Source organism: Mesorhizobium sp. WSM4989 (genome assembly GCF_029625795.1).
Taxonomy (GTDB): Bacteria; Pseudomonadota; Alphaproteobacteria; order Rhizobiales; family Rhizobiaceae; genus Mesorhizobium.
Genome location: NZ_JARTVN010000001.1, coordinates 1650536 through 1706180 on the forward strand (window position 1 = coordinate 1650536; position 55645 = coordinate 1706180).

Here is a 55645-nt window from a genome sequence, read left to right on the forward strand (position 1 = left end):
GGCAGCGCCCAGGCGAAGCTGTCGGCCTCGACAAGAAGGGCCTGGCCGATCCACCAGAGGCCGGCGAGGAAATAGCCGAAGCCGAACCACCATCCGATGGCGAAAGCCGGGCGAAGGCGACGCAGCCAGCCGTCGGAGGCTTCACCGGTGGCGCCGTCGAGCAGCCAGACAAGCACCGGAAACGAGACGAAACAGACGGCGAAGAAATCGTAAGGCGCCTGGGCGAGAACCGCGAGCGCTCCCGCGACAAACGCTACCAGCGACCGCCGCCACCCCCACAGCAGAATTATCCGGCCGGCAAAGCGCTGCATTCAACTTTCCAAGTCGCGCGAATCAGGCAGCCAGAGATTTAACAGGCCGAGCCGGATGCTCCAAACACGAGTAAGCGCAACCAAATTCACGGTCGCGCTAACGGTGCCACCCTTCAATGCTGAGGCCGCTCAGTCGCTCGGCCTCCTCTTTGGGCACAATGCGCACGGTCTGTGTGAAGGTCCAGACATGGCCTTCTGGATCGCGGGCTCGATATTGCCGTTCGCCGTACAAGCGATCGATGGGCTCCTCAACGATTTCTGCCCCCGCGGCGCGCGCTTTCTCGCAATGGGCGCCGAGGTCTTCCCTCAATCGGATATAAACCGACTGCGTGTTCTTGCCGCCGACAGAGGCGGGGCTGGCAATATGCGCGGCCCATTCGCCATCGACGATGATATAGCCGTCGCCGAACCGCATTTCGGCATGAACAAGTCGCCCGTCGCTGTCGCTCGCCAGCATGCTCGGCTCGAAGCCGAACGCCGCCTGAAGCCAGGCCAAAGCCGCGCGGGGATCTTGATAGAAGACGCCGGAGCCGAGGACAGCGTGCTTGAACGGGTCGTCGATCGGCATGAGCGAATATCAGGCCTGCTCGGTGCGCGCCGCGCGGCGGCGCTGCCGTTCGCCCTTCGGGCTCTGCACGATGCGCACCCGCTTGACGCGGCGCGGATCGGCGTCGAGCACGTGGAATTCGAAGCCCGGTATGGCCTGCACCACTTCGCCACGGGCCGGAACCCGGCCGAGCGTGTTGAAGATCATGCCGCCGATGGTGTCGACATATTCACCGTGCTCGCCCGCGGCGAAATCCTCGCCGATCATCTTGGCGACCTCGTCGATCTCGGCCTTGCCGTCGACCACGAACACGCCCTCTCCGATCCGGGTGATCATCGGCTCGTCGTCGTCGTGCTCGTCCTCGATGTCGCCGACCACCATCTCGACGATGTCTTCGAGCGAGGCGAGGCCATCGGTGCCGCCATACTCGTCGATGACCAGCGCCATCTGGGTGCGCGTCGTCTGCATGCGCCCCATCAGGTCGGAAGCAAGCATCGATGGCGGCACGAACAGCACCGGCCGGATCAGGTCGAGATCGCCGATGGTGCGGGCGAGATCGACCTGGGCCAGATCGAGGATGGTCGGCGCCTGGGCCTTCCTGTTCGCCCGGCCCTTCTTGACGCGGGCGACCTTGGTGATGTGGGCAAGAACGTCGCGTATGTGGACCATGCCGCGCGGATCGTCGAGCGTTTCGGAATAGACCGGCATGCGGGAATGACCGGACTGTTCGAAGAGGCCAAGCAGATCGCCAAGCGAGGTGGTGATCTCGACCGCCTCGATATCGGCACGCGGCACCATGACGTCCTCGACGCGCACTTCGCGCAGCCGCAGGATGTTGTTGAGCATCGCACGTTCGCCGGGCGAGAAGGATTCGGCATCGGTGGCCGTCTCGGCCAGCGCGTCGGCGATCTCCTCGCGCAGGTTGGTGCCGTTGCGGTGCCTGAACAGGCCTAGCACGCGATCGAAGAGAGAAGGACCGGCATGCGGAGGCTCGGCGGCCACGCTGCCGGTCGGAATACTCGGACTGGAGCCCTCTTCCGATTTTTCGGAAGGCTTGGCCGCACTGCCGGCGTCCGGACGGGCGGCAGTTTCTGGTTTGTCGTTCATCGCCATCAGGTCAATTGGTCTTTTTTGTTACGCGTAGGGATCGGGAATGGCAAGCCTCGCAAGCGCCGCGCGCTCGATCGCTTCCATCTCCTCGGCCTCGGCGTCGGTCTCGTGATCATGGCCCAGAAGATGCAGCAGGCCATGGATGACGAGATGGGTGATATGGTTCGCCAGCGGCTTGTCTTCCAGTGCGGCCTCACGCGCAACCGTCTCGGAAGCAAGCACGATGTCGCCCAGCATCGGCGGCAACTCGGCGCCCTTCGGGACGGAAAAAGCCGGGAAAGACAGTACGTTGGTCGGCTTGTCCTTGCCGCGCCATTCGACGTTGAGAGTGCGGATATGGGCGTCGTCGGAAAAAACGACGCTGAGCTCCGATGCGCCGCTCGCACCGGTTTCGGCAAAGGCGGCAGCGACGGCATGATCGACCAGGTGCGCCAGCTCGGCCTCAGGAGGCCAGTCGCCGGCCTCGACGAAAATATCGATGTCGACCGGCGTCTTGCCGCTGGATCCCGGATTTTCAGCCATGGGGCTTGGATCAGCTCTCGGCGCCGAGGCCCCTGGCGAACTTGCCGTCCCGATCATAGGCCTTGACGATCTCGGCAACCAGCGGATGGCGCACGACATCGCCCTCGTTGAAGCGGACCGTGACTATGCCCGGCACGCCGTCGAGGATGCGCAGCGCCTCGACCAGGCCCGACTTGGTGTTGGGCGGCAGGTCGATCTGGGTCGGATCGCCGGTGACGATCATGCGCGAGTTCTCACCGAGACGGGTGAGGAACATCTTCATCTGCATCGGCGTGGTGTTCTGCGCCTCGTCGAGGATCACCGCGGCATGCGCCAGCGTGCGGCCGCGCATGAAGGCTAAAGGCGCGATCTCGATGACCTCGGCGGCGATCGCCCGTTCGACCTTGTCGGCCGGCATCATGTCGTAGAGCGCGTCGTAGAGCGGCCGCAGATAGGGGTCGACCTTCTCCTTCATGTCGCCGGGCAGGAAGCCGAGCCGCTCGCCGGCCTCGACCGCCGGGCGCGACAGCACGATGCGCTCGACCATGCCGCGCTCGAGCAGCATCGCCGCATGGGCCACCGCCAGATAGGTCTTGCCGGTGCCGGCCGGGCCGATGCCGAAGACCATTTCGGAGCGCTCCAGCGCGCGCATATAGGCGTCCTGGTTGAGCGAACGGGCATAGATCGTGCGCTTGCGCGTGGCGATCTGGGCGGCCGAAACCTTGCCCTTGCGCTCCATGGTGGGCAGCGTCAGCTGGTCGTCGGCGGCGATCGCCATGCGCACGGCGCCGTCGACGTCGGACTGGCCGATATCGACGCCCTTCTGCAGAATGCCATAGAGCGTGTCGAGCGCGCGGCGCGCCTGCTCGGCGGCCGAAGCCGTGCCCTTGATCGCAAGCTGGTTGCCGCGCGAACGGATATCGACGCCGAGCTTCTGCTCGAGACGGGCCAGATTCTCGTCGAACTGGCCGTATAGGGCGCTGGCAAGCCTGTTGTTGTCGAAGGTCAGTACGATGTGCGCCATGTCGGAGGCCCCGGATGCCTGGTTCTGGGGCGGATTCTTCAGTTCAGCAGCGCTCAACCGTCTCTCCTCATCTGCCGAGGCTTGTGGCTATGCATGTCGTTGTCCCGAACCGCGAGCACTTTTTGGGCGACATGCATCAGGCCAACTCGGCGAACAGGCTGTTGGGACCTGTCTTCGTGATTCGTACGTCGATAATGTCACCGATTCCGCCGGCCTTGTCGTCAACAATAACAGGCTGCAGCCAGGGCGAGCGGCCGACGATCTGACCGGCATGGCGGCCGGGCTTCTCGATCAGCGTGCTGACGGTGCGGCCGACCAGGCTGGCGATGAATGCCTTCTGCTGCTCGTTGACCAGCGCCTGCAGGCGCTGCAGCCGCTCGTCCTTCACGGCTTCCGACACATGGCCGTCCATCTCGGCGCCCGGCGTGCCGGGACGCGGCGAATATTTGAACGTGAAGGCCGAAGCGTAATTCACCTCGCGCACCAGTTCGAGCGTTGCCTCGAAATCCGCTTCCGTCTCGCCGGGGAAACCGACGATGAAGTCGCCGGACATGGCGATATCGCCGCGGGCGGCGCGGATGCGATCGATGAGCGCCAGATAATCGCGTGCCGTATGCCTGCGGTTCATCGCCTTCAGTATCCGGTCGGAGCCAGACTGCACTGGTAAATGCAGATAGGGCATCAAGGCCGGCAGGTCACGGTGCGCGGCGATCAATTCATCATCCATGTCGCGCGGATGGCTGGTGGTGTAGCGCAGCCGCGCCAGGCCGGGAATTTTCGCCAGGCGGAAGAGCAGGCGACCGAGGCCCCATTCCTCGCCGTTTTCGCCCTCGCCGTGCCAGGCGTTGACGTTCTGACCGAGCAGCGTCACCTCGCGCACGCCAGCCTCGGCGAGGCGCTCGGCCTCGGCGACGATCTGGGCCACCGGCCGCGAGACTTCGGAGCCGCGCGTATAGGGCACGACGCAGAAGGTGCAGAACTTGTCGCAGCCCTCCTGAACGGTAAGGAAAGCGGTGACGCCGCGCTTTGCCAGCTCGGCGCGCTTCGGCTGCGGCAGATGCTCGAATTTGTCCTCAATGGCGTAGTCGGTCTCGACGATCTTCTCGCCGCCGCGCACCCTCGCCAGCACGTCGGGCAGCCGGTGATAGGTCTGCGGGCCGATGACGAGATCGACGGCCGGCGCACGGCGTATGATTTCCGCCCCTTCGGCCTGTGCCACGCAGCCGGCGACGCCGATCAGCAGCTCACGGCCGGCCTCGGCGCGCTCGGCCTTCATGTCGCGGATGCGGCCAAGCTCCGAATAGACTTTTTCGGCTGCCTTCTCGCGGATGTGGCAGGTGTTAAGCAGCACCAGATCGGCGTCTTCGACGGCGTCGGTGGCGACATAGCCGTCGGCCGCCAGCGCATCGGTCATACGCTGGGAATCGTAGACATTCATCTGGCAGCCATAAGTCTTGACGAAGACTTTTTTCGCCGCCCCGGCATGCACCGGCTCGCGCTCAGGCGCGGTGCCGATGTCGTGGCTTTCAATCGTGTTCAATTCCATCGGGCGGCTTCTAACGCCTTTCCGCGACAAAAAACAGCCGATTCCGGCAGGCTACGGCGCCGCGCGTCGGTTTTTCAAGCTATGCGCTGACGACTGGGACGCGGCTCGGCGAGCGCAGCCTGCATCATCTCGCGCACCCTGGCTTCCATCAATCTTGCCGTTTCCTTGCGGTTTGAACCCTTGGAGAAGGGCACCGGATCACCGAAATGCACTTCGGCATCGAGCGAGCCTTCGGCAAGCAAACCCTTCAAATGCGGCATCAGGTCCTGGTCGCCGATCCAGGCGGCGATCGGCCGGTGACGGCGGCCCATCGGCACGCCATGCAGGCGGGTATAGGCGATCGCCACCGGCTGGATAAACACTTGGTCCGCCGCCCCTTCCGAAATCGCCATCGAGGCGGCACCGAACAAGGTGCTCTTGAACGGCAGCACCAGATTGCCGTCGCCGGTCGAACCCTCGGCGAACAGCACCATCGCATCGCCCTTGGCCATGCGTTTGGCGATCTCGCTCGCCTGGTCGCCGGAGGTGCGTTTGCGCTCGCGCTCGATGAAGACGGTGCGCTGCAGCTTGGACAGCATGCCGATCATCGGCCAGCCTTCCATGTCGGCCCTGGCGATGAACTTCACATCGACAAAGGAACTGAGCACCATGATGTCGGTCCAGGAGATGTGGTTGGCCGCGATGAGCAAGGGGCGCTCCTTCGAGAGCGCGCCTTTGACGTGCACGCGCATGCCGAGCGCCTTGAGGATCATGCTGTGCCAGATTTTGAGGACCACCGTCTCCGGCCAAAGCCTCGTCTTCATCGACAGGAGCTGCAGCGGCGCCAGCACCAGCGTGCCGGCGGCGACGAGGCCGAACGCCAGGAAAATCCGCAATTTCTTGATCATTCGCTCCGGCCCTATCCCACGGTCTGGCTAGCGAAGATCGCGGCGCATGACAAGCGCGCCGGTCGGGCCGTGCTCGGTCGACCGGTAGTAGTTCGGACGCTGGCCGACCTGACGGAAGCCGAGCCGGCGATAGAGCGCGATGGCCGGCGTATTGGTCTCGTCGACCTCGAGGAACAGCGCCTCGGCGCGCTGCGCATGCAATTCGCGCAGCACCGCATCGATCAATTGCCAGCCAAGCCCCTGGCGCCGATGGGCGCGAGCCACCGCGACCGTAAGGATCTCGCCCTCGCCTGCCGCGAGCCGCGCCAGCACGAAACCGACCGGCGGCTTCGCACCCTGCCCGGTCTCGCGCGCGGCGAAACCGAACACGGTTTCCTGTTCGAGCAATGCCGCGAACTCGCCATCGGTCCAAGGGCGAACGAAATCCTCGCGATGCAGCACCGCAACGGCGGCGCTGTCGGCAACCGTCAGCGGCTCCAGCGCATAATCCCTGCGGCGCGGCTGAAAGAAAGGTATGCGCATCAGGACTTTTTTCCCTTTGGTGCATGATCTTCTCCAGAACCCGGCTTTCCGGATTCATGGCTCCGCCTTGGCAGAATGAAACCAGCCTGCGGCTTGGCGTCGGCGCCGCGCAGATAGAGCGGCTTCGGCTTTGCGCCTGGCCCTTTCGCGGCGGCCAGTCGGGCATAGGTCGCTATGTCGGCTGTGGCAACGGCCGGCCCGGTGTCGAAACCATGTCCGCTCGCCGCGATCAGCGGCGCGGCGGTGCCGGTGAGGACCGCTTTCGCATCGACTGCCATTCCGGTCGCTTGGGAAAGCGTGGCCACCGTTGGTCCGTAAGTCAGAACTAACGCTTCATCGAAAAGCGCCGCATGGAGTTCCTCGCGGCCGGCGTCGAGCGCCGCCAGCACGGCACGGCCGGGAAAGGCATTCGCGGCTTCCGCCGCCAACGCTTCCAGCGTCGTCACGCCGATAGCCGGGATCTTCAGCGCCAGGGCCAAGCCGCGCGCGGTCGAGACGCCGACGCGCAGGCCGGTGAAGGAACCGGGGCCGATCGAGACGGCTACAGCGTCCAAGCCTTGGTAGCCGATCCCGCTGGCCTTCAATGCCGCCTCGATGACGGCCATCAGATGCTCGGCATGCCCTTTGCCGAGGTCGAGCACCTGGCGGCCAAGCTCGATGCCAGCGTCAGCGTCGTGTACGCAGGCGGCGCAGAGATTGGCGGCGCAGTCGATGGCGAGCAGCTTCATAGGGCCGGTTAACCAACTGGATCAAAACACATTCCCTGTGCCCGGCATGGCCCGCCGCCGCAAGGGCCACGCCGCATAAATGTTATGCGGCTTGGCTTTAGCGCGACATCAGGAAGCTGGCCTTGACAGCGATCAGCCCGCAGCCGCGATGCGCAGCACGTGGTTGTCCCAGACATAGTCAGGTTCGGCGCGCGACTCGCCCGCACCGCCGACGATCTCGCCAGCGCCGGTCGTTGCCATGAAGTCGGCGCCGTCCGGCGCGAGACCGCAAACTTCGACCAGCGACTTCGTCGCGACAACACGTCCGCTGGCGGCATCGATGACGGCCAGCGAATTACCCTCCGGCGAGGTCACGGCGACGGTGGCGGCATCGGGATTGGCGGCAACCGAGCCGATATAGTTGCGGAAGCCCGACAGCACGTCCTGCGGCATCTGCAAAAGCTCGAGCTCCTTGCCGCGCGCGGCGCGGCCGACCAGCGCCGGCCGGTCGGTCGCCGGCCCGCGATACTGGCAGCCGAACCAGACGGTGCCCGTCCGGTCGCGGTCCATGTGACGGATCGACAGCTGATGCAGCGCCGGCGGCAATTCGTGCTTTTCGATCAGGTCGCCAGTGATGCGGTCGACCAGCGTGTAGGAAGGCTTCATCGTTGCGATGTTGAGCTCGGCGCGGCCGAAATCCGGATGCGTTTCGATGCCGCCATTCGCGACGGCGAGCGTCCTGCCGTCGCCGAGCAGCAGCAGTTCGTGCGGACCCGTGCCGTAGGTCGGGAACTCGCCGATGCGGCTGAACTTCGCCCGCGCGTCATAGACGCCGACGACGCCGGCGGCGTTGTCGAAATCATTTTCCGTTGCATAGAGCAGCGCGCCGTCGGGCGAGAACACGCCGTGACCGAAGAAGTGCCGGCCGGCGATGCTGGCGATGGTCAAAGGCTCCTCGCGGCCGGTGTGGTCGAAGACCATCGCGAAGGTGCCGGGCTGGCGGGCGAAGACGATCGAGCGTTTCGACACCAGATCGAACGCGACGTCGTGGCCACGGTCGGGCAGATCGAGCGTGTGCAGGATCTTGCCGGCCTCGGAGAGCACGGCGGCGCCGAAGCTGCCGTCGCGCCTGACGAAGGCCGTGGCGAAGACGGCGTCCGTTGCAAGCGTCTCCGCCCAGGCGCGCGGCGCCATCGCCGCGGCGAAGCCGGCGCCGGCGGCACGCAGAAAGTCGCGGCGATCGATGAGCGGCGTCGTCACGGCGTCAATCACCATCCAGCGAGGAAAAGCCGGCGGTCAGGCCAAACTCGGCGGTCATCCTGGTGCCGATCAGGGTCGAGAGGCTGGAGGTGATAAGCGCGAGATGCTCGAGCTTGTCGCGCAGCGCCGGATCGGCGAGCGCCTTGTCGATCGGGCCGCTAACAGACTTCGCCGTCGCCACGCCGTTGGTCAGCTGGATGTGGATGGATTCGGCCATCCACCGCGCATCGGCGGGCAGCGCATCGCCAAGCTTCGAGGCCTGGAACAGCTTGTCGATGCCGGACAGATTTCCGGCCAGCGAATTCAGCGTGTTCTGCGAGCGCCAGTAGATCGCCTGCTTCGGCTTGTCAGCATCGGGCTTCGCGCCAAGAAAACCCTTGAGCCGCACGTCGCGGATCATTTCCAGCTCATTGATAAAAACGCCGACCAGTTCCGTCACCGCTTCGGTGCCATCACGATAGAGCGGGTTCTTCGGCCCCGGATTGGCCCAAAGCGATGCAAAACCATCGGGCTTGCTCCACGCTTCGCGGACCTCGCCGGCGATCGATTGGATGTTGCTGGCCACCGCCGCGCCGTAGGCGCAGCGATAGGGATCGTCCTTACTGGCAAGCGTTTCGGCACCATCGCCGAATAGCACATATTCCAACGCACCGAGGCCCTGCATGGCCACGCTCTTTCCCGCGAGTTGCGCCGGATCGGCGGCGGAGGGATCCTTGGCAACGAGGATCGACTGCACCTGCCTCAATCCGATGCTCTTGCGGTCCGGCCAGTAAAGCATGCGCTCCAGCCGGTTGTTCTCCTTGACCGGCCCGAAGGCGATGATCTCGGCTACCGACCAGGCTTCGACGGTGGCGGAAAACTCGGTACGCGCCGCATCGAGATTTTGCTGGGACGGCGCATTGCAGAGCTGGCGCATCGCCTGGGTCAGGGTCCCGGCATGGTCGTCGAGGCTGGCGTAGGCCGGGCGGACGAAGCCGTCGATCGCGCGGCCGATGACATCGGAGGCTTTGACCGCGGGCTGGGTCGGCAAGGCCATGGCCAGCAAGAAAGGAAGGGCAAGCGCGGCGGCGCGACGGTTAAACATCAGAGCGACTCCAGGAATTTGATCAGCGCATCGCGGTCGGCGGCAGCTGCGCGGGCGAAGCGGTCGCGCGCCTTCTGGCCCTCGCCGCCGTGCCACAAAATCGCCTCTTCGAGCGTCCGCGCGCGGCCGTCATGCAGATAGAAGCTGTTGCCGTTGACCGTGGCGGTCAGGCCGATGCCCCAGAGCGCCGGCGTGCGCCATTCGCTGCCGCTCGCCTCCCCCACGCGCTGCCCGTCGGCGAGGCCCTCGCCCATGTCGTGCAGCAGGAAATCGGAATAGGGCCAGATCAGTTGGAAGGCATGCGCCTTGTTGGGCGTGCCGTGCATGGTGACGAATTTCGGCGTGTGGCAGGAAATGCAGCCCATCTCGTAGAATTGCTTCTTGCCGGAAAGAACCTCCGGCTTGTCGAGGTCGCGCCGCGCCGGCACAGCGAGGTTCTGCGAATAGAAGGTGACGAGGTCCATGACCGGGGGCGGCGCTTCCGCCGCGCCCAGGCGCTCTTGGACGCCGTTCGGCAGGGTAAGGCACGCCTTCTCAGCCTCGGTGCAATCCCCCCAATGCTTCGGCACTTCAGGCGTCGAGATGCCGATATCGCCGGCAAAGGCATCGGCGGCCTGCTGCCGGATCGACGCGGCCTGCGCTTTCCAGCCGAAGCGGCCCAAAGTTATCGCGCCGCTCAACTCCTCGCGAACTATGTTCGGCCGGCCGGAGATGCCGTCGCTGTCGCGGTCATCCGGATCGGCAAGGGCGAGGATGTCGGCCGAGGCGATCTGCTCAATCAGGCCGAGCCCGATCATCGGCGGCGTCAGGCGCGGCGACAACGTCGTGCGCGGGTCGAGCGGGCCATAGCCCGGATTCTCGACCGAGTAGCGGGGCTTGCGCAGCAAAACGACGGCACCGTCGCCCAGCGTTACCTTCTCTTCCGAATAGTCGATGCGCATGCGGCCTTCACCCTTGAGGCCGGGAACCGCCAGATCCTGCAATTGCGAGCCATAGACAGGATCGGGGAAATTCAGCAGCTTATGGTTGGCAAGTTCGGCTCTCTCCTCGGCATTGCTTGCATCGCGCGCCAGCCGCAAGAACATCGAGGTCGAGCCTGCGCCGCTTCCCGGCGGTCGGCCGCGACCATCCTTCAGATGGCAGTTCTGGCAGGCGCGTTCGTTGAACAGCGGACCGAGCCCGTCGGACGCCTGGGTCGATGACGGCGACGACACCCAGTTCTTGCGGAAAAGCGCATTGCCGAGCTTGAAGGTCCCTTCCTCCTCGAAGGTGATGTTGGCGGAAGGCTGCGAGAAGGCGTCGCGGTTGACGTCCTTCCTCGACGTGCCGGCGCCGCCCTGCATCAGCTCGAACGGTTCGGGCTTTGTAAAGTCGGTCGTAGGCTTGGTGACCGCCAACACCCGCGCCTGATCCCCCGGCGTCAGATCTGTGCGGCTCGTCGGCAGACCCGCCGGCTCGCCCGCCATGGCGGGAGCAGAAAGCGTGATTGCCAGCAGGAGCGTGGCACCGCGCCAGATCCGGTATCGCGGGTTCCTCGGGAGCAGCAGGCCGGCTATCTCGGCCCGCCATGAGCGGCGCGAAAAATCTATCGGGCGCCGCATTCCCGCATGTCCTTACTCCGCCTCGTTGGCCGAGTCGGCGTTGAGCTGGCCGTACTTTTCCTCGCCGATCGAGGCGAGCAGGTCGAGCTGACTCTCCAGGAAGTCGATGTGGCCTTCCTCGTCCGTCAGCAGATCCTCGAACAGTTTCATCGACACATAGTCGCCCGCATCCTGGCAAATCTCGCGCGAGCGCTTGTAGGAGGTGCGCGCGTCATATTCGCCGGCGAGATCGGATTCGAGCACTTCCTTTACATTCTGGCCGATACGCAACGGCGCGACCGACTGCAGGTTCGGATGGCCTTCGAGGAAGATGATGCGGGCAACCAGCCGGTCGGCGTGATGCATTTCTTCGATCGATTCCGCCCGCTCCTTCTTCGCCAGCTTGGTGTAGCCCCAGTCTTCGAGCAGACGATAATGGACCCAGTACTGATTGACGGCACCAAGCTCCAGAAACAGGGCTTCGTTAAGCCGCTCGATGACCTGCGGTTCGCCTTTCATGGGTTCTGCTCCCGAATTGGCCGCGCAGTCCTCTGACGCGGTCCAGGTGTGAAACGATATCCGCGCCGCTCCCCTCTGAACGGGCGTGGTAATTCTCGGTGACCCGAATGATCGTTTCCACCACATTTGGAAAGCAGCCGCAACAGCGGCCGCGCTTGCGCATGGCATGATAGACCTTGGCCGGCACGATAAGCTGCCAGGGATCTTCATCCAGCAGACCGATGATCGTCTGCTCGATCTCCTTCTCGGTGATGATGTTGCAATGGCAGATCAGCATTCACTTGCTCTGGCTGGCGGCACTGTTCTGGCGCCGTTTGGCTTGTTTCTCAATTGAGCATGATCTTGTCCAAAAACCGGCTTCCACTTTTTGGGATCATGCTCGGGTGCTACTTGAACACCTTGTCCGGAGCATCAAGGCTGTCGGAGCCCTCGAACGCGATGGCATTGAGCTTGAGCGAGCCGACCGCGCGTTCGATCGACTTGGTCTGGTCGATCAGCGCGTCGATCGCCGCCTGCACCGTGGCGTTGCCTTCCGCATTGCCCTCGGCGATCTGCTGGTCATAGGCCTCGCCGGCCAGCGCCCGCGCCTTGATCGCTTCCATCTTGGCGACCGAAGTATCGAGCTTGTCCGACAGTTCCTTGTCGATCGCCGGATCGGCCACCTTCATCATGTCCGACACCGACGGGCCGGAAACCACGGTGCCGTCGAGACGCGTATAGTTGGCGTGATAGGCGGCGCGGATGCCGATCGCATCATAGAGATGCGAGTTGTAGGTGTTGTCCGAGAAGCAGTCCTGCTCCTCCTCCGGATCGTGCAGCAAAAGGCCGAGCTTCATGCGCTCGCCGGCCAGTTCACCATAGGAGAGCGATCCCATGCCGGTGAGGATGGTGGAGATGCCGGAATTCGGCTCGCCATCGACGAGGGTCTTGCGCGCGGCGCCGTCTTCCTTCCAGTTGTTGACCATCTCCTGCAGGTCGGAGACCAGAAGGTCGCTTGCCGACTTCAGATATTCCGCGCGGCGGTCGCAATTGCCGCCAGTGCAGTTCTTGAGATCGTAGTCGGTGTACGGGCGCTCGCCGGCGCCTGGACCGGTGCCGTGCAAATCCTGGCCCCAAAGCAGGAATTCGATGGCGTGATAGCCGGTCGCGACATTGGCCTCGACGCCGCCGGCTTCCTGCAGCGTGCCTGACAGGAACTCCGGCGTCAGCTTCGAGGCGTCGACCTTCTTGCCGTTGATCTCGATCTCCTTGTTCGCAATGACGTTCGCCGTATAGAGCGAGTTCTCGTCCGACTCGGTGCCGTAGCTCTTGGCGACATAGTCGATCAGGCCTTCGTCCAGCGGCCAGGAATTCACCTTGCCTTCCCAGTCGTCCACGATCTTGTTGCCGAAGCGGTAGACCTCGGTCTGCTGGTAAGGCACGCGCGCCGCCTTCCAGGCGTCGCGTGCAGCGTTGAGCGTCTCTGCCGAGGGCTTGGCGAGAAGCGCGTCGACGGCCTTGTCGAGCGCCTCAGCCGTGATCAGCGAATCCTCGTATTTGGCGAGCGCGATGTCGGCATAGGTCTTGATCACCGCCTTCGCATCGGTTTCGGCCTTCGCCGGCAGCACGAACACGGCCGCCGTCAGCGCCGCGGTGGCGCCGATCGCGGCAAGCCTGGTGCCCCAACGTAGCGCAATAGTTCGCGGCGTGATTATCGCTTTCATCAATCCCATCTCCTCAGAAATTCAATCACATAGGCATGCGGCCGCCGGCGCGCGGCGCCAGCGCAAGCACGAATGACCGGAAAGGCAAAGTTGCCGCGCAATGGCGCGGCCAATCAGCAAAAGACACCGAAATGCCTCCAATCGAAAGGGTTCAAGGCCCAGACATCAAAGGAATGCGCCAGCGGCGCAGCCCTCCATAAAGCGGCGGAGCGGCTGGAAGTCAACTGGCGGTACAGAGAAAATTCAATTGAAACAACAGTTTAGAATTATTCTAAACTGGAATTATCAACTTTAAGGCGGCGCATGCGGCGGATATCCGGATTGACAGGCGGCCATCCTGGGTGCGACCCGGACCACGGCTCTTGCGGCGGCGGCAGACAATCGCCACTTGGCGGAAGATCCTAGATTTGAAGGCAAAAAGGGCTGCGATGAAGAACGGGGTGGTCATTGTCGGTGCGGGTCATGCGGGCGTGCAGGCGGCCGCTAGCCTGCGTGAGGAAGGCTATGACGGGCCTGTCATCCTGATCGGCGACGAGAACGAGCCGCCCTATCACAAGCCGCCGCTGTCCAAGACCTTCATCAAGGATGCCGACGCCAAGCCGCAGCCTTTGCGCGGCGAGGCCTTCTATTCCGGCAATGCCATCGACTACCGGCCGGGCGTTTGGATCGACAGGATCGATGGTGGCGAGCGCAGGCTGGACGTTTCCGGCGGCGGCACAATTGCCTTCGACCGGCTGGTGCTGGCCACCGGCTCGCGGCCGCGCCTCCTCAAGCTCGATGGCGCGGAGCTCGCCGGCGTGGTGTCGCTGCGCTCGCTGGCCGATGCGCGGCTGATCCGCGAGTTGAGCGCGCAGAGCGAGGAGGTCGTCATCCTCGGCGGCGGCTTCATCGGCCTCGAAATCGCAGCGACGCTGAGGGCCGCCGGCCGCAGGGTCACCGTCGTCGAGGCGCTCGACAGGCTTCTCGGCCGCGCCGTGGCGCCGGCAATCGCGGCGCATGTGCGCCAGCGCCTGGAGGCGATGGGCGTGCGCCTGCTCACCGGCACCACGGTTGCCCGTCTGGAAGGCGAAGGCGGCCGCGTTTCGGCCGCGATCACGTCAAGCGGCGAGCGCCTGCCGGCGCAACTGGTGATCATCGGCATCGGCGTGGTGCCCAATGTCGAGCTGGCCGAAGCCGCCGGCATCGCGATCGCCAACGGCATCCGCGTCGACCAGCATATGCAGAGCTCGATCCCGGAAATCCTCGCCGTCGGCGATGCCGCCTCCTACCGGCACTGGTTCACCGGCGGCGACGTGCGGCTGGAATCGGTGCAGAACGCCACCGACCAGGCGCGGCTTGCCGCGCGCACCATCGTCGGCCATGCCGAACCCTTCGCGGCCGTGCCTTGGTTCTGGTCGGATATCGGCGACATGAAGTTGCAGATGGTCGGCCTGACGCAAGGCGGCGACAGCCATGTCGTGCTGGGCGAGCCGGCCGAGAACAGGTTCTCGATCTACCACTATGCCGGCAACCGGCTGCTGGGCATCGAATCCGTCAACCGCCCGGCCGACCACATGCTCGGCCGCAAGATGCTCGGCGCCGGCTTCTCGCCCGCGCCTCACACCGTGGCAGCCGGGCCGGATGCGCTGAAGGCGGCGCTTGCGGCCTTCAGCCAGGACGAGCCGGCAAGGGCCAGCGCGTAGAGATTGCCAATTTTTGCCATCAGCCTTACATTGGTTGAATGAGCACGATGAATATCTCACTGCCCGACAGCTTGAAGGATTTTGTCGATCAGCAGGTGACGGAGCGCGGCTACGGCACGAGCAGCGAATATGTGCGTGAATTGATTCGCCACGATCAGGATCGTCAGCGTTTGCGCGGTCTGCTTCTTGAAGGCGCTTCGTCCGCGCCAGGCGCTCCTGTCGGTGACGACTATTTCGCGGCGCTGCGCAAGCGAGCGCTGGGCCAATAATTGGTTGCCGTAAAGGCAATTATTCCTCGTGCCCTTGCCTTGCGGGATATCGAAGACACTGTCGATTATTATGCACGCGAAGCTGGTTCGCACGTGGCGCTAGCCTATGTCGAGGATCTTCAAACTGCCTACAAAGTGATAGCCAACCATCCTGCATCGGGCTCGCTGAGATATAGCTATGCGATTGGACTACCCGGTCTGCGCAGTGTGCAATTGAAGCGCTATCCGTACCTGATTTTCTATGTCGAACAGGCCGATCATATCGATGTGTGGCGGGTCCTGCACGCCAAAATGGATATTCCAGCCTGGTTACAGAATCCGAACTCCTGACGGCGAGTTGCCGCACCGGCCTGGGCCGCCAGGAGAATCATTCGCACTGTCCGCCCCTTAGGCCGCGCGCGCCTCGCGGATCGAGGTCTCCAATATATCCAGCGCCTCCGTCATGACGCCGTCCTGGATGGTGATTGGCGACAGGAAGCGGATGACGTTGCCGTAGACGCCGCAGGTGAGCAGGATGAGGCCCTTGTCGAGCGCCTTCAGCCGCACCGCATTGGCTAATTCCGCCGAGGGCAGGCCCTTCTTCACATCATTGAACTCGACGGCGTTCATGAAGCCCGGGCCGCGGATGTCGACGATCTCCGGCACGTCCTCGCGGATCGACGCCAGCCGCTGCTTCAGCCTGGCGCCGAGCGCGTTGGCGCGCTCGCTCAGTTTTTCTTCCTCGATGACGTCGAGCACGGCATGCGCCGCGGCGACGCCGATCGGGCTGCCGCCATAGGTGCCGCCGAGCCCGCCCGGTCCAGGCGCGTCCATGATCTCGGCGCGGCCGGTGACGGCCGACAGCGGGAACCCGCCGGCGAGGCTCTTGGCCATGGTGGTGAGATCCGGCGCCACGTCATGGTGCTCCATCGCGAACATCTTGCCGGTGCGGGCAAAGCCGGTCTGCACCTCGTCGGCGACAAGAAGGATGCCGTGCTGGTCGCAGGTCTTGCGCAGTGCTGCCATGAAATCGCGCGGCGCCTCGTAGAAGCCGCCCTCGCCCTGCACCGGCTCGACAATGATGGCCGCGACCCTGGCCGGATCGACATCGGCCTTGAACAACTTGTCGAGCGCTGCAAGCGAATCCGCGACCGACACGCCGTGCAGCGCGACCGGGAACGGCGCATGGAAGACATCGGCCGGCATGGCGCCGAAGCCAACCTTGTAAGGCACGACCTTGCCGGTCAGCGCCATGCCCATGAAGGTGCGGCCGTGGAAGCCGCCGAAAAAGGCGATAACCGCCTGGCGACCGGTGGCGTTGCGCGCGATCTTGATGGCGTTCTCGACCGCCTCGGCGCCGGTGGTGACGAAGACGGTCCTCTTGTCGAACTTGCCGGGCAGCATGCCGTTCAGGCGCTCGGCGAGGCGCACATAGCTCTCGTAAGGAACGACCTGATGGCAAGTGTGGGTGAAGCGGTCGAGCTGCGCCTTGACCGCCTCGATCACTTTCGGATGGCGGTGACCCGTGTTGACCACCGCAATGCCCGACGAGAAGTCGATGTATCGGCGGCCCTCGACGTCCCAGATTTCCGAATTCTCGGCACGATCGGCGTAGATCTGCGTGGTCATGCCGACGCCGCGCGAGATCGACTGGTTCTTGCGTTCGGAAATGGCTGAATTCTTCATCTCACACCTCATCGGGCCGGCGCCCGCTCCGTTTTGATGCCGTCAAAGCCTCTTCTGACCTTATTTCAGGTTTTCCTCAAGTCGGCACATTGGCCCAGTCGATTGGACCTGCCGCAAGGCCGAAATCGATCTCGACCAGCCAGTCGATCGTCAGGCAGAAACAGTTTCCTTTTCCGGCCGATCGATTATCCTCGCTGCAGCCGCGACGTGCCGCTGCCGGGAGCGGCTTCCCGCGGGCCGAGGGAACCATGAGCAGGAACGCGACATCGTCCGCCTTGCCGTCCTTGCCGCTCCGCCCTGCATGTCGGGTGCGGGATGGCGCCAAAGCAGACGTGATCGTTGCTGCGGAGAGTTAAAAGCCAGGTCGCACCCCGTCGCGAACCTGCGAGAGAAAACTACACCCTCACAAACCCCTCGCTCGCCCGAAGCAGGTTGCGCGTATAATCCTCGCTCACGCGGTGGCCGATCAGCTGGCTTGCGGTCAGCGTCTCCACCGCTTCGCCGTTCTGCATCACCATCAGCCGTTCGCACATATGGGTGATGATGGCGAGGTCGTGACTGACCATCAGAAAGGTGAGCTTGCGCCGCCGCCGCACCTCTTCGAGCAGGTTCAGCACCTCGGCCTGGACAGAAGCATCGAGCGCCGAGGTCGGCTCGTCGAGCAAAAGGATCGAAGGTTCGAGGATCAGCGCGCGGGCGATCGCGACACGCTGGCGCTGGCCGCCGGAGAGCTGGTGCGCATAGCGGAAGCGGAAACCCTTGCCGAGGCCGACTTCGTCCAGCGCGCGCTCGATGCGCTTCTCGCCATCCTGGATTGCGTGAATGGCGAGCGGTTCCTGCAGCAGCCGGTCGACGGTCTGGCGCGGATGCAGCGACCCATACGGATCTTGGAAGACCATCTGCACGTCGCGGTAAAAGGCCTTGTCGCGGGTCTTGCCAAGCGTCTTGCCGTTGATAGCGATGGTGCCGGCAGCGACAGGCGCAAGGCCGGTGATTGCCTTGAGCAGGGTCGACTTGCCGGAGCCGCTTTCGCCAACCAGGCCGTAGGACTCGCCTTCCCTGACTTCGAGTTTAACGCCCTTCAGCGCGCGGAAGCGGTCGAAAATCACCTCCAGCCCTTCGATGGTGATGGCGGCCGTCATGCCGCCCACTCCGGCTTGCGGTCGAGCACCGGCAGCGGGTGTCGCTCGAAGCCGATCCTCGGCATGCAGTTGAGCAGGCCGCGCGTATAGGGATGCTGGGCCTCGCGCAGCTCGGACGCCTTGAGCTGCTCGACCACCTTGCCGGCATACATGACGACCACGCGGTCGCAGAAGGAGGACACCAGGCGCAGATCATGCGAAATGAAGATCAGCCCCATGCCGCGCTCGGCGACCAGCCTATCGAGAATGTTCAGCACATCGAGCTGCACGGTGACGTCGAGCGCCGAGGTCGGCTCGTCGGCGATCATCAGTTCCGGCCCGGCGATCAGCATCATGGCGATCATCGCGCGCTGGCCCATGCCGCCCGAGACCTCATGCGGGTGAAGGTCGAAGACACGGGCCGGATCGCGAATCTGGACCGCCCGAAGCATCTCCAGCGCGCGCTCGCGCGCTTCGGCCTTTCCAACTTTCTCATGCGTGCGCAGCGTCTCGACGATCTGGCGGCCGATGGTCATCACCGGATCGAGCGAGTATTTCGGGTCCTGCAGGATCATGGCGATGCGGTTTCCCCGCAGCGCACGGCGCCGGCTGGATGACACCGAGAGCAGGTCGATGCCGTCGAAGCGCAGCTTTTTCGCCGACACCTCGGCCTGCGGCGGTGTCAGGCCCATGATGGCGCGGCCGGTCTGCGACTTGCCGGAGCCGCTCTCGCCGACGATGCCCAGCCGCTCGCGGCCGAGCGAGAAGGAAACGCCGCGAACCGCCTGCACGATTCCGGTGCGTGTCGGGAAAGTGACGCGCAGATCGTCGACTTCGAGCAGCGTGCCTTTCGTTTGCCTATCGGAATTGCCGCTCATTGGTTGCCGCTCATCGGTCGCCACTCATTGGTCGCCACTCCGGGGATCGAGCGCGTCGCGCAGGCCGTCACCGAGCAGGTTGAAGCCGAGGCTGACGATGAGGATGGCAGCGCCTGGCGCGGCAGCCACCCACCACTGGTCGAGGATGAAGCGGCGGCCGGACGCAATCATCGCGCCCCATTCGGGCAGCGGCGGCTGCGCGCCGAGGCCGAGGAAGCCGAGGCCGGCGGCGGTGAGGATGATGCCCGCCATGTCGAGCGTCACCCGGATGATCAGCGAGGAGATGCAGAGCGGCATGATGTGGCGCAGCACGATGCGGAAGGGCGAGGCACCCATCAATTGCACCGCCTTGATGTAGTCGGAATTGCGCACCGTCAGCGTCTCGGCGCGCGCGATGCGCGCGTAAGGCGGCCAGGAGGTGATGGCGATCGCCAGCACCGCGTTCTCGATGCCGGGGCCGAGCGCCGCAACGAAGGCCAGCGCCAGCACCAGCTTCGGGAAAGCCAGGAAGATGTCGGTGATGCGCATCAAAATGGCATCGGTCCAGCCGCCGGCATAGCCTGCGACGGTGCCGACCAGCAGGCCGATGGGCGCGGCGATGATGGCGACGAGGATGACGACATAGAGCGTCCAGCGCGAGCCGTAGAGGATGCGCGAGTAGATATCGCGGCCGAGGTCGTCGGTGCCGAACCAATGCGCGGCGCTCGGCGCCAGCAGACGGGCATTCTTCAGGTCACCCACGGTTGGCGAGTAGGGTGCCAGCACGCCGGCAAGCGCGGCTACCACCACCAACGCGAGAATGATGAGCAAACCGACGAGCGCGAGCCGGTTGGCTGTGAAGCGCCGCCAGGCCACATAGGCGCGGCCGAGCCTTGCCTGCATGCGCGAGGACGGCCGCTCGCTGAGCAGCCATTCGCGACGGGTTTGCATCGTCTCGGCGCTCATTCGACTTTCGTCCGTGGATCGAGGAGCCGATAGAGCAGGTCCGACAGAAGGTTGATGGCGATGAAGACCGAGCCGATGATGATGGTGCCGCCGAGCACCGCGTTCATGTCGGCGTTCTGCAATGAATTGGTGATGTAGAGGCCGATGCCCGGCCAGGAGAAGACGGTCTCGGTCAACACCGAGCCTTCGAGCAGGCTGGCATAGGAAAGCGCGATCACCGTCACCATCGGCACAGCGGCGTTGCGCAGCGCGTGGCCCCAGATGATGCGCGTCTCCGACAGGCCCTTGGCGCGCGCGGCGACGATATATTCCTGCGCCATCTCGTTCAGCATGAAGGAGCGCGTCATGCGGCTGATATAGGCGAGCGCGAAATAGCCAAGCAGGGAGGCCGGCAGGATGATGTGGCGGTAGGCGTCGTAGAAGACATCCCACTGTCCCTGCATGGCCGCATCGAGCAGGTAGAAGCCGGTGATCGGCGTGAAAGTGTATTCGTAGACGACGTCGAGCCGCGCCGGAAAGGCGACCCATTGCAGCTTGGCGTAGAACAGGACGAGGCCGAGGAGCCCCAGCCAGAAGATCGGCACGGAATAGCCGATAAGGCCGATGATGCGCACGATCTGGTCGACGAAACTGCCGCGACGGACAGCAGCGAGCACGCCGAGCGGCACGCCGATGACGGCGCCGATGATCGTGCCGAGCGTCGCCAGCTCGATGGTCGCCGGAAAGACGCGGCGGATGTCGGACATCACCGGATTGGTGGTCAGCACCGAAGTGCCGAAATCGCCGCTGAGCGCGTTTTTGACGTAGATGTAGAACTGCTGGATCAGCGGCAGGTCGAGGCCCATCTCGCGGCGCGTGCGCTCGACGACGGCAGTAGGGGCCCGGTCGCCGAGCACGGCCAGCACCGGATCGATGGGAATGACGCGGCCGATGAAGAAGGTCACAGCGAGAAGACCGAGATAGGTCGTCACCGCGATGACCAGGAAACTGCCGAGCGCGGATAGAATGGCGACGGCACGGGCGCTGCCGCGCCCGGCCACCGCCTGGTTTTCAACTATGCTCACGCGGCGCGTCCGAGAACGCTATTCCTTCGAGACCGCACCGACGAAGTTGGTGTCGAAGCTCGGTCCGAGCGCGAAGCCCTTGAGGTTCTTGCGCAGGCCCGCCACTTCGAGCTGCTGGTGGATGACGACGAAGGGGCTGGTGTCGAGGATCTTCTTCTGCAGATCCTTGTACATGTCGGCGCGCTTAGCCGAATCCTTCTCCAGCAGCGCCGCCTCGGTCTGCTTGGTCAGGTCCGGAATGTCCCAGGCATTACGCCAGGCCAGGGTCTTGATCTTGGCGGCGTCGGAATTGTCCGGGTTCGAGGCGAAGGTCTGGGCATTGGAATTCGGGTCGAAATAGTCCTGGCCCCACTGGCCGATATAGATGTCGTGGTTGCGGGCGCGGTATTTGGTCAGCGTCTGCTTGCCGTCACCGGGAATGATCTCCAGCTTGATGCCGGCCTGACCCAGCGTCTGCTGGATCGATTCCGCCATGCCTGTCTCCGGCTGTTTACTGCGTACGTCCATGGTCACGCTGAAGCCGTTAGGCAGGCCGGCCTTGGCCAGCAGCTCCTTCGCCTTGGCGACATCGAGCTTGAACGGGTTGTCGTCGATGGCGCCGAGGTCGCCCTTGGGCAGGAAGGACTGGTGGATCTCGCCGATGCCCTTGAGGATGGTCGAGCCCAGCGCATCATAGTCGACCAGGTACTTGAAGGCCTGCCGAACCTCCGGCTTGGCGAGGTTGGCGTTCTTCTGGTTGAGGCTGATGTAATAGACCGTGCCCTTCGGCGCGCTGGTGGTGGTGAGATCGCCATTCTTGGCGATGGCGTCGAGATCGTTCGGCTCGAGGTTGCGGGCGACGTCGATATCGCCGGCCTCGAGCGCCAGACGCTGCGCCGAGCTTTCCTTCATGAAGCGGTAGATAACGCGGGCGATCTTGGCCTTCTCGCCGTTGTAGTTGTCGTTGCGTTCCAGAACGACGACTTCATTGGCGCGCCATTCGCGCAGCTTGTAAGGGCCGGAGCCGGCATAGCCGGTCTTCAGCCAGGCATTGCCGAAGTCGTTGTCCCATTTGTAGTCGGCGCTCGGCGTGACGGCGGCGACATGTTCCTTGACCAGCTTGCTGTCGACGACCGAGGCGACGGTAGCCGACAAGCAGTTGAGCACGAAGCTCGGCGCATAGGCCTTGTCGACAACGAACTGGAAGGTGGTGTCGTCGACCGCCTTGGCCTTTTCGGTGACGTTGTCGCCGCTGATGCCGAACTGGTTGATGATGAAGGCGGGGCTCTTGTCCAGCTTGATCGCGCGCTCGAAGGAATAGGCGACGTCGGCGGCGGTGATCGGATTGCCGGAGGCGAACTTCATTCCGGGCTTGAGCTTGAAGGTGTAGGTCAGGCCGTCGTCGGAAATAGTCCAGCTCTCGGCGAGATCGCCCTTGACTTTGGAGGTGTCGCTGAGGTCGAGGCGAACCAGGAGATCGTAGGTGTTGCCGGTAACCTCAGCGGTTGACAGCTCGAACGCTTCGCCCGGATCCATCGAGATGATATCGTCGAAGGCGAAGCCTTCGACCAACGTGTCGGCAGGCGTGACCGCAAAGGCCGGCACCGCGAGCAGCGCCGACATCGCCACACCCGCGAGAAAGCCACGAGAGCGAAGAGCAAACCTTTCCAGCATCATGGTAGTCGTTCCCTGTTTTGTTGATTGTTGACCTGAGTTCCCGGCTCAGGGTTGCAGAATTCCTTGGGACCGATCGACGGCCCACCGACCTTACCGTCGTGGTTTTTGTCCAGTTGGTCAACACCCTATTCGGCGGCGTTCGAACCCGCAACGCGCATTTTTCGAGACAGCTTATTGGGCCAGAATGGGCCACCGCGAGTCTACCCAGGCGCCGGCTAGCCGAAGCCGTCGATTGGGAAAAATCTGCCAAATCTTGGCCGCTTGGAAGTCGCCCGTCATTTCAGCTGCGCGACCAGGTTCGCGTCCGGAAAGCAGGTGGCGGTCTTGCCGTTCTTCGCTTGCCAGACGCCGATCGAGCGGCGTGTCTTGAAGCCGGGCAGGCCGTCGGCGCTGCCGACATCGTAGCCCTTCGCCTCCAGCGCTTGCTGGAGGGCAGCGATATCGGACCGGTGGAGATCGCCCACCCGCCCCCAGGTACCGGCAAAGGTGGCGTCGCCTTTGGCGATGCGATCGGCGGCGTGGCCGATGAACAGCGCATAGAGATCGCTGGTGTTGTATTGCTTCAGCACATAGAAATTCGGCGTGACGATGAAAGCGGGGCCGCTGCGTCCGGCCGACATCAGCAGGAAACCCTCGGCCTTGAGTTCACTGGCCGGAAACGCCTTTCCGTTGGCGCGCCTGATGCCCATCGCCACCCAGTCAGAAATCTTCTTACCCTGGTCGGGTCCTTCGAGCGCGCAGGAGACGTTTGCCGGCGCAATCACCTCGGTCCCCCAGCCGCGCCCCCTCACCCAGCCATAGTGGACAAGATAGTTGGCGATGGAGGCGAGCACGTCCGGCGTCGAATTCCAGATGTCGGGCCGGCCGTCGCCGTCGAAATCGACGGCATGCTTGAGGAAGGACGTCGGCATGAATTGCGGCTGGCCGAGCGCGCCGGCCCAGGAGGACTTCATCGCATTGACCGGAGCGAGCCCGCGCTCGACGATCTCTAGTGCGGCCAGCACCTCGGTGCGGAAGAAATCCTTCTTCGTCGACATGAACGCCTTGGTGCCTAGCACCTCGAAGGCGTCGTAGGGCATCTTGGCGGCGCCGAAGCCGGTCTCGCGACCCCAGATCGCCAGCACGATCTCGCCAGGCACGCCGTAGCGCTTCTCGATGAGCCCAAGCACGCGGGCGTTGGCGCTCTCGCGCGACCGTCCTCCGCCGGTGACGGCCCGAATGGTCTTCTCGGCGAAATAATTGGCGGGCGGACCGAACTCCGCCTGGTGCTGTTTTTGCGGCGTCGCCGGCTTCTCGCCGGGCATGACGAGATCCGGCAGTTTCAGGTTCGGCTTCACGCCGATGAAGGCGGCGTCGAAGGTCTTTTTGGAAATGCCTTTGGCCTCGGCCTCGGGCCAGAGGTCGTTTTGCAGCCAGGCCTGGAATTGGTTGTCGATGGGCGTGGCGCGAGCGGGGAGGGTGAGGAGGACGGCAAGCGCCGCAAGGAAAAATGCGAAGCCGAATTTGGAAAAGCCGCGTTCTGTCGCGCCCCCCTCTGTCTTGCCGGACATCTCTCCCACTTGGGGGGAGATTGGCTGTTTCGGTGCCCCGCCTCTTCCTGCGACCTTGGATATTGGCGAAAGCCGGCGTGACGTCTGATCTCCCCCCTTGCGGGGGAGATGTCCGGCAAGACAGAGGGGGGTGGGACGGAGTGCGGCCTTTCCGGGAAAAACGCCAGTCACCAATCCCCTCCCCTCAAAACGCCGTCCTCGAGCGCAGCGCCGCGGCAAGCGTGCCTTCGTCGAGATAGTCGAGTTCGCCGCCGACCGGAACGCCATGCGCGAGCCTAGTCACCTTGACCTCGAAACCCGAGAGCTGATCGGTCAGGTAGTGCGCCGTGGTCTGGCCCTCGACGGTGGCGTTTACGGCAAGGATCACCTCCTTCACCTCGCCGCCGGCGACACGGTCTACCAGCGAGCGGATGTTGAGCTGGTCCGGCCCGATGCCGTCGAGCGGCGACAGCGTGCCGCCGAGCACGTGATAGCGCGCGTTCATGGCGGCGGCGCGTTCCAGCGCCCAGAGATCGGAGACGTCCTCGACGACGATAACCGTGCCGGCATCGCGGCGTGGATCGGTGCAGATCATGCACGGATCGGAGGTGTCGACATTGCCGCAGGTCGAGCAGATGCGCACTTTATCGGCCGCCTCGCCCATGGCTGCGGCTAAAGGCTCGAGCAGCTGCTCCTTCTTCTTGATGAGATGGAGAGCCGCGCGCCTTGCCGAACGCGGCCCGAGCCCCGGCACCTTGGCCAGGAGCTGGATCAGGCGTTCTATCTCTGGACCGGCGATTCTTTTCGACATCGCTCTGATCTAGAGCAATTCCGGGAAAAGTGCGAAACGGTTTTCAGAGCGCTTTGGTGACATCCGCAACAGGAAATGATCCGCCATGCCGTCAAGGCGGATCATTTGATGGCGGGTTGGCTCAGTAGGCTTCGAGCGGCCGGGACTGGCTGACAATCAGCGCGCCGATGGCGTCGGTGTTCTCAGGCGTCGACTGGAATCCCATCGCCGCTTCCTGCGGAGCGCTCGGAACGGAGGTGATGTAGCGACCTTTCAACGTGCCGCCGAAGCGGGAGGCGTCGGGCTCCTCCATCGGCTCCTGCATCGCCACCATGATCGGCTTCGCCGTGACGCGGCCGGCCTTCTGCCCTGGCGCGGCGGAGGCCGTCACATAGGTCTGCTGGGCAGCAACGGTTGTGGTCTTGGCCGGAAGCGCCGGCGCGGCAGCCGCGGTCGTAGCGGCCTGCTTGGCCGGATCAGCATGAACGATCGTCTTGACCACCGGCTCGGCGGAAGCGACGAGGACCGGAGCGGTGGGGTCGGTCTTCTGCGACTTGCCGGAGGCCATGGCGACCATCGGCTCATCCGGCAACGGCTGCCAGTTGCGGCCGCGCTTCTCATAGAAGGCATTGCCGCCGGCCACCATCGTGTAGTGCATGTTCTTGTAGGGGAAACGCAGGCCGGCGGTGTGGAAGAACATCGTGTTCTTGAGCTTGGCCTTGCGCTCGCCTTTCAGCACTGCCTCGGCGGCTTCCTCGACATCTGGCAATGCCCGCGAATTCATCGGGCGCGTCAGCACGCCCGGGGCGAACTGGCCCTTTTCGCCGACGACCTCGCAGATCGTGCTGCCATGCTGTCCCGAGCGTAGCCGGTTCATCACGACCGTGCCGACGGCGATCATGCCGTCACGGCTCGACCGGTTGGACTCGAAGAACATCGCCCTTTGCAGGCACTCCTTGTCCTTCATCGAGTATTTATAGGAACGCGAGCTGAGGAAGCTCGGGGTGACGGCGTCGGTCAGGCTCGCCACCGACATGCCATGTGAAGCGGTCTGGCTGCAGCCGGCCAGGAGCAAGGGGGAAGCGGCGATGCCGATAAGCAGCAGCGGCGTCTTCCATCGCGTCGCGATCAACAAAAAAGCCTCATTTCCAGATGCCAGCCCGCCCCGAGATGTGGCAAGAATGAGACTCTTTCAGGCAAAAAGATGGCTAGATGGTTAGCAACCTCTGGACTTGGGTAAAACTTTATGAATGTCGCGAAATGAGCCCGTGAGCATGCCGGCAAAATGGTTAATATTGCGGCCCGGGCTCAATTTTCGTTCACAATCAATTAACTGGTGGCAGATGCCTTAGAACGGCAATTTCATTCCGGGCGGTATAGGCAAGCCCGCAGTCAATGCCTTGGTCTTTTCCTGCATGACCAGCTCGACCTTATTTTTGGCATCATTGTGAGCGGCCAACAGCAAGTCTTCGAGGATCTCCACCTCGTCGTCCTTCAGCAAGGACGGATCGATCTTCAGCGCCTTCATTTCGAACTTGCCGGTCAGGGTCACGCTGACCAGGCCGCCACCCGCCTGCCCAGTGGCTTCCAGGGTGGCGATCTCATCCTGCATGGCCTGGAACTTGGCCTGCATTTCCTTTGCCTTGCCCATCAGGCCGAGAAGATCCTTCATCGTGAAACTTCCTCTTGTTGGAATCTACGTTAACGCGAGTATGATCTTGACCGAAACCGGTCCGTACTCTTTCCCTGACGCGTTCGTCAGCTCTAAATCTCTTCGTCGTCGGCAGCCGGCTCAACCGGCAGGTCGGCGTCAGCGCCTTCCGCTTCCGGCACATCGGGAATGCGCACGTCGATGATCTTGGCGCCGGGAAAGCGGGCGAGGATGGCGGCGACGGTCGGATCGCTCCTGGCATCGGAGAAGGCGTTCTCGCGCTTTGTCGTCTCCATCTCGGCCAGCGTCTTGCTACCCTCTTCCTTCGACAGCGAGACCAGCCAGTTGCGGCCGGTCCAGGCACGCAGCTTGGACGTCAGGTCGTTAAGCAGCATCTTGGGCGCATCGTCGGTCAGGCTGACGTCGATGCGGCCAGGCTCGATGCGCACCAGCCGCACGCAGCGCTTGACCAACACCTTGAAGGCGATGTCGCGGTTGGCATCGGCCAGGGCCGCGATGTCGGCCAGCGACTTCACCGGAACGGCCGGTGTTTCGATGACCGGTTCGGGCGCCGGGAGGAAGGCGGCGGGCGCGGGCTGCATCTCGACCAGCCGCATGGTCTGCCCTCCGCCGTTAGAGGCCGGCATCCGCGCCGGCGCCACGGCATTTGTGCCGCCGCCACTGCTTGCCGGCGCTCCATTGGCGCGCGGAGCGCCATTCGGCACAGGGGCCGCCCCCTCGAGCGATTTCAGCGCTTCGTCCAGCGTCGGCAGGTCGGCGGCATGCGCCAGCCGGATCAGCACCATCTCGCCGGCGCTGACTGGACGGTTGGAGGACTGCACCTCGGGAATGCCTTTCAAGAGCATCTGCCAGGTTCGCGAGAGCACGCGCACCGACAGCGTGCTCGCAAATTCGGCGCCGCGCCGCCGCTCGTCCTCGGAGAGCGAGGCATCATTGGCCGCGGCCGGCACGAACCGCAGACGCGTAACGAGGTGGTTGAATTCCGCCAGGTCGGTGAGCACCGCGGCCGGATCGGCGCCGGTATCGTATTGTGCGCGGAATTCGGACAAGGCCGCCGCAACATCGCCCTTCATGACGTGCTCGAACAGGTCGATGATACGGGCGCGGTCGGCCAAGCCCAACATGGCGCGAACGGCGGCGGCGCTGACGGTGCCGCTGCCATGGGCGATCGCCTGATCGAGGATGGAGAGCGAATCGCGCGCCGAGCCCTCGGCGGCCCGCGCAATCATCGCCAAAGCCTCATCATCCACGGAAATGCCTTCCTTGGCGGCAATCGAGGAAAGATGCGCGACGAGCGCGCCGGCATCGATGCGCCTCAGGTCGAAGCGCTGACAGCGCGACAGAACCGTGATCGGCACCTTGCGGATCTCGGTGGTGGCGAAGATGAATTTGACATGCGGCGGCGGCTCTTCCAGCGTCTTCAACAGGCCGTTGAAGGCCTGGGTGGAGAGCATGTGCACTTCGTCGATGATGTAGACCTTGTAGCGGGCCGAGACCGGCGCGTAGCGGACGCGGTCGATGATGTCCCTGATGTCGTCGATGCCGGTATGGGAAGCCGCGTCCATCTCGATGACGTCGACATGGCGGCCTTCCATGATCGCCTGGCAATGCTCGCCGGGGGTCGAAAGGTCGACGGAGGGCTGGTCGACAGTGGCGGTTTTATAGTTCAGGGCGCGTGCGAGAATGCGCGCCGTCGTCGTCTTGCCGACACCGCGCACGCCGGTCAGCATCCAGGCCTGGGCGATGCGGCCAGTGGCGAAGGCATTGGTGAGCGTGCGGACCATCGGCTCCTGGCCGATCAGTTCGGAGAAATTGGAGGGGCGGTATTTGCGCGCCAGCACGCGATAGGCGCCGGCCTTACCTGTCTCCAGGCTTTCTGGCCCCGAATTTCCGGCTTCGCTCATTCGCCGTCAAAAGCTCCAAGGACCGCGACGGAAGGCGGCCGATTCCTGCGCATAGTCTCGCCCGCACGGCTCGGCGCCGTCAATGTCGCGGGAGAAAGGCGAAGAGGCGGGAGGCTGGAACAATGACCCGTTCCGGGCTCGTTAGGGCTGCTTCCTTCCGGACCTGACCCGGTTGGCGAGTGGATCGTCCACCACCAACCTCCCAAGCTCCATATCGGCAATTCAGCGGCGAAATGCAAGGGTCGTAGTGGATCAGCGGCCAGGCCATGCGGTGCAGAAGACCTTCAAATCCGCAGGAGCGGTCAATGATTCGCTTGCAGCCACCTTGCCGTCGCTCTAGCGTTCAGGGTTTGAAGCATTCTCGAAAAGTGAGGGAAACGCCCATGCTGCCTGGCCTAAAGGCCGGTTTCACACTGGACGCCCGATTGGAGGCGGACAGTGAGCAGCTCATGTGGCTCGGTCTGTGCGAGCTCCGGCTGATGAACGATCGCCGCTGGCCGTGGCTGGTCCTGGTGCCGCAGCGGCCGGGCGTGGAGGAAATCCACGACCTGACGCCGCTCGACCAGACGATGCTGACCTTCGAGACCAATATGGTCGCCCAGGCGCTGAAGCGGGTGACCGGCTGCACCAAGATCAACACCGGGGCGCTCGGCAACATCGTGCGCCAGCTGCACGTTCATGTCATCGCCCGCAGCGAGAGCGACCCCGGCTGGCCAGGGCCGGTCTGGGGGCATGGCATGCGCGAGCCGTATGAGCGCTCCGACATCCGCCGGTTTGCCGAAAAGATCAAGGCAGCGCTATAAAGCCATCCGTGTCCATTCCTGCCCCTCCTCGAGTCTCCTATGAACTTTCGTCTGTTTGACGCGCCTTTGCGCGAGCCGAGCCAATTCGTCGGTTTCGCCGGCAACCGGATCGACCGGCAATCGGAAAACCGCGCCGACGACGCGGTCGAGAAGGCGCTTGGCGAGCGATCGGCGCGGCTGATGCTGATGCATGGCGGCAGGCTTTATCTGAAGCTCGACGACGGCAAATTCGACCCATGGTTCGAAGCGGCGGAAAGCCAGGCCTTCGAGGTTTCGCTCGACGGCGGCGTGCTGCTCGGCCTTTCGGAGAGCTGCCCGGTGCTGGCCGTGCCCGCCGGCATCGAACCGGAAAATCTGCCGGAAACGGTGAAGGCGATCGACTACCGCTCCGTCTATATGCAGGGGCTGATAGACGAAGCGGCGGCCGGCGCGCTGGCGCAGGGCGCTGCGCTGCTCGCCTGGCATGCCAGCCACGCTTTCTGCAGCAAATGCGGCAATCGCTCGGAGATGCGCGCCGGCGGCTACAGGCGGCATTGCCCGGCCTGCGGCACCGACCATTTCCCGCGCACCGATCCGGTGGCGATCATGCTCACGGCGACGCGCGAGAAATGCCTGCTCGGGCGCGGCCGGCATTTCGGGCCCGGCATGTATTCGGCCCTTGCCGGCTTCATCGAGCCCGGCGAGACGATAGAGGCGGCGGTGCGCCGCGAGACGCTGGAGGAGGCCGGAATCCGGCTCGGCCGCGTCGTCTACCACGCCAGCCAGCCCTGGCCGTTCCCCTATTCTCTGATGATCGGCTGCTTCGGCGAGCCGCTCAACGAGGACATCCAGGCCGACCTGAACGAGCTCGAAGACTGCCGCTGGTTCTTCCGCGATGAGGTGCGCTCGATGCTGGAGAGGACGCACCCGGGCGGCCTGATCACGCCGCCGAAAGGGGCGATCGCCCACCACCTCATCCGCGCCTGGGTCGACAGCGAATAGGAGCCGAGAAATGATCCGTCATACCGTCGTGTTCACGCTGAAGCATCCGCCGCATTCGCTGGAGGCGAAGCGGTTCCTCCACGATGGCAAGAAGATCCTGACCGCGATCAAGGGTGTGACGCATTTCGAGCAGCTGCGCCAAGTGAGCCCCAAGAACGACTATCAGTTCGGCTTCTCGATGGAGTTCGCCGACCAGGCCGCCTATACCAGATACAACGAGCATCCCGACCACGTCGCGTTCGTGCGCGACCGCTGGCTGCCTGAGGTCGAGAAATTTCTCGAGATCGACTATGTCCCGCTCGGCTTTGGCTGAGATTGGATCGAGCGCCGGCGTCTAAGATTGACGCGGACCTCCATGAGGTCGTCATCCCAGGGCGGAGCGACGCGAAGCGGAGCGCAGACCCTGGGATCCATGCCGTTACCTCAGTCGAGGGGCGCAGCGGAGCAGAATCTGGACCGTCCTAACGCGTTGAAGTCCCGGCATGGATCCTCGGGTCTGCGCCGCGTCGCTTCGCTCCTTGCTTCGCCCGTGGATGACGAAGCATCAAGGCCTTTGCCAATCTCGAAGGTCCTAGGAACCACCTAATCGGCGACCTTCCACTGCTCGCGCGACGCGCTTGCCGGATAGACGCCGAGAATGCGCATCTCGCGCGAGAAGAAGCGCAATTCGTCGAGCGCCAGCTTGACCAGCGGATCATCGGGGTGGCCCTCGATGTCGGCATAAAACAGCGTCGCTGTGAAAGCGCCGAGCTGGTAGCTCTCGAGCTTGGTCATGTTGATGCCGTTGGTGGCGAAGCCGCCCATGGCCTTGTAGAGCGCGGCCGGCACGTTGCGGACGCGGAAGATGAAGGTGGTCATCATCTTGGCTTCCAGCGAGGGGCGCTCGGCCCATTGCTTGTTCTTGGTCAGCACGACGAAGCGGGTGACGTTCGAGTCGGTGTCCTCGACATTCTTCTCGATGATGTCGAGGCCGTAGAGCTCGGCGGCAAGCGCAGGCGCAAGTGCCGCCATCGTGCGGTCCTTGACCTCGGAGACCATCTTCGCCGATCCCGCCGTGTCGCCGGCGACAACCGGCTTCCAGCCATTCTTGCGGATGTATTTGCGGCATTGGCCAAGGGCATGGATATGGCTGTGCACGCTTCTGATCTCTTCGCGTTTCACGCCCGGCAGCACCATCAGCTGGAAATGGATGGGCAGGAAATACTCGCCGACGATGTGCAGGCGCGATTCCGGCAAAAGATGATGGATGTCGGCGACGCGCCCGGCAATCGTGTTCTCGATCGGGATCATGGCGAGCTCGGCCTTGCCGGTCTCGACCGCGTTGAAGGCGTCTTCGAAGGTGGGACAGGGCAACGGCTCCATCGAGGGGAACATGTTGCGGCAAGCGGTATCGGAATTGGCGCCCGGCTCGCCCTGGAAGGATATTCTGTTGGTCTTTTCAGGCATGCGCCAAGGTCTCGCTTACGGATGTCTCAGTTTGAAAGAATTTGCCTGGCGCGCTCGAGATCGTCGGGCGTGTCGACGCCGAGCGGCAGCGACCGGACGATCTCGGCATCGATGCGCATGCCGGCTTCCAGCGCCCGCAGCTGCTCCAGCCGCTCACGGCGTTCGAGCGGCGACGGCTTCAGCGCCACGAAGCGTTCCAGCGCTGTCCGGCGGTAGGCATAGAGGCCGATGTGGTGATAGAGCGGGCCCTCCCCCCACGGCGCCGTGGCGCGCGTGAAATAGAGCGCCTTCAGCCTTGTCGCCGAGAGCGGCGAGCCGACGATCTTGACCACGTTCGGATTGGTCCTTTCCTCGTCGCGCACAATCTCGACGCCGAGCGTGGCTATGTCGACCGACGGGTCGGCGAAGGGCCGCAGCGATGCGCCGATGATCTCAGGATCGATGGTCGGCAGATCGCCCTGGACGTTGACGATGGTTTCGACCTTTTTCTCCGGGTCCAGCAGGGTGAGGGCCTCGAAGATGCGGTCGGATCCCGATTCGTGGTCCGCGCGCGTCATCACCGCCTCGAAACCGTGATCCCTTACCGCCGAGGCGACCGCTTCGGTGTCGGTCGCCACCACCACACGGCCGAGCCCGGCCTCGGCGCCGCGGCGGGCGACATGGACGATCATCGGCGCGCCGGCGATGTCGGCCAGCGGCTTGCCCGGCAGGCGCGTCGAGGCCATGCGGGCGGGGATCAGGATCAATGTCGACATGGGACTTCTGGGACAGCCGGGGAAGCGGATGGAAAAGTGGCAAAACGTCTCACTGGAAGCGCCCTTATAGGTGTTGCAACGACGAAGCAAAAGACCTAGTTTCCGCGCGATTTAACGGGCCCGTTGGGGCCTTCGCTATACCGACGGACGGAGTGGACGGGACGGTCCGCCGGAAAAGGGAGCAAGGGGCGTATGGATTCCAACGAAGTCAACAAGCTGCTCGCCGGATTCCTCGGAACCTGTTTCGTCGTCTTTTCCGTGGGTATCGTTTCCGACGGGCTGTTTGCCTCCCCCGCGCCCGAGAAGCCGGGCTTCGCCATCGAGGCGGCCGAGCCGGCCGAAGGCGGCGGCGCTGCCGCGCCCGCGGCCGAAGCCAAGCCGATCGCCGACCTGCTCGCGACCGCCAATGCCGAGACGGGCGCCGCCATTTTCAAGAAGTGCCAGGCCTGCCATTCCGGCGAAAAGGGCGGCCCCAACAAGGTCGGTCCGGACCTCTGGGACATCATCGATCGCCCCGTCGCCGAGCATGAGGGCTTCGCCTATTCGGCCGGCATGAAGGATTTCTCCAAGGGCGGCGCCGAGAAGTGGACCTACGACAACCTCAACCACTTCATCAACGCGCCGAAGAAGTTCGTGAAGGGCACGGCGATGGGCTTTGCCGGCCTGCCGAAGGATGAGGACCGCGCCAACGTGATCGCCTATCTGCGCACGCTGTCGGACAATCCGAAGCCGCTGCCGCAGCCGGGCGCTTCGGCGGAAGCCAAGCCCGCCGAAGGCGCCGCCGCGGCGAAGCCGGCCGCAGGTACGGCACCCGCCAAGCCGGCCGAAGGTGCGGCTCCGGCAAAGCCGGCCGAAGGTGCCGCCCCGGCCAAGCCGGTCGCGCCCGCGCAATAAACATTTCGTCATAAAGACACCTTGGAAAAGCCGGGTTCGTCCCGGCTTTTTTGTTAGGAAAGCCGCATATGCTGAGACAAAAGCCGGCGCTTGCGGTTTTCACCGGCGTCAAATGATCTAGATTGCCGGTGGATACTGTTGCGACGAGGAGAACGCATGACGGTCGGCCGCTCCCGCACGTTTTTCGCATCGATGCTGGCGATCGCCTTCGCCGCCAGCCTGCAGGCCAGCCTCGCTGATGAGTGGCACACCACGTCCTCGCTGACCGGCCCGTCCAAATACGGCGAAAATTTCCAACGCTACGACTATGTCAATCCGGACGCTCCCAAGGGTGGCGCCCACGACTCCGTCGTTGTCGGCACTTTCGACAGCTTCAATCCCTATATCGTGCCGGGGTCGCCGGCCGCGGGGCTCGCCGGGTTCGGCGGCGGCCTGCTCTACGACACGCTGATGGACCAGGCGACCGACGAGGGCAGCGTCAGCCACCCGCTGGTTGCCGAGGCCTATAAATACCCGCCCGACTATTCCTCTGCGACCTACCGGCTCGACCGGCGAGCGAAATGGCATGACGGCCAGCCGATCACCGTCGACGATGTGGTCTGGTCGTTCCAGGTGCTGAAGGCCAACGCCCCCCAATACAACCGCTATTTCGAGAACGTTACCGACGCGGTGGCGATTTCCGACCGCGAGGTCGAGTTTCATTTCAACCAGAAGGGCAACCGCGAGCTGCCCAAGATTATCGGCGATCTGGTCGTCCTGCCGAAGCACTGGTGGGAGGGCACCGATGCCAGCGGCAAGAAGCGCGACATCACCAGGCCGACTCTCGAGCCGCCGCTGGGATCAGCCGCCTACAAGATCGCCAGCTTCAAGCCGGGTTCCGAGATCGTCTGGCAGCGCGTGGCTGATTACTGGGGCGCCAAGCTGCCGGTGAAGATCGGCCGGGAGAACTTCGACACTCAGCGCTTCACCTACATACTGGACGAGAATGCTGCGTGGCAGGCCTTTACCAAGGGCGGGCTAGACGACATCAAGGCCGAAAACAGCTCGCGGCGGTGGGCGACGGCTTACAACTTTCCGGCGGTGAACGCCGGCGACGTGATCAAAAAGGAATTCAAGACCACTTCGCCGGAGCCGATGCAAGCCTTCATGCTGAACCAGCGCCGGCCGCTGTTCCAGGATCGCCGGGTCCGCGAGGCGCTAACCTATCCCTATGACTTCGAGACGATGAACCGAACGCTGTTCTTCAATTCCAACACGCGCACCCAAAGCTATTTCCAAGGTACGGAACTCGCGTCGAGCGGATTGCCGCAAGGCAAGGAACTCGAAATCCTCGAGAAGTATCGCGACAAGCTGCCGCCTGAACTGTTCACCCAGGAATTCAAGCTGCCGGTCTACGACTCACCGCAAGCGGAGCGGAAATATCTGAAGCAGGCTGTCGACCTCTTCGCCCAGGCCGGCTGGGTGATCAAGGGCGGCAAGATGATGAACGCCAAGAGCGGCGCGCCGTTCAAATTCGAGATCCTCGGCACGTCCGACACGGATCAGATCCTCTCCGGCAACTATATCGCCAATCTGCGCAAGATCGGCGTCGATGCGACGCTGCGCATCATCGACCCCAGCCAGTACGTCAACCGCGTCAACAATTTCGACTACGACGTCATCACCAACGTGCTGCAGCAATCGGATTCGCCCGGCAACGAACAGCGCGATTTCTGGAGTTCGAAGTCCGCCGATTCACCCGGCTCGCGCAATTACTCCGGCATCAAGGACCCGGTCGTCGACGCGCTGGTGGACCGCGTCATCTTCGCCACCGACCGCGACGATCTCGTCGCCGCCACTCATGCGCTCGATCGCGTGCTGTTGTGGAACTACTATACCGTGCCGCAATACTACCGGGCGGTGGTCTGGCTTGCCTACTGGAACAAGTTCGGCATGCCCGAAAAGCAGCCCAGCTACCGTGGCGCCGATATCGACTCCTGGTGGATCGATACGGCGAAGGAAAAGGCATTGACCGCCAAATACAGGGGTAACTGATGAGGCGGCAGACATTGCTTCCTCGTCGTGACTTCCTGGCGCTCGGCGCGGCGGCGACTGCCGCAGTGCTGCTGCCGGGTCGGGCTTTCGCTCGGACCCCGACCGGTGTCAAATTGCATGGGCTGTCGGCGTTCGGCGATTTGAAATACAAGCCTGACTTCGCGCATTTCGATTATGTCAATGTCGATGCGCCGCAAGGCGGCACCTTCAATTTCCAGCCTTTCAACTGGGTCGCGAACCAGACCCCGCTGACCTTCAGCACCCTGAATTCATTCGTCCCCAAGGGCGATGCGCCGCAGCGCACGGAAATGTGCTTCGATGCGCTGATGGTGCGGGCGCTTGACGAGCCCGACGCCGTCTATGGGCTGATCGCCGACGGGGTCACGATTTCCGACGACCGCAACGGCTTCACCTTCTCGCTGCGCCCGCAGGCCCGTTTCCACGACGGCACGCCGCTGACGGCCGAGGATGCCGCCTTCACCTTCAAGCTGCTGAAGGACAAGGGGCACCCAGACTATTCGCTGTCGCTGACGCATCTGGAGGACGCCGTAGCGGTGGACGCCCACACGCTTGAACTCAAATTCTCAGGCAAGCAGGCCTCCCGCACGATTCTCAACGTCGTCCAGATGCCGATCCTGTCGAAAGCCTTCTATACGGCCAATCCGTTCGATTCCTCGCAGATGAATCCTCCGTTGGGTTCAAGCGCCTACAAGATCGGCCGCTGGTCGGCCGGGGCCTGGATCGAATATGAGCGGGTGGCCGACTATTGGGGCAACGATCTTCCGGTCAATCGCGGCCAGAACAATTTCCAGCGCATTCGCATCGAATCCTACCAGAACCGCAACGCCGCGTTCGAAGCGTTCAAGAAGGGCGAGATCCTCTACAGGGAAGAATCCGTTTCGCGTGTCTGGGCCACGGGTTACGATTTTCCGGCTGTCACGGCCGGCAAGGTGGTGAAGCACGAATTCCCGGCGGAAAAGGTGCCTTCCATGCAGGCCACCGCCGTCAATCAAAGGCGGGAACAGTTCCGGGACTCCCGCGTTCGGCAGGCGATCGCACTCTGCTTCGACTTCGAATGGACCCGACGCAATTTCTTCTACGGCTCATATGAGCGCTCGCAGTCTTGCTTCGAGAAATCGGATTTTCGCGCCGAAGGCGTGCCGTCGCCGCAGGAACTGACTTTGCTGGAGCCGCTGCGGGATCAGATTCCGCCCGAGACTTTCGGCGAAGCCGTGACCCAGGCTGTATCGAACGGCTCAGGCCGCGACCGCCAATTGCTGGGCAAGGCGGCGAAGCTTCTCGCCGAGGCCGGCTGGAAGCGATCCGGCGCGTTTGTCGTGAACGACAAGGGCGGACGGCTCTCAGCCGAAATCCTCGTCGACGACGACGCGTTCGTGCAGATTTACTCGCCCTGGGTCGACAATATGAAGGCTGTCGGCATCGATGCCTCAATCCGGCTGGTCGATGCCGCGCAGTATCAATTGCGACAGAACACATTCGACTACGACATGATCTCCGCCGCCTTCTCCTTTAGCGCAACCCCGACCCGTGATGACCTCGAGACCTTCTTCCATTCGCGAAGCGCGTCGGTCTCAGGCTCTCGGAACCTGCCGGGCATAGCGAGTCCGGCTATAGACGCGCTGATCGACGCCGTCGGCGCCGCCAAGGACCGTGAGGGCCTCACCGTCGCCATGCGGGCGCTCGATCGGGCCTTGCGCGCTCGGCGCGATTGGATTCCAAGTTGGTATCTGGCGAATCACCGAAGCGCCTATTGGGACATGTTCGGCTTTCCCGAGCAGAAGCCCGATTTCGGCTTTCCGGTCGAAGCGCTGTGGTGGGTCGACAAGGGCAAGGCGGCGAAAATTGGCAAAGGGTGAATTTCTTGCGGCCGAAGGCGCCGCCCCTCACCTGCCTGCCGGCATCCTCTCCCCGTATAGTCACGGGGAGAGGGAAACCTTCGTCTTTGGTTTCGCCAATCACAAGCGGCGTGGCGAACGTGCCGAGATTGCGGCCAGCCCCTTTCTCCCCGTCACTATAGGAGGAGAAATGTCCGGCAGGACGGTGAGCGGCGGCGCCGACGCCGACAATTGGTCTGAAGCGATTGCCTCGGGGACGCCTCCAGATACAGTGGTCTTCCCCAAGGAGGGCAACATCTGATGGGCGCCTATATCCTGCGCCGCATCCTTCTGATGATCCCGACGCTGTTCGGCATCATGGCGATCTCCTTCGCCGTCATCCAGTTCGCGCCGGGCGGCCCGGTCGAGCAGGTCATCGCCAAGCTCACCAACCAGGGCGGCACGGATCGCCTCGGCGGCGGCGGTGGCGACGCGGGCGCCACCAATTTCGACGTCGCCGGCGATGTCGGCTCGAAATATCGCGGGGCCCAAGGGTTGGACCCCGAATTCATCAAGAAGCTCGAAAAGCAGTTCGGCTTCGACAAGCCGCCGCTCGAGCGCTTCGGCATGATGCTGTGGAACTATGCCCGCTTCGACTTCGGCGACAGTTATTTCCGCGACATCTCGGTGCTCGACCTGATCCTGGAAAAGATGCCAGTGTCGATCTCGATCGGGCTCTGGATCACGCTGCTCTCCTACCTGATCTCGATCCCGCTCGGCATCCGCAAGGCGGTGCAGGACGGCTCGACCTTCGATGTCTGGACGAGCGGCGTGGTGATCGTCGGCTATGCCATCCCCGGCTTCCTGTTCGGCATCCTTTTGATGGTGCTGTTTGCCGGCGGCTCGTTCTGGGATTGGTTCCCGCTCCGCGGCATCGTTTCCGACAATTGGGACCAGCTGTCCTGGCCGGGCAAGATCATCGACTATTTCTGGCACATGACGCTGCCGCTGACCGCACTTGTGCTGTCGGCCTTCGCCACGACGACGCTTTTGACCAAGAACTCGTTCCTCGAGGAGATCCGCAAGCAATATGTGGTGACGGCGCGCGCCAAGGGTCTGTCGGAGCGCAAGGTGCTTTATGGCCATGTCTTCCGCAACGCCATGCTGATCGTCATCGCAGGCTTCCCGGGCGCCTTCATCTCGGCCTTCTTCACCGGCTCGCTGCTGATCGAGAACATCTTCTCGCTCGACGGGCTCGGCCTGCTCGGCTTCAAGTCGGTGATCGACCGCGACTATCCGGTGGTCTTCGCCAATCTCTACATCTTCTCGCTGCTCGGCCTGTTCGTCGCCCTGCTCTCGGACCTGATCTACACCTGGGTCGATCCGCGCATCGATTTCGAGCGGAGAGACGTCTGATGACGGCAGCTTCGGCAGAAACCAAGCCGGCCCGCGCCGCCCGGCCGTGGTTGTCGCCGCTCAATCAGCGGCGGCTGCAAAACTTCAAGGCGAACCGGCGCGGCTACTGGTCGCTGTGGATCTTCCTGTTGCTGTTCGTGCTGTCGCTGTTTTCCGAATTGATCGCCAACGACAAGCCCATCATCGCCTCCTACAAGGGCGAGATCCTGTTTCCGGTGCTGGTCGCCTATCCGGAGGAGAAATTCGGCGGCTTCTATGCCGTCACGGACTATCGCGATCCGGTGATTCAGGACGAGATCAATGCCAATGGCTGGATGATCTGGCCGCCGGTCCGCTACTCCTATCAAACGGTCAACAACGCCATCCCAGAAGCCGCACCCGCCAAGCCGTCCTGGCTTTACGACAGGAAGACGCGCTGCAGCCAGTATCCGCAGGGCGAAGCCGATCCGAACTGCGTCGTCGGCAACTGGAATTGGCTGGGCACCGACGATCAGGCGCGCGACGTGCTGGCACGCGTGCTTTACGGCTTCCGCATCTCGGTGCTCTTCGGGCTGATCCTGACGCTCGGCTCCTCGCTGATCGGCGTCGCGGCCGGCGCGGTGCAAGGCTATTTCGGCGGCTGGACGGACCTTCTCTTTCAGCGCTTCATCGAGATCTGGTCGGCGATCCCGGTGCTTTATCTGCTGCTCATCGTCTCCGCGATCCTGCCGCCCGGCTTCTTCATCCTGCTCGGCCTGATGCTGCTGTTCTCCTGGGTGGCGCTGGTCGGCGTGGTGCGGGCCGAGTTCCTGCGCGCGCGCAACTTCGAATATGTCAACGCGGCGCGCGCGCTTGGCGTGCCCAACCTCACCATCATGTTCCGCCATCTCCTGCCCAACGCCATGGTGGCGACGCTGACCTTCCTGCCCTTCCTGCTCTCGGGCTCGATCTCGACGCTGACCTCGCTCGACTATCTCGGCTTCGGCCTGCCGCCGGGTTCGGCCTCGCTCGGCGAATTGCTGAAGCAGGCGCAACGCAATCTCAACGCGCCCTGGCTCGGCATCTCCGGCTTCATCGTGATTTCGCTGATGCTGTCGCTGCTGGTCTTCATCGGCGAGGCGACGCGCGATGCCTTCGATCCGCGCAAGACGTTCAAATGAGCGACCCTCTGCTTTCCGTCCGCGATTTGAGTGTCGCCTTCGCGCAAGGCGGCACGCAATCGATCGCCGTCGACCACGTCTCCTTCGACATCGGCAAGGGCGAGACGGTGGCGCTGGTCGGCGGATCCGGATCCGGCAAATCGGTCTCGGCGCTCTCGGTGCTGAAGCTGTTGCCCTACCCGTCGGCCAGCCACCCCTCGGGAAAGATCCTGTTCCACGGCGCCGACCTGCTCCACGCCAACGAAAGGACGCTGCGCGGCGTGCGCGGCAACAAGATCACCATGATCTTCCAGGAGCCGATGACCTCGCTCAATCCGCTGCACACGATCGAGCAGCAGATCGTCGAGGTGCTGAAGCTGCATCAGGGACTGGGCGATCGCCAGGCCCACGCTCGCACGTTGGAGCTGCTCACCGAGGTCGGGATACGCGACCCGCAGAAGCGGCTCGATGCCTATCCGCACCAGCTCTCCGGCGGCCAGCGCCAGCGCGTCATGATCGCCATGGCCTTGGCCAACGAGCCGGAACTCTTGATCGCCGACGAGCCGACGACGGCGCTCGACGTGACCGTGCAGGCGCAGATCCTCGAACTGCTCGCCGGCCTGAAAAGCCGCAAGCGCATGTCGATGCTATTCATCACCCATGACCTCGGCATCGTCAGAAAGATCGCCGACCGCGTCTGCGTCATGACGAAGGGCAAAATAGTCGAGACCGGGCCGACCAAGGAGATCTTCGCCAACCCGCAACACGCCTATACCAAGCACCTCTTGGCCGCCGAGCCGAAGGGCAAACCGCCGGCGGCGAATGCCGATGCCACGGCGGTGATGACCGGCAAGGACATCAAGGTCTGGTTCCCGATCAAGCGGGGCTTCTTCCGCCGCACCGTCGACCATGTGAAGGCGGTGGACGGCATCGACGTTACCGTGCGCGCCGGCCAGACGCTCGGCGTCGTCGGTGAATCCGGCTCCGGCAAGACGACGCTAGGCCTGGCGCTCGCGCGGATGATCTCGTCCACGGGCGCGATCAACTTCAACGGGCGCGACATCAACCAGCTTTCCTTCAGCGCCATGCGGCCGCTGCGGCGCGAGCTGCAGATCGTCTTCCAGGACCCGTTCGGATCCTTGAGCCCGCGCATGTCGGTCGCGGAGATCATTGAGGAAGGGCTGAAGATCCATGCGCCGAAACTCTCGCCCGATGAGCGCGACGACAAGGTCGTCGAGGTGCTGAAGGAAGTCGGTCTCGACCCGGAGACGCGTCACCGCTATCCGCATGAATTCTCGGGCGGCCAGCGCCAGCGTGTCGCCATCGCCCGCGCCATGGTGCTCAACCCGCGCTTCGTCATGCTCGACGAGCCGACTTCGGCGCTCGACATGAGCGTGCAGGCGCAAGTGGTCGATCTGTTGCGCAACCTGCAGGCCAGGCACAACCTCGCTTATCTCTTCATCAGCCACGACCTGAAGGTCATCCGCGCCCTTGCCAACGACGTGATCGTCATGCGCAATGGTCAGATCGTCGAAGCCGGGCCGTCCGAACAGATTTTCGACCGCCCGCAAACCGACTATACGAGGGCGCTGATCTCGGCCGCGTTCCGGATCGAAACGGCACCGACCGGGGTCGTGAGCGAATAGGCTGGAAATACAGGAAAGACACTCCACGAATGGAAAAAGGCAAAGTTCTGCTTGCCCTCACCGGCTTTCACCCGCAGCGCTGGCGCGAACTGCTCGCGGCCGAGCGCGAGGTGGTGCTGGAGCCCGATGGTCCGAGCGATCCCTCGATCGCTTATGCAGTGGTGTGGAAGCAGAAACCGAATCTGTTGTCGTCGCTGCCCAATTTGCGCGCCATCTTCTCGATCGGCGCAGGCGTCGACCATATCTTCGCCGACCCCGGCCTGCCCGAGGTGCCGATCGTCCGGGTCGTTGCCGACAATCTCACGCAATACATGACCGAGTATGTCGTCTGGCGCGTGCTCGACCACCATCGCCAGGGCATGCTCTACCGAGCGCAACAGCAGAAGAAGACCTGGCACGAGCCGCCGCAACGCCCGGCCGGCGACATCTCGGTCGGCATCATGGGTCTCGGCAACCTTGGCCGCGCCGCGGCATCGGTGCTTTTGGCGCTAGGCTTCGCCGTGAACGGCTGGTCGCGCACCGAGCACCCGATGCAGGGCGTGTCGACCTATTCCGGCGAAGGCGGGCTGATCCCCTTCCTCAACGCCACCGACATCCTGGTGGTGCTGTTGCCGCTGACGCCGCGCACGCAAGGCATCGTCAATTACGCCGTTCTGAAGGAATTGCGCAAACGCAACGGCCTCGGCGGCTCGGTGCTGATCAACGCCGGGCGCGGGCGGCTGCAGAAGGATGCCGACATCCTGCGCGCGCTGGACGACGGCACGCTGAAGGAAGCGAGCCTCGACGTGTTCGAGGTCGAGCCGCTGCCGAAGACGAGCCCGTTGTGGAGCCATCCGAAAGTGTTCGTGACGCCGCATGCGGCGGCGACCTCGGACCCGGCCCATCTGGTGCCGATCATGCTTCGGCAGATGGCCGCCTTCGAGCACGGCGAAAAGCTCGAAAACGTCGTCGATCGCGAAGCGGGTTACTGAGTAGACGCCGGCTTCGAGCCCGGCAGCGCGAACTTGTCCTTCTTCTTCGGCTTGCCGCAATCGCGCCGTTCGATCGAACGGTTCATTCCGTCGATCTCGCCGCTCGCCTTGTCGCTGTCGCGCTGCGCTCTGGAGCGCATGTCCGGCGTGAACGGGCCAAAACCCATCGCCGGATTGGAGAAAGCCGGTTTTGCGGTGACCGGCAGATTGTATTGCTGCGCCAGCGCGTTGCGATTGGCTAGCAGCTGGTCGCAGGGCACGCTGTCATATTGCAGCGAGGATTGGACGTTTTCGTCCTGGCGCTCCGCCATCGAAGTGCCGCCAACGCAGCCGGCCGTCATCAGGCAAGATGCCAACACAGCCATGGTCCAGCGCATGGTAATTCTCCGTGCCGTATCGCCACGCCCTAAGCCGACACGCGATTCGGGCTTTTTCGCGAGCAGCCGTCGCCCTCATTCCGCCGGCCTGCGACGGGCTATCACCGCAAGGCCTCCTACTGGCTCGCCGCGGTCATGCCGGATGGTCGTGCTTTCCAGCGACAGGATCGCAAACCCGCTGTCGGCGAGAACGCGCCGCACATAGGCCACGGAATGCGCGTAGCGCCGCGAGGGCAGCAATGCAAAGGCATCGCCACCGGCAAGTGTCTCGACCGAGAACGCACAGAGGCCTTCATCGACCAGACTGTTGGCAATTGCTCCAACAATGCGTTCGAGCGCCCCGACATAGATGAACACGTCGGCGGCGACCACGAGGTCGGCTTTCGAGCCAGGTCGAGAGAAATGCTGGAGATCGGACTTGGAGAGCTTGTCGTAGATGCCTTTGGCGCGCGCCTTCCGCAACATGCTGCTCGAAATGTCATAGCCTTCCAGCCGGTCAACGATCGGGCGCAGCCTTTCGCCCATCAGGCCGGTGCCGCAGCCGAGGTCGAGCGCCAGCCGGAACCGGCCCGGGCTCGCCGCGCGAATGGCGCGCTCGAGAAACTCTGGCATTCGATAACCGAGTTTCCCGACCAGCGATTGCTCGAAATTGTCGGCATAGTGATCGAACAGGGTCTCGACGAAAGCGCTGGGCGGAGCCGCTGCCACCGGCGCATGACCGATCAGCTGCAGCTTGAGCGCGGAACCCAGCCGGTCCGCGGGATCGAGCTTCATGGCCATCGCCCATGCGTGGGCGGCCTGGTCGGGAAAACGTGCGGCTTCCTGCATCTCGCCGAGCCGGAACCAGCCCGCCGTCCATTGCGGCGCCAGCTCCAGCGCGCCAAGCAAAAGCTCCGCCGCCTGCGCAGGCTCGCCGGAGGCCAGCAGCATCTCGGCAAAGTCGGCGCGACGGTCGGCGTTCAAATCGCCGGACGAGGCCTGAAGTGGTTTCATGGTTCCATTGGTCCCGCCGGTGTGCGAACCGGCGGCCGGCTGTAGGACGAGTCAGCAGGCTGTTGCAACAGGCTTCCCGCGTCGAATTTAGCCACTATGTTCAAGGCCATGCGCGCCAGCGACCTGCTCAAGCCACGACCCGAAGGGCTCTACTGTCCGCCAGGCGATTTCTTCATCGATCCGGTGCGGCCGGTCAGCCGCGCACTGATCACGCACGGCCATTCCGATCATGCGCGCTCAGGCCACCGCTCGGTGCTTGCCACACAGCAAACGCTCGACATCATGGGCCTGCGCTATGGCGAGGATTTCGCCGAAACCACGCAGGCAGCAGTCATTGGCGAGACGATTGATATCAACGGCGTCTCCGTCACTTTCCATCCGGCCGGGCATGTGCTGGGTTCGGCGCAGATCGTCGTCGAGCATCAGGGCCTGCGCATCGTCGCCTCCGGCGACTACAAGCGCCAGAAGGACGCTACCTGCCTGCCGTTCGAGCCGGTGCCTTGCGATGTCTTCATCACCGAGGCGACCTTCGGGCTGCCGGTGTTCCGGCACCCGCCGGACCATGAGGAGATCGCGCGCCTGCTCAAATCGGCGACGCAATTTCCCGAGCGTTCGCACCTGATCGGCGCCTATGCGCTCGGCAAGGCGCAGCGCGTCATGCGGCTGCTGCGCGAGGCCGGTTACGACAGGCCGATCTATATCCATGGCGCGCTGGCCAAGCTCAGCGAGTATTACCAGAGCCAGGGCATCGATCTGGGGCAGATCGAACCGGCGACGGTGGAAAGCGGCGGCAAGGCCGATTTCGAAGGCGCCATTGTCGTCGGGCCGCCGGCCGCGTTCGCCGACCGCTGGGCGCGGCGCTTCCCCGACCCGATCGCCTGCTTCGCTTCAGGTTGGATGCGCATCCGTCAGCGCGCCAAGCAGGGCGGCGTCGAGCTGCCGCTGATCATTTCCGACCATGCCGACTGGGACGAGCTCATCGCCACGATCAAGGAAACCGGCGCCGAGGAGATCTGGGTGACGCATGGCCGCGAGGAAGCGCTGGTGCGCTGGTGCGAGCTGGAGGGCATCGCCGCGCGGCCGCTGCATCTTGTTGGCTACGAGGACGAGGGCGATTGATGGAACAGTGTTCGCCAATCGCCGCCGCCGAGTTCTACGGCGCCCCCCTCTGTCCTGCCGGACATCTCTCCCTCAAGGGGGGAGATTGGCAGTTTCAGCGCCGACGCATCTCCCGCGACGCGAGAGATTGGCGAAAGCCGGCGCGGCATCTGATTTCCCCCCTTGAGGGGGAAATGGCCGGCAGGACAGAGGGGGGCGCCTTGCGCCTGCTCTCGCGATTGGCATGGCGCAACCAACGATGAACCGCTTCGCCGAGCTCCTCGACCGGCTGGTGCTGACGCCTTCGCGCAACGGCAAGCTGACGCTGCTCACCGACTATTTCCGTAGCGTCGAGGATCCCGACCGCGGACTGGCGCTGGCGGCGATCACCGGCGATCTGTCGATCGCGGCGGTGAAGCCGGCGATGCTGCGCGGGCTGGTGGTCGAGCGCATGGACCCCGTGCTGTTCGGTTATTCCTACGATTATGTCGGCGACCTCGCCGAGACGGTGTCGCTGGTCTGGCCGCAGCCGGCCGGCCACATGCCGAACCACGCGCCGACGCTCGCCGAAGTGGTCGGCAAGCTGCAGGCGGCGAGCCGCTCCGACGGGCCGCAGGTGCTCGCCAGGCTTCTCGACAGCGCCAGCATCTCTGCGCGCTTCGCCATCATCAAGCTGGTTACCGGCGGGTTGCGCATCGGCGTGTCGGCGCGGCTTGCCAAGCAGGCGTTGGCCGATCTCGGCCAAGTCGATGTCGTCGAGATCGAGGAGCTCTGGCACGGGCTGACGCCACCCTACACGGCGCTCTTTGCGTGGCTGGAAGGCCGGGCGGAAAAACCGAGGAGCGCGGCGCTCGCATTGTTCCGGCCGGTGATGCTGTCCAACGCGGTCGACGACGGCGATTTGGAAAAGCTCGAACCGGCCGATTATGCGGCGGAGTGGAAATGGGACGGCATCCGCGTCCAGGCGGTGTGCGAGGGCGGCATCCGCCGGCTGTATTCGCGCACCGGCGACGATGTTTCCGGCGCCTTCCCGGACCTCGCCGCGACGATGGATTTCGAGGCGGCGCTCGACGGCGAATTGCTGGTCGGCGACCCGCGCGAGGCGACCGGAACCTTCTCCGACCTGCAGCAGCGGCTGAACCGCAAGAGCGTCTCGCCAAAAATCCAGCAGCAATATCCGGCCTTCATGCGCTGCTACGACGCGCTGCAAATCAACGGCGAGGATTTGCGCAGCCTCCCCTTCGCCGAGCGCCGCACCCGGCTCGGAGCCTTCGTCCAGACGCTCGATCCCAGCCGCTTCGACCTTTCGCCGCTGGTCGAATTTTCGGATTGGGAGACGCTGGAGCGGCTGCGCCAGGCGCCGCCGCATCCGATCATCGAAGGGGTGATGCTGAAGCGCTGGGATTCGCCCTATCTTGCCGGCCGGCCGAAAGGCCCCTGGTTCAAGTGGAAGCGCGATCCGCACACGATCGATGCGGTGCTGATGTATGCGCAGCGCGGCCACGGCAAGCGCTCGAGCTTCTATTCCGACTACACTTTCGGGGTCTGGTCAGGCCCGGAGGGATCGGAAGAGCTGGTGCCGGTCGGCAAGGCCTATTTCGGCTTCACCGACGAGGAGCTGCGGCAAATCGACAAATATGTGCGCGACCATACGATCGAGCGGTTCGGGCCGGTGCGCTCGGTGCGCGCCGATCGCAAGAATGGGCTGGTGCTGGAAGTGGCCTTCGAAGGGCTCAACCGCTCGACGCGCCATAAATCTGGCGTCGCGATGCGCTTTCCGCGCATCTCACGGTTGCGCTGGGACAAGCCCTCCGCCGAGGCCGACCGGATCGAGACGCTGCAGGCGTTGCTCGACAGCTAGAAATCTGCCGACGCTTCACCCCACCCGGCGCTTCGCGCCGACCTTCCCATCAAGGGGAGGTCGGTCGCATCCCTGGAGATAGCCCCTCGCTGCCGATGCCGAGGTCACTCCGCGATCGATACGCGGATCTCGTAGATGTCGACGGACTTGCCCTGCTTGTCGAAGTCGGAGTTGACGGCGATGGTGCCGGCCGCACCCGGGTGCTTGTTCGGGAACTGCACGTCGAACAGGTATTCGTTGCGCTCGTGGCCAACGGCATAGCGCTTGCGGCCGCAATCGCCGAGCTCGCCGAAATTGCAGTCGACCGAGATCTGCGTCTCCTTGCCTTCTTCCGAGCGGGCGATGATGTCGAACATGGCATGCTTGCCGGCGAGCTTTTCCAGCACGCCCTGGCCGACATCGAAGGCAATGGCCGAGCCGGATGCGCCCGAGCGGACGCGCAGGAACTGGCCGGTGTCGTCCTTCATCACATCTGCGGCGGCGTCGGACGGTGTGCTGACATGGGTCGGATCGCTGGGCGAGAAGACGTTGATCCAGTTCTTCGACTGATCCGCCTCGCCGGGCTTTTGCGGCGAACCGGTGTCGGCTGGCTGCGAGGAGTCTTCGTCTTCCAGCGTCGGGGTCGGCTCTGGCGGACCGGTGTTGAGTTCAGCCGCCGTCTTGAAGACGCCGGTCTGCTTGGCGAAATAGAGGCCGATGCCGGCAGCCGCCAGCAGAGTCGCCGCGACAAAGATGGCGGTGAGCGGCAGGCGTCGGCCACGGATACGCCGTTCATCGCGATCCGGCGCCACTTCGGCGCCGTTGCCGATGGACGCTCCGGGGGAGTCATCAAGCGTCGGCGCGTTCGGAAGCGCCTCGTCCGGCATGATGTCGGGCACGCGGGGCAGCACGCGCGAGCGCGGCGCATCCGATGTGTCGGGCTGCACCGGACCGTCGACGGTAATCGACGGCGACGGTGCCCCCTGGTCGGGGCCCCGCGGGGCATCCACCGGCGGCGCGGGAGACTGGCTCGGCGTGTCGACCGCCGGCCCCGGCGCGGCGTTGCCGACGAATGGACCGCTGTCCAGCGGAAGCGTCACGTCAGGAACGACCTGGACAGCCGGCAGGAATTCGGATTCGATCTCGGTGATCTTGGCCTGCACCGCCTTGCGGCGGTTGATGGCGGCTTCCACCGTCACGTTGGGGTTGGCCTGCAGCACGCGATCGAGCGCGGCAAAGGCCGAGCGATAGACCTTCTCGCGAAACGCCCGGTCCTCGGGATTGCCTTTCTCGAAGGCGTTGCGGATCGCTTTCTCGATGGCGTCCAAGCGAGCTCCCTCTGCGCGTTCGCTCACAGTTATCGATCGTTAGCCGCAGGCGACCAGTCAATCAACGGGCGGGCGGCTGCCTTGCCGACGCATCCAATGCCCATTTCGGCGTTTTTTGTTGAAGAATCAACATTTTTGTCGCCGCCGCCGGATCGGCCTGCAACGGAATCGGACGCCTGCCGGCGCGGGCCCGCAAGCCCTGCTGGCGCGGCGCTTAAGGCTGACGCGCAGCGGCAAGCGACGGAATTGCCGCGCATGAGCGCAGGATTTCGCCGCCAGCCATCTTGAATTAGCTGGCGGTTGAGTCTATCAACCGGCGCATCTTGGAAGCCCAGCGGCTTCCCGGGCCGCTTTAGCTCAGTTGGTAGAGCACATCATTCGTAATGATGGGGTCGCGTGTTCGAGTCACGCAAGCGGCACCAGTTTCCTAAAAGCGTGTAATTCCAATACCATACGTGTCGGGTGGATTTGGGTTCGCCCATAAACCCACCCAAGATCGCCCTAAGCCGAAACGCTGCGGCGTCGTACGGCAGCATTTCGCCGCTTGCCGACCTCAGCACCTCCAAGCGTGAGTGTTCGGTGTGATGCCGATACAAAAGCGCCGCCACGGTGGCGTCAACCGGTTACACAAGCCAGGCAACATCCCCGGCCTTCTGGAAGTGGCGTCAGCGTCCCCAGAGGCTGCGTGGGCGGGTCGTTGGTTGACTGTAGCGCGACTGAACGCTCCACGTTTCGCAAGCTGGATAGCGGAATCTCGTGAGGGCAAGGTCAGGTTGCTCTCCGTTCCAGCGACGGGCGGAGATTGGGAAAGATGGATACCGTGCAGGTGAGGCGCATGGAAGCCGGCAGGACATGGACGCGGGACGGCCCGCGTGCAGGCGCCTGGCTGAGCCGTGTAATGAGCACGCAGCGCCACCTCGCAGCGATCCTGGCTTGCGACGTGGTTGGCTATTCGCGCCTGACGGAGCGCGACGAACGCGGCACGCTCGAGCGGCTGAAGGCCTACCGCAAGGACCTCCTCGAGCCGCTGGTATCCGAGAACCAGGGACGCATCGTCAAGCTCACCGGCGACGGCATGCTCTGCGAATTCGCGAGCGTCGTCAATGCGGTGACATCGGCGGTGGCGATCCAGCAGGCTGTGGCGGAACACGAGGCGGAAACGCCGGAGGAAGAGCGGATTCGCTTGCGCATCGGCGTCAATCTCGGCGACGTGGTCTGCGAGGAGGACGGCGACCTCTACGGCGACGGGGTCAACATCGCCGCCCGCCTCGAAAGCGCCGCCGATCCCGGGACCGTGGTCGTCTCGGGCACCGCCTACGACCACCTCCAGGGCAAGCTCGACTGCGGATTCACGCCGCTCGGCAACCTGCGCCTCAAGAACATCGAGCGTCCCGTGCGCGCCTACCGCGTCGAGACCGACGCCAGCGCCTCGGTGGCTGCACCGCCTCCCCTGCCCGAGAAGCCCTCGATCGCGGTTCTGCCTTTCACCAACATGAGCGGCGACCCTGACCAGGAATACTTCGCCGACGGGCTGGTGGAGGACATCATCACGGGATTGAGCCGGGTGAACTCCTTCTTCGTGATCGCCCGCAACTCGTCCTTCACCTACAAGGGCCGGGCGGTCGACCTGCGCCAGGTCGGGCGCGAGCTGGGCGTCCGCTACGTGCTCGAAGGCAGCATCCGCAGAGCCGGATCGCGCGTGCGCATCAGCGGGCAGTTGGTAGACGCGATCAGCGGTCACCATGTCTGGACCGGCCGCTTCGAAGGCGACGTGAGCGACATCTTCGACTTGCAGGACAAGGTGACCGAGAGCGTCGTCGGTGCTGTCGAGCCGAGCATCCGGCTGGAGGAGATCAAGCAGGCGCGCATGAAGCCGACCGACTACATCAGCGCCTACGACCTCTATCTTCGCGCACTGCCGCGCTTCTACAGCATGACGCGCGAAGGCTTTGCCGATGTACGCCGACTCACCAACGAGGCGCTCAGCATCGACCCGGGCTTCACCTTGGCGAAGGCACTCGGCGCCTATATCCGCAGCTTATCCGTGAGCCAGTGCTGGCACGAACCCGACGATGTGCGAGTCGCCGCGCGTATGGCGCGCGAGGTGCTGGCGGAAGCGCGCGACGACCCCACGAGCCTGCGCTTCGCGGCGCAGGTGATCGCCTACAGCGCGAAGGAATACGAGATGGCGCTGGGCACGATCGAACGGTCCCTGCTGCTCAACCCCAATTCGGCGCAGGGCCATACCGGCAGCGGCTGGGTGAACGCGCATTCCAGCCGCCCGCTCGTGGCGATCGAGCACTTTCACAGGGCGATGCGGCTGAGTCCGGTCGACCCCGAGAAAGGCATCGCGCTCTCCGGCATCGGGATGAGCTATCTGATGCTCGAGCGCTACGAGGAAGCGCTGGCATGGGGAGAACGGGCGCTGCACGAGATGCCGAACTACGGCTCCTCGCACCGCGTGGTGATCATGGCGCTGGTCAAGCTCAACCGGCTGGACGAGGCGCAGGCCGCGGCGCGCCGCCTGATGGAGGCGTTCCCGACCTTCACGCTCACCCTGCAGAGACAGATCAACCCGTGGCTGGACAAGGTGTTCGCCGAGCGCTACGTCGAGGCGCTGGGCATCGCCGGCGTGCCGGAGTGATCGCCGCGGCTGCAACGATGCCCTCTCCTGCGCGCCGCGTGCGGCCAGGCGACCTCCTTTACCCAGAGGCTGAAAGCGGAACGCACGCTCTTCCGGGCTTTGCAGCGAATCTCGGGCATTGTCGAGAATCGCTGTTGGTGGGAAACTCCCGGTCTCTAGCAAGGAGGCCAAAATGCCCAACACTTTCAAGACCGGTGACATCGTCAGGCTAAAATCCGGAGGCCCGGAGATGACGGTGAGTGATGGCGCTGCCTCGGGCACGTATCTGTGCCACTGGTTCAACCGTGACGGCGACGTCTGGACCCCGCAACATGCCGGCTTCAAGCCGGATCAGCTGATGGTGGTCGACGAACGGAAATAGTTTCGCTCACCCTCGTTCCCGATCGGCTCCGGCCCGGCTTCTTGCCGGACTCTTGCTAATTGTCTCGTCAGAAACGACCGACGGATTTTCCCTGTTGCCGCGTTTAACGGCTGAAGCGTGGCCGCCAATGGCCATGCGCAACCGGAGACGAGAGCATGATCCGCCGTTCGATATTTGTCGTTGCCCTTGGCCTGCAGGCCGCCGCCGCGGCCGCCCAGACAGCGACGCCTGCCACCGCGCCGGCGCAGCCGGCGCCAATCGCATCCGCCTCCGCCAGGCCGGGCATCACCCTGGAAAAGTTCGAGGCGCGCCGGGAAAAGGCTTTCATGCGGGCCGACACCGACGGCGACGGCAAGGTCAGCCTCGCCGAGTGGACGGCGTTCCAGACCCAGCGCAAGGCCAAGGGCGATCCTGCCAAATCCTTCGCGCGCATGGACGCCAACAAGGACGGCTTCGTCGACAAATCCGAGCTCGACGCCTTCTTGGCCAAGCGCTTCGCCAGGCTCGACAAGAACGGCGACGGCGTTATGAGCGCCGAGGAACGGCCGGGCCACAAAACCGCTCCCAATCAGGAGCAATGACCGAGAGGTTATGCAGCACGATGGCCATTGGGAGCGCCCCGATTGATGGGCGCCGATCCGGACGAGGAACTGGTACGGCGCATCGGTGCCGGCGATCAAGCCGCCGTGCAGGCGATGGTGGCGCGCAAGCTGGCGCGCCTGCTTTCGCTCGCCACCCGCATGCTCGGCGATGCCGCCGAGGCCGAGGACGTCGCCCAGGAGACCTTCGTGCGCATCTGGCGTCATGCCTCGGGCTGGCGCCAGGGTCATGCGCGTTTCGACACCTGGGTCCACCGGGTGGCGCTCAACCTCTGCTACGACCGGCTGCGGCGGCGCCGCGAATGGGTGACGGACGAACTGCCGGAGGCGGCGGATGAGGCACCGCTTCCCGACGCCGGAGACGAGGGCCGGCGCGTCCAGCAGGCGCTGCTGCGCATCGCGCCGCGCCAGCGCGAGGCGATCGTGCTCGTCTATTATCAGGAGATGTCCAACATCGAGGCCGCCGGCGCCATGCAGGTCAGCGTCGATGCGCTGGAAAGCCTGCTCGCGCGGGGTCGACGCTCGCTGCAAGCCATGCTCATCGGAGATGGCGATGACTGAGCAGCTGGCGGCGGTTGAGACTTGGGTGGCCACGTCAAACCCGTGGAAGGGGAAACGAGATGGCTGACGAAAGAAAGGCCGCTGACGGGGCAATGAGTGCCCAACGCTTCACCGCACTTGCGGACGCCTATGGCAGCGCCCTGCATCGCTGGCCGCGGGCCGACCAGGCTGCCGCCACGCTGTTTGCGGAGAGCGAAGAGGGTCGCGCCATTCTGGCGACCGCCGGCAGGCTCGATGCCATTCTCGACCGTCATCACGTCGAGGCCCCAAGCCGGACGCTGCATGGCGAGATTGTCGCACGGGCCACCACGCAGCTCAGCCAGGGGCGGCGCCGCCGGTTTTGGTGGCTGGGCTTTGGACTTGCCGGCGTCGGCCTTGCCGGCGCCGTGGTCGGGCTGGCGCTGGTCACCGTTGTCACGCCAGATGCCACGTCCGACCATTATGTGATGGATGCCAACGCAACGTCGTTCGGCGATGCCGGTCCCGACGCCGACACGGAGGACCTATGAGCGCTCGTCTTTTCGCGGCATCGCTGGTGCTGAACGTCTTCCTGATCGGTGCCGTCGCCGGCGGTGCAGGCTGGCTGATCGGCCGTTCCGGAGGCGGCTATTCGCTGGAATCGGCCGGCGGTCAGCTTCCCGCCAGCGACCGCAAGGTATTCCGCCAGGCGTTGCGCGAGGTTCGGCGCGAGTCGCGCGCAGTCATCCTCGACGGACAGCAGGCGCGGCGTGAGGCGGCCAACCTCTTGCAGCAGCCGACGCTCGACGCCAACGCTCTGGCCGCAGCCCTGGAGCGGGCGCGCAATGCCGACGCCACCATCCGCAGCCGGCTGGAACAGCGCATCGTCGAATTCGCCGCGTCGAGCCCGCTAGATGACCGTAAGCTGCTGGCCGACGCCCTATTGCGTCATGTCGGCAGGCAGCGGCCCATCCCGGCAAAAAATACGCCATAAGAGCGACGGAAAGCGCCGGCCGTCTCCGTTCAAAGAAAAAGAGGGACACGCCTGCCGCCACGCGAACGCGACGTGGCCGGTTCAACCTCGAGAAACTTCGGAGTATCCCATGAATGGTCTGACGAAATATTCTGTTGCGGCTGCGCTTGCCATCGGCGGGACTGCCGCGGCAAGTGCAGCCTCGGCAATGCCGCTTGCGGCGCCTGCGGCGCCTGCGATTGTCGAGCATGTGGCCTGGGGCTGCGGCCCCGGCTGGCACCCCAACCGGTGGGGTCGCTGCGTGCCCAACCGCCGCGTGATCTATCCGGGCTATTACTACTGGGGTGGCCCAAGCGTCTATATCGGCCCGGCCTGGCGTCCGTGGCACGGCGATCGTTACTGGCGCCGCTGGTAAGCCCCTGCCGGCCTCATCATGCCGACTCCGGCGTCATAAGGCCTTTCGACCGTGGATATTGCCGCCGACGCGACCTGCGTCGGTCCGCGACGGAGGCTCTGTTGGCTCTATCCGTTCCAAATGCCGTTCCGCCCGATCCAGCCTTGGTCGCGCTCAACCGCTTCGGGCTTGGCGCGAAACCTGGTGACGATCTCGGCAAGATTGCGGCCGATGCGCGCCGTTATCTGAAGGCCGAGCTCGAGCTGTTGGATGTCGCGCTTGTCTCGGCCGACGATTCAAAAAATGCCGGCTTGTTGGACAGCACCGCCGCGATCCAGGCCAGCGTGGCTGCCGCCGCGGAGCGCAAGGCAGCGCGGGAGAAGCCAGCGCCCGCCATGCAGCCTGCGGCAGACACTTCGGACGGCTCAGCCGAGGCAAAACGCAAGTCAGGCGTGCCGCCGGTCGAGGCCGATATCTATCGGGATGAAGCGCAAGCCCGTTTCGACAAGGCGCTCGGTGCCGCACCGGGCTTTGTCGAAAGACTGGCCGGTTTCTGGTCGAACCATTTCTGCGTCTCGACCGCCAAGGGCCAACTCGTGCGGGCCTGCGCCGGCGCTTTCGAGCGCGAGGCTGTCCGCCCCTTCGTGCTCGGCCGCTTCGCCGACATGCTGCTGGCCGTCGAGCATCACCCGGCGATGCTGTTCTACCTCGACAACCGACAATCGACCGGACCAGATTCGCGCGCCGGAAAAAGGCGCGGCCGCGGCCTCAACGAGAACCTCGCCCGCGAGATCCTGGAATTGCACACACTGGGCGTCGACGGCGGCTATAGCCAGGCGGATGTCACGAGTTTCGCGGGAGCGCTCACCGGCTGGACGATGGCCGGACGGAAGGGCCGCCTGGGCGAGCCCGGCACATTTGTGTTCGACGCCAATGCGCATCAGCCTGGCGAGGCGGTGCTGCTCGGCAAGACCTACCCGGCCGGCGGCATGGGCCAGGCCGAGGCCGCGCTCAACGACATCGCCCGCCAGCCGGCGACCGCGCGCCACATCGCTACCAAGCTTGCCCGCCATCTCATTGCCGACGATCCGCCGGCGGCTGTAGTCGACCGCCTTGCCGAGATCTTCACCAAGACGGACGGCGACCTGCGCGCGCTCGCGCTTGCACTGGTCGATCTGCCTGAAGCCTGGTCGCTGCCGCTGACAAAATTGCGCTCGCCGTTGGACTATGCCGTAGCGGTCCGGCGGGCGATCGGCTCCACCGCCGGGAAAGAGCCGCAACGAACGCTGCGCTGGCTAAGGGCGCTGGGCGAGCCGCTCTGGCAACCGCCCGGGCCGAACGGCTTTTCCGACCGGACGGATAGCTGGGCGTCCGCCGAAGGCCTCAAGACGCGCCTCGACATCGCCTGGCAAGCGGCTCGTCAGGCGAGCGACATCGGCAATCCCGATGACATGCTTTCCACCGTGATCGGCGCCTCCGCCTCGGCCGAGACGCGCCAAGCGATCGCGCGCGCCGAGTCCAAACAGCAAGGCCTGGCGCTGCTGCTGATGGCGCCGGAATTTCAACGCCGGTGAACAATGGAGAAGCGGCATGAGCCTTCTTTGTGAAACGCCGAACCCATCTCGGCGCGCCGTGCTGATGACAGGCGGCGCGCTGTTTGCCTGGGCCTATCTGCCACGCTTCGCCCGCGCCGCCGACCATCGCGATCCGCGCCTGATCGTCATCATATTGCGCGGCGCGCTGGATGGGCTGTCGACGATCGGCCCGCTCGGTGACCCCGACTATGCCGGCCTGCATGGCGACATCGCGCTGTCGCTCTCCGGCGCCAATGCGGCGCTGCCGCTCGACAGCTTCTTCGCGATCAATCCCGCGATGCCGGTGTTCGTGCGGCTGTTCAAGGCAGGTCAGGCGGCTGCGGTGCACGCGGCCGCGACCGGCTACCGCGAGCGCTCGCATTTCGACGGCCAGGATGTGCTGGAGAGCGGCCTGCCGGGCCCGGGCAACGCCACAACCGGTTGGCTAAATCGGGCGATCGCCAGCCTCCCGGCAGGTGAAAGAGTGGCCAAGCTCGGCGGGCTGGCGGTCGGGCCATCGACGCCGCTGGTGATCCGTGGCGCAGCACCCGTGCTCGGCTGGGCGCCGCA

General features: G+C 64.2%; 57 protein-coding genes, 1 tRNA gene and 1 other RNA gene (2 of these 59 cut by a window edge). 27 read left to right on the forward strand and 32 right to left on the reverse strand.

Annotated features, from left to right (window positions below; all coding sequences use genetic code 11):
- From lnt to P9217_RS08055, 15 genes are all read right to left on the reverse strand, one after another.
- Nucleotides 1–311, reverse strand: the beginning of a protein-coding gene (lnt, locus tag P9217_RS07985; RefSeq protein WP_278086269.1) for an apolipoprotein N-acyltransferase. Its footprint begins 1279 nt before the window's first position; 311 of the gene's 1590 nt are visible here — the first part of the coding sequence; its start codon is at nt 309–311; its stop codon lies off the left edge, out of view.
- Nucleotides 312–408: 97 nt separating this feature from the next.
- Nucleotides 409–879 carry a VOC family protein gene (locus P9217_RS07990; RefSeq protein ID WP_278086268.1) on the reverse strand — a complete coding sequence of 157 codons (471 nt, stop codon included), beginning with the start codon at nt 877–879 and terminating at the stop codon, nt 409–411.
- A 9-nt stretch (nt 880–888) separates the two neighbouring features.
- A complete protein-coding gene (locus P9217_RS07995; protein ID WP_127239964.1) occupies nt 889–1965 on the reverse strand; it encodes a hemolysin family protein in 1077 nt (358 codons plus the stop codon).
- 27 nt (nt 1966–1992) lie between these two features.
- A complete protein-coding gene (ybeY, locus tag P9217_RS08000; RefSeq protein ID WP_278086267.1) occupies nt 1993–2490 on the reverse strand; it encodes an rRNA maturation RNase YbeY in 498 nt (165 codons plus the stop codon).
- A 10-nt stretch (nt 2491–2500) separates the two neighbouring features.
- Nucleotides 2501–3493: a PhoH family protein gene (locus P9217_RS08005; protein WP_278086933.1), complete on the reverse strand. Its 993-nt coding sequence runs from the start codon at nt 3491–3493 to the stop codon at nt 2501–2503.
- Between the two features lie 136 nt (nt 3494–3629).
- Entirely contained in the window at nt 3630–5039 is a 1410-nt protein-coding gene (gene miaB, locus P9217_RS08010; protein WP_127214995.1) for a tRNA (N6-isopentenyl adenosine(37)-C2)-methylthiotransferase MiaB, read from the reverse strand.
- Between the two features lie 74 nt (nt 5040–5113).
- Entirely contained in the window at nt 5114–5926 is an 813-nt protein-coding gene (locus P9217_RS08015; protein WP_278086266.1) for a lysophospholipid acyltransferase family protein, read from the reverse strand.
- A gap of 27 nt (nt 5927–5953) precedes the next feature.
- Complete coding sequence (rimI, locus tag P9217_RS08020; protein WP_067324509.1) at nt 5954–6448, reverse strand: ribosomal protein S18-alanine N-acetyltransferase; 495 nt, start codon at nt 6446–6448, stop codon at nt 5954–5956.
- Nucleotides 6448–7176 (reverse strand): tRNA (adenosine(37)-N6)-threonylcarbamoyltransferase complex dimerization subunit type 1 TsaB, encoded by a 729-nt coding sequence (gene tsaB, locus P9217_RS08025; RefSeq protein WP_127239961.1) that lies wholly within the window; start codon nt 7174–7176, stop codon nt 6448–6450. Before tsaB ends, rimI begins: the two co-directional genes overlap by 1 nt.
- A 132-nt stretch (nt 7177–7308) precedes the next feature.
- On the reverse strand, nt 7309–8415 hold the full coding sequence (locus tag P9217_RS08030; protein ID WP_278086265.1) for a DUF1513 domain-containing protein: 1107 nt from the start codon (nt 8413–8415) through the stop codon (nt 7309–7311).
- A gap of 4 nt (nt 8416–8419) precedes the next feature.
- Entirely contained in the window at nt 8420–9451 is a 1032-nt protein-coding gene (locus tag P9217_RS08035; protein WP_278086932.1) for an imelysin family protein, read from the reverse strand.
- Between the two features lie 47 nt (nt 9452–9498).
- Nucleotides 9499–11100, reverse strand: a complete 1602-nt coding sequence (locus P9217_RS08040) for a di-heme oxidoredictase family protein (RefSeq protein WP_278086264.1) — start codon at nt 11098–11100, stop codon at nt 9499–9501.
- A gap of 12 nt (nt 11101–11112) precedes the next feature.
- A complete protein-coding gene (gene bfr / locus P9217_RS08045; RefSeq protein ID WP_067324504.1) occupies nt 11113–11598 on the reverse strand; it encodes a bacterioferritin in 486 nt (161 codons plus the stop codon).
- Nucleotides 11564–11875 carry a (2Fe-2S)-binding protein gene (locus P9217_RS08050; protein WP_066996295.1) on the reverse strand — a complete coding sequence of 104 codons (312 nt, stop codon included), beginning with the start codon at nt 11873–11875 and terminating at the stop codon, nt 11564–11566. The genes bfr and P9217_RS08050 overlap by 35 nt, the downstream gene beginning before the upstream one ends.
- A gap of 109 nt (nt 11876–11984) precedes the next feature.
- Nucleotides 11985–13301: an imelysin family protein gene (locus tag P9217_RS08055; protein ID WP_067324502.1), complete on the reverse strand. Its 1317-nt coding sequence runs from the start codon at nt 13299–13301 to the stop codon at nt 11985–11987.
- Nucleotides 13302–13373: 72 nt separating this feature from the next.
- Here P9217_RS08055 and P9217_RS08060 point away from each other — a divergent pair, with 72 nt between their 5' ends.
- The 4 genes from P9217_RS08060 (at nt 13374) to P9217_RS08075 (ending at nt 15582) form a co-directional block, all read left to right on the forward strand.
- Entirely contained in the window at nt 13374–13565 is a 192-nt protein-coding gene (locus P9217_RS08060) for a hypothetical protein (RefSeq protein WP_127214990.1), read from the forward strand.
- Nucleotides 13566–13729: 164 nt separating this feature from the next.
- On the forward strand, nt 13730–14983 hold the full coding sequence (locus P9217_RS08065) for an FAD-dependent oxidoreductase (protein ID WP_067324500.1): 1254 nt from the start codon (nt 13730–13732) through the stop codon (nt 14981–14983).
- A gap of 38 nt (nt 14984–15021) precedes the next feature.
- A complete protein-coding gene (locus P9217_RS08070) occupies nt 15022–15252 on the forward strand; it encodes a type II toxin-antitoxin system ParD family antitoxin (RefSeq protein ID WP_278086263.1) in 231 nt (76 codons plus the stop codon).
- Nucleotides 15253–15582, forward strand: coding sequence for a type II toxin-antitoxin system RelE/ParE family toxin (locus P9217_RS08075; RefSeq protein ID WP_067324496.1), 330 nt, complete (start codon nt 15253–15255; stop codon nt 15580–15582).
- 57 nt (nt 15583–15639) lie between these two features.
- On the opposite strand, the gene P9217_RS08080 is transcribed toward P9217_RS08075, so the two are convergent.
- The 12 genes from P9217_RS08080 to ffs all read right to left on the reverse strand — a co-directional run bounded on the left by P9217_RS08080 (nt 15640) and on the right by ffs (nt 28679).
- Complete coding sequence (locus P9217_RS08080) at nt 15640–16917, reverse strand: 4-aminobutyrate--2-oxoglutarate transaminase (protein ID WP_278086262.1); 1278 nt, start codon at nt 16915–16917, stop codon at nt 15640–15642.
- A 395-nt stretch (nt 16918–17312) separates the two neighbouring features.
- The gene (locus P9217_RS08085) at nt 17313–18059 is read right to left on the reverse strand and encodes an ABC transporter ATP-binding protein (RefSeq protein WP_067324757.1); all 747 of its coding nucleotides are present in this window, start codon (nt 18057–18059) and stop codon (nt 17313–17315) included.
- A complete protein-coding gene (locus P9217_RS08090; RefSeq protein ID WP_066996477.1) occupies nt 18056–18916 on the reverse strand; it encodes an ABC transporter ATP-binding protein in 861 nt (286 codons plus the stop codon). The genes P9217_RS08085 and P9217_RS08090 overlap by 4 nt, the downstream gene beginning before the upstream one ends.
- A gap of 24 nt (nt 18917–18940) precedes the next feature.
- Nucleotides 18941–19861, reverse strand: a complete 921-nt coding sequence (gene nikC / locus P9217_RS08095; RefSeq protein ID WP_095824242.1) for a nickel transporter permease — start codon at nt 19859–19861, stop codon at nt 18941–18943.
- Nucleotides 19858–20925: an ABC transporter permease gene (locus P9217_RS08100; RefSeq protein WP_095824243.1), complete on the reverse strand. Its 1068-nt coding sequence runs from the start codon at nt 20923–20925 to the stop codon at nt 19858–19860. The genes nikC and P9217_RS08100 overlap by 4 nt, the downstream gene beginning before the upstream one ends.
- 18 nt (nt 20926–20943) lie before the next feature.
- A complete protein-coding gene (locus P9217_RS08105) occupies nt 20944–22581 on the reverse strand; it encodes an ABC transporter substrate-binding protein (RefSeq protein ID WP_095824244.1) in 1638 nt (545 codons plus the stop codon).
- Nucleotides 22582–22856: 275 nt separating this feature from the next.
- Nucleotides 22857–24131, reverse strand: a complete 1275-nt coding sequence (locus P9217_RS08110) for a lytic murein transglycosylase (RefSeq protein ID WP_278086261.1) — start codon at nt 24129–24131, stop codon at nt 22857–22859.
- Nucleotides 24132–24315: 184 nt separating this feature from the next.
- Nucleotides 24316–24921: a recombination mediator RecR gene (gene recR, locus P9217_RS08115; RefSeq protein ID WP_278086260.1), complete on the reverse strand. Its 606-nt coding sequence runs from the start codon at nt 24919–24921 to the stop codon at nt 24316–24318.
- Nucleotides 24922–25042: 121 nt separating this feature from the next.
- On the reverse strand, nt 25043–26032 hold the full coding sequence (locus P9217_RS08120) for a cell wall hydrolase (protein ID WP_067324486.1): 990 nt from the start codon (nt 26030–26032) through the stop codon (nt 25043–25045).
- Between the two features lie 216 nt (nt 26033–26248).
- Nucleotides 26249–26572, reverse strand: coding sequence for a YbaB/EbfC family nucleoid-associated protein (locus P9217_RS08125; protein ID WP_066996259.1), 324 nt, complete (start codon nt 26570–26572; stop codon nt 26249–26251).
- A 92-nt stretch (nt 26573–26664) separates the two neighbouring features.
- A complete protein-coding gene (locus P9217_RS08130) occupies nt 26665–28476 on the reverse strand; it encodes a DNA polymerase III subunit gamma/tau (RefSeq protein ID WP_278086259.1) in 1812 nt (603 codons plus the stop codon).
- Nucleotides 28477–28582: 106 nt separating this feature from the next.
- Nucleotides 28583–28679, reverse strand: an RNA gene (gene ffs / locus P9217_RS08135) — signal recognition particle sRNA small type.
- A 180-nt stretch (nt 28680–28859) separates the two neighbouring features.
- On the opposite strand from ffs, the gene P9217_RS08140 reads away from it, so the two are divergent.
- Genes P9217_RS08140 through P9217_RS08150 form a run of 3 tightly spaced genes read left to right on the forward strand, consistent with a single transcriptional unit; the run spans nt 28860 to nt 30573 of the window.
- Complete coding sequence (locus P9217_RS08140) at nt 28860–29279, forward strand: HIT family protein (protein ID WP_095799309.1); 420 nt, start codon at nt 28860–28862, stop codon at nt 29277–29279.
- Between the two features lie 39 nt (nt 29280–29318).
- The gene (gene nudC / locus P9217_RS08145) at nt 29319–30260 is read left to right on the forward strand and encodes an NAD(+) diphosphatase (protein ID WP_278086258.1); all 942 of its coding nucleotides are present in this window, start codon (nt 29319–29321) and stop codon (nt 30258–30260) included.
- 10 nt (nt 30261–30270) lie between these two features.
- Nucleotides 30271–30573: a Dabb family protein gene (locus P9217_RS08150; RefSeq protein WP_278086257.1), complete on the forward strand. Its 303-nt coding sequence runs from the start codon at nt 30271–30273 to the stop codon at nt 30571–30573.
- A gap of 269 nt (nt 30574–30842) precedes the next feature.
- Here P9217_RS08150 and P9217_RS08155 read toward each other — a convergent pair whose 3' ends face one another.
- Nucleotides 30843–31706, reverse strand: coding sequence for a prephenate dehydratase (locus tag P9217_RS08155; protein ID WP_066996244.1), 864 nt, complete (start codon nt 31704–31706; stop codon nt 30843–30845).
- 26 nt (nt 31707–31732) lie between these two features.
- A complete protein-coding gene (locus P9217_RS08160; RefSeq protein ID WP_067324478.1) occupies nt 31733–32461 on the reverse strand; it encodes a 3-deoxy-manno-octulosonate cytidylyltransferase in 729 nt (242 codons plus the stop codon).
- A gap of 192 nt (nt 32462–32653) precedes the next feature.
- Here P9217_RS08160 and P9217_RS08165 point away from each other — a divergent pair, with 192 nt between their 5' ends.
- The 8 genes from P9217_RS08165 (at nt 32654) to P9217_RS08200 (ending at nt 42375) form a co-directional block, all read left to right on the forward strand.
- Entirely contained in the window at nt 32654–33355 is a 702-nt protein-coding gene (locus P9217_RS08165; protein WP_095799305.1) for a cytochrome c family protein, read from the forward strand.
- A gap of 156 nt (nt 33356–33511) precedes the next feature.
- On the forward strand, nt 33512–35389 hold the full coding sequence (locus tag P9217_RS08170; protein WP_067324474.1) for an extracellular solute-binding protein: 1878 nt from the start codon (nt 33512–33514) through the stop codon (nt 35387–35389).
- On the forward strand, nt 35389–37266 hold the full coding sequence (locus tag P9217_RS08175) for an extracellular solute-binding protein (RefSeq protein WP_278086255.1): 1878 nt from the start codon (nt 35389–35391) through the stop codon (nt 37264–37266). The genes P9217_RS08170 and P9217_RS08175 overlap by 1 nt, the downstream gene beginning before the upstream one ends.
- Nucleotides 37253–37546, forward strand: coding sequence for a hypothetical protein (locus P9217_RS08180; RefSeq protein ID WP_278086254.1), 294 nt, complete (start codon nt 37253–37255; stop codon nt 37544–37546). Before P9217_RS08175 ends, P9217_RS08180 begins: the two co-directional genes overlap by 14 nt.
- Nucleotides 37546–38640: a microcin C ABC transporter permease YejB gene (locus tag P9217_RS08185; RefSeq protein WP_278086253.1), complete on the forward strand. Its 1095-nt coding sequence runs from the start codon at nt 37546–37548 to the stop codon at nt 38638–38640. The genes P9217_RS08180 and P9217_RS08185 overlap by 1 nt, the downstream gene beginning before the upstream one ends.
- Complete coding sequence (locus P9217_RS08190; protein ID WP_095824249.1) at nt 38640–39779, forward strand: ABC transporter permease; 1140 nt, start codon at nt 38640–38642, stop codon at nt 39777–39779. Before P9217_RS08185 ends, P9217_RS08190 begins: the two co-directional genes overlap by 1 nt.
- Nucleotides 39776–41404, forward strand: a complete 1629-nt coding sequence (locus P9217_RS08195; RefSeq protein ID WP_278086252.1) for an ABC transporter ATP-binding protein — start codon at nt 39776–39778, stop codon at nt 41402–41404. The genes P9217_RS08190 and P9217_RS08195 overlap by 4 nt, the downstream gene beginning before the upstream one ends.
- Nucleotides 41405–41433: 29 nt before the next feature.
- Complete coding sequence (locus P9217_RS08200; protein WP_278086251.1) at nt 41434–42375, forward strand: glyoxylate/hydroxypyruvate reductase A; 942 nt, start codon at nt 41434–41436, stop codon at nt 42373–42375.
- Here the strand turns inward: P9217_RS08200 and P9217_RS08205 are convergent.
- Together P9217_RS08205 and P9217_RS08210 are read right to left on the reverse strand one after the other, a co-directional pair.
- Nucleotides 42369–42752, reverse strand: coding sequence for a hypothetical protein (locus P9217_RS08205; RefSeq protein ID WP_278086250.1), 384 nt, complete (start codon nt 42750–42752; stop codon nt 42369–42371). The two genes, P9217_RS08200 and P9217_RS08205, sit on opposite strands and share 7 nt — an antisense overlap.
- Before the next feature lie 75 nt (nt 42753–42827).
- Nucleotides 42828–43745: a methyltransferase domain-containing protein gene (locus P9217_RS08210; protein WP_278086249.1), complete on the reverse strand. Its 918-nt coding sequence runs from the start codon at nt 43743–43745 to the stop codon at nt 42828–42830.
- A 108-nt stretch (nt 43746–43853) separates the two neighbouring features.
- Between P9217_RS08210 and P9217_RS08215 the strand changes: the two genes are divergently transcribed.
- Nucleotides 43854–44864, forward strand: a complete 1011-nt coding sequence (locus P9217_RS08215) for a ligase-associated DNA damage response exonuclease (protein ID WP_095824408.1) — start codon at nt 43854–43856, stop codon at nt 44862–44864.
- Nucleotides 44865–45102: 238 nt separating this feature from the next.
- Nucleotides 45103–46704: a cisplatin damage response ATP-dependent DNA ligase gene (locus P9217_RS08220; RefSeq protein WP_278086931.1), complete on the forward strand. Its 1602-nt coding sequence runs from the start codon at nt 45103–45105 to the stop codon at nt 46702–46704.
- A gap of 104 nt (nt 46705–46808) precedes the next feature.
- Here the strand turns inward: P9217_RS08220 and P9217_RS08225 are convergent, their stop codons facing one another.
- Entirely contained in the window at nt 46809–48011 is a 1203-nt protein-coding gene (locus P9217_RS08225; RefSeq protein WP_278086248.1) for a hypothetical protein, read from the reverse strand.
- A gap of 346 nt (nt 48012–48357) precedes the next feature.
- Between P9217_RS08225 and P9217_RS08230 the strand changes: the two genes are divergently transcribed.
- The 10 genes from P9217_RS08230 to P9217_RS08275 all read left to right on the forward strand — a co-directional run.
- Nucleotides 48358–48433 (forward strand) — tRNA-Thr (locus tag P9217_RS08230).
- 413 nt (nt 48434–48846) lie between these two features.
- The gene (locus tag P9217_RS08235) at nt 48847–50655 is read left to right on the forward strand and encodes an adenylate/guanylate cyclase domain-containing protein (RefSeq protein ID WP_278086247.1); all 1809 of its coding nucleotides are present in this window, start codon (nt 48847–48849) and stop codon (nt 50653–50655) included.
- A gap of 172 nt (nt 50656–50827) precedes the next feature.
- Nucleotides 50828–51016 carry a DUF2158 domain-containing protein gene (locus P9217_RS08240; protein ID WP_067324751.1) on the forward strand — a complete coding sequence of 63 codons (189 nt, stop codon included), beginning with the start codon at nt 50828–50830 and terminating at the stop codon, nt 51014–51016.
- A gap of 155 nt (nt 51017–51171) precedes the next feature.
- Entirely contained in the window at nt 51172–51597 is a 426-nt protein-coding gene (locus tag P9217_RS08245) for an acid-shock protein (protein WP_278086246.1), read from the forward strand.
- Between the two features lie 45 nt (nt 51598–51642).
- Complete coding sequence (locus P9217_RS08250) at nt 51643–52176, forward strand: RNA polymerase sigma factor (RefSeq protein WP_278088278.1); 534 nt, start codon at nt 51643–51645, stop codon at nt 52174–52176.
- 59 nt (nt 52177–52235) lie between these two features.
- A complete protein-coding gene (locus tag P9217_RS08255) occupies nt 52236–52685 on the forward strand; it encodes a hypothetical protein (protein ID WP_278086245.1) in 450 nt (149 codons plus the stop codon).
- A complete protein-coding gene (locus P9217_RS08260) occupies nt 52682–53128 on the forward strand; it encodes a periplasmic heavy metal sensor (RefSeq protein WP_067003693.1) in 447 nt (148 codons plus the stop codon). Before P9217_RS08255 ends, P9217_RS08260 begins: the two co-directional genes overlap by 4 nt.
- 109 nt (nt 53129–53237) lie before the next feature.
- Nucleotides 53238–53522: a hypothetical protein gene (locus P9217_RS08265; protein WP_067003691.1), complete on the forward strand. Its 285-nt coding sequence runs from the start codon at nt 53238–53240 to the stop codon at nt 53520–53522.
- A gap of 101 nt (nt 53523–53623) precedes the next feature.
- The gene (locus P9217_RS08270) at nt 53624–55075 is read left to right on the forward strand and encodes a DUF1800 family protein (protein ID WP_278086244.1); all 1452 of its coding nucleotides are present in this window, start codon (nt 53624–53626) and stop codon (nt 55073–55075) included.
- Nucleotides 55076–55091: 16 nt separating this feature from the next.
- On the forward strand, nt 55092–55645 hold the 5' end (the start) of the coding sequence (locus P9217_RS08275; RefSeq protein ID WP_278086243.1) for a DUF1501 domain-containing protein. The gene runs 685 nt beyond the window's last position; the window shows 554 of its 1239 coding nt (coding positions 1–554); the start codon lies at nt 55092–55094; its stop codon lies off the right edge, out of view.

Excerpts from the sequence above, each read along its gene's own strand:
- P9217_RS07990 (WP_278086268.1), bottom strand. The coding sequence starts at position 879 with ATGCCGATCGACGACCCGTTCAAGCACGCTGTCCTCGGCTCCGGCGTC.
- P9217_RS07995 (WP_127239964.1), bottom strand. The coding sequence starts at position 1,965 with ATGAACGACAAACCAGAAACTGCCGCCCGTCCGGACGCCGGCAGTGCG.
- ybeY (WP_278086267.1), bottom strand. The coding sequence starts at position 2,490 with ATGGCTGAAAATCCGGGATCCAGCGGCAAGACGCCGGTCGACATCGAT.
- P9217_RS08005 (WP_278086933.1), bottom strand. The coding sequence starts at position 3,493 with ATGGCGCACATCGTACTGACCTTCGACAACAACAGGCTTGCCAGCGCC.
- miaB (WP_127214995.1), bottom strand. The coding sequence starts at position 5,039 with ATGGAATTGAACACGATTGAAAGCCACGACATCGGCACCGCGCCTGAG.
- P9217_RS08015 (WP_278086266.1), bottom strand. The coding sequence starts at position 5,926 with ATGATCAAGAAATTGCGGATTTTCCTGGCGTTCGGCCTCGTCGCCGCC.
- rimI (WP_067324509.1), bottom strand. The coding sequence starts at position 6,448 with ATGCGCATACCTTTCTTTCAGCCGCGCCGCAGGGATTATGCGCTGGAG.
- tsaB (WP_127239961.1), bottom strand. The coding sequence starts at position 7,176 with ATGAAGCTGCTCGCCATCGACTGCGCCGCCAATCTCTGCGCCGCCTGC.
- P9217_RS08035 (WP_278086932.1), bottom strand. The coding sequence starts at position 9,451 with ATGGCCTTGCCGACCCAGCCCGCGGTCAAAGCCTCCGATGTCATCGGC.
- P9217_RS08040 (WP_278086264.1), bottom strand. The coding sequence starts at position 11,100 with ATGCGGCGCCCGATAGATTTTTCGCGCCGCTCATGGCGGGCCGAGATA.
- bfr (WP_067324504.1), bottom strand. The coding sequence starts at position 11,598 with ATGAAAGGCGAACCGCAGGTCATCGAGCGGCTTAACGAAGCCCTGTTT.
- P9217_RS08050 (WP_066996295.1), bottom strand. The coding sequence starts at position 11,875 with ATGCTGATCTGCCATTGCAACATCATCACCGAGAAGGAGATCGAGCAG.
- P9217_RS08055 (WP_067324502.1), bottom strand. The coding sequence starts at position 13,301 with ATGAAAGCGATAATCACGCCGCGAACTATTGCGCTACGTTGGGGCACC.
- P9217_RS08060 (WP_127214990.1), top strand. The coding sequence starts at position 13,374 with ATGACCGGAAAGGCAAAGTTGCCGCGCAATGGCGCGGCCAATCAGCAA.
- P9217_RS08065 (WP_067324500.1), top strand. The coding sequence starts at position 13,730 with ATGAAGAACGGGGTGGTCATTGTCGGTGCGGGTCATGCGGGCGTGCAG.
- P9217_RS08070 (WP_278086263.1), top strand. The coding sequence starts at position 15,022 with ATGAGCACGATGAATATCTCACTGCCCGACAGCTTGAAGGATTTTGTC.
- P9217_RS08080 (WP_278086262.1), bottom strand. The coding sequence starts at position 16,917 with ATGAAGAATTCAGCCATTTCCGAACGCAAGAACCAGTCGATCTCGCGC.
- P9217_RS08085 (WP_067324757.1), bottom strand. The coding sequence starts at position 18,059 with ATGACGGCCGCCATCACCATCGAAGGGCTGGAGGTGATTTTCGACCGC.
- P9217_RS08090 (WP_066996477.1), bottom strand. The coding sequence starts at position 18,916 with ATGAGCGGCAATTCCGATAGGCAAACGAAAGGCACGCTGCTCGAAGTC.
- nikC (WP_095824242.1), bottom strand. The coding sequence starts at position 19,861 with ATGAGCGCCGAGACGATGCAAACCCGTCGCGAATGGCTGCTCAGCGAG.
- P9217_RS08105 (WP_095824244.1), bottom strand. The coding sequence starts at position 22,581 with ATGATGCTGGAAAGGTTTGCTCTTCGCTCTCGTGGCTTTCTCGCGGGT.
- P9217_RS08110 (WP_278086261.1), bottom strand. The coding sequence starts at position 24,131 with ATGTCCGGCAAGACAGAGGGGGGCGCGACAGAACGCGGCTTTTCCAAA.
- recR (WP_278086260.1), bottom strand. The coding sequence starts at position 24,921 with ATGTCGAAAAGAATCGCCGGTCCAGAGATAGAACGCCTGATCCAGCTC.
- P9217_RS08125 (WP_066996259.1), bottom strand. The coding sequence starts at position 26,572 with ATGAAGGATCTTCTCGGCCTGATGGGCAAGGCAAAGGAAATGCAGGCC.
- P9217_RS08130 (WP_278086259.1), bottom strand. The coding sequence starts at position 28,476 with ATGAGCGAAGCCGGAAATTCGGGGCCAGAAAGCCTGGAGACAGGTAAG.
- P9217_RS08140 (WP_095799309.1), top strand. The coding sequence starts at position 28,860 with ATGCTGCCTGGCCTAAAGGCCGGTTTCACACTGGACGCCCGATTGGAG.
- nudC (WP_278086258.1), top strand. The coding sequence starts at position 29,319 with ATGAACTTTCGTCTGTTTGACGCGCCTTTGCGCGAGCCGAGCCAATTC.
- P9217_RS08150 (WP_278086257.1), top strand. The coding sequence starts at position 30,271 with ATGATCCGTCATACCGTCGTGTTCACGCTGAAGCATCCGCCGCATTCG.
- P9217_RS08155 (WP_066996244.1), bottom strand. The coding sequence starts at position 31,706 with ATGCCTGAAAAGACCAACAGAATATCCTTCCAGGGCGAGCCGGGCGCC.
- P9217_RS08160 (WP_067324478.1), bottom strand. The coding sequence starts at position 32,461 with ATGTCGACATTGATCCTGATCCCCGCCCGCATGGCCTCGACGCGCCTG.
- P9217_RS08165 (WP_095799305.1), top strand. The coding sequence starts at position 32,654 with ATGGATTCCAACGAAGTCAACAAGCTGCTCGCCGGATTCCTCGGAACC.
- P9217_RS08170 (WP_067324474.1), top strand. The coding sequence starts at position 33,512 with ATGACGGTCGGCCGCTCCCGCACGTTTTTCGCATCGATGCTGGCGATC.
- P9217_RS08175 (WP_278086255.1), top strand. The coding sequence starts at position 35,389 with ATGAGGCGGCAGACATTGCTTCCTCGTCGTGACTTCCTGGCGCTCGGC.
- P9217_RS08185 (WP_278086253.1), top strand. The coding sequence starts at position 37,546 with ATGGGCGCCTATATCCTGCGCCGCATCCTTCTGATGATCCCGACGCTG.
- P9217_RS08190 (WP_095824249.1), top strand. The coding sequence starts at position 38,640 with ATGACGGCAGCTTCGGCAGAAACCAAGCCGGCCCGCGCCGCCCGGCCG.
- P9217_RS08195 (WP_278086252.1), top strand. The coding sequence starts at position 39,776 with ATGAGCGACCCTCTGCTTTCCGTCCGCGATTTGAGTGTCGCCTTCGCG.
- P9217_RS08200 (WP_278086251.1), top strand. The coding sequence starts at position 41,434 with ATGGAAAAAGGCAAAGTTCTGCTTGCCCTCACCGGCTTTCACCCGCAG.
- P9217_RS08205 (WP_278086250.1), bottom strand. The coding sequence starts at position 42,752 with ATGCGCTGGACCATGGCTGTGTTGGCATCTTGCCTGATGACGGCCGGC.
- P9217_RS08210 (WP_278086249.1), bottom strand. The coding sequence starts at position 43,745 with ATGAAACCACTTCAGGCCTCGTCCGGCGATTTGAACGCCGACCGTCGC.
- P9217_RS08215 (WP_095824408.1), top strand. The coding sequence starts at position 43,854 with ATGCGCGCCAGCGACCTGCTCAAGCCACGACCCGAAGGGCTCTACTGT.
- P9217_RS08220 (WP_278086931.1), top strand. The coding sequence starts at position 45,103 with ATGAACCGCTTCGCCGAGCTCCTCGACCGGCTGGTGCTGACGCCTTCG.
- P9217_RS08235 (WP_278086247.1), top strand. The coding sequence starts at position 48,847 with ATGGAAGCCGGCAGGACATGGACGCGGGACGGCCCGCGTGCAGGCGCC.
- P9217_RS08240 (WP_067324751.1), top strand. The coding sequence starts at position 50,828 with ATGCCCAACACTTTCAAGACCGGTGACATCGTCAGGCTAAAATCCGGA.
- P9217_RS08245 (WP_278086246.1), top strand. The coding sequence starts at position 51,172 with ATGATCCGCCGTTCGATATTTGTCGTTGCCCTTGGCCTGCAGGCCGCC.
- P9217_RS08250 (WP_278088278.1), top strand. The coding sequence starts at position 51,643 with ATGGGCGCCGATCCGGACGAGGAACTGGTACGGCGCATCGGTGCCGGC.
- P9217_RS08255 (WP_278086245.1), top strand. The coding sequence starts at position 52,236 with ATGGCTGACGAAAGAAAGGCCGCTGACGGGGCAATGAGTGCCCAACGC.
- P9217_RS08260 (WP_067003693.1), top strand. The coding sequence starts at position 52,682 with ATGAGCGCTCGTCTTTTCGCGGCATCGCTGGTGCTGAACGTCTTCCTG.
- P9217_RS08265 (WP_067003691.1), top strand. The coding sequence starts at position 53,238 with ATGAATGGTCTGACGAAATATTCTGTTGCGGCTGCGCTTGCCATCGGC.